Genomic DNA, 42,065 nt, shown 5'->3' with positions numbered 1-42,065 from the left:
TGGCAATGGTCACAGGAAGGTATCGGCTGCTGCGCCATTTTCCGACTTCGGGCCGGATGCCTTTGCCGGACGCTTACTACTCACCTGCTCATCGGCAATAGCATCACCGCCAGATGGAGAAACACTTTTTCAAGATAACTGCGTTGTTTGTCACGGGCCTCGAGGCACGGGAGGATCGGCACCTAAGCTGGCCGGAGATTCCAGTGAATGGAAATCAAAAGTATTTGAGCGAGCAGTGCTGAGCGGTATCGACGACCATGGGAAGCCTCTGAAGGCGCCAATGCCGCATTGGGCTAGCGCTAGCTTCAAATCTGACAGCGGTGTAAAGCCAAGCAAACTTGAAATTGATGCAATTCAGAAATACCTGCATCAGCAAAAGTAGTGTGTTTGCTTCGACCGAATGCTTTCGTTTCGGCGACATGCTTTTCACGCAGTGCTCACATAATGGAGCGCAGATTACCCCTGCTCCTTTGAAGAATTCCCATTTGGCCCGCCCGCATGCGGGCCATTTTTTTGGCTGCTACGCGTTCCTGATTCAAAGGAGAAGTGGCCATACCTGACGTCTATGTTTCGCGTCTTCGGCAGCTTCATAGACGCTGAGCAGAAAGAGTGGTTAGCATCCCACAAACCTAAACGCGCCAAAGGCATCTAGCAGTACGGATGGAGCTGGCGGCCAGATCTAGGCTGCGGGCTATCGTAAGAAGTCATTTAGCACTGTTAGCATTGGCGGCTACGTTAGGTCGGGAGGCTGTTATGGAGGGCTCCGGAGTCGCGTCGTGCAAGATCTACCCGGTTGCGCCGCACTGGAGCATCACGCTGCGTCAATGCCTGTTGCAACCGCCGAGCCACTGCTACACCAGGACAATACGTTTGAGCTTGGCGTTCAGTGCGGCGAACGCCGCTTCGGTACTGGCCTTGTGGTTGGTGATGAGCACGTCGATGCGTTCTGGCGGGCAGAAAGCGACGCGGCTCTCCACGCCGATCTTGCTGTAGTCGGCGAGGATGACCACGCCTTCGGCATTGTCGGCCATGGCGCGCGCCACTTCGGCTTCGCGGTGGTCGTAGTTGCTGGCACCGCGCTGGGCGTCGATGCCGACGGGCGATAACAGCGCGAGGTCGGCCCGATAGCGGCCAATTTCCGCCACCGTGGTGCCGCCAATCGTAGCGGGAGCACGGTCGCCGAGCGAACCGCCCAGTACGATCACCTCGTTGTACTGGCCGCCTGGCACAGCGGGATTACGCAATTGCAACGCCACGTTGAACGAGTTGGTGATCACGGTCAGCCCTCCCAGCTTGGCCAGCTCTTCGGCGAGGATGACGGTGGTGGTGCCAGCGTCGATAAACACAGTCTGTCCGTGCGACAGCAGACTGACCGCTGCGCGCGCGAGGTCACGCTTGAATTTGACGTTGATGTTCGCCCGCTCGGCGATGGGCGCTTCGTCTTCAACGCGGATGGCGCCGCCGTGTATCCGCTTCAACTCCCCCTGTTCCTCCAGAGCGACCAGGTCGCGTCGCACCGTCTCGCGTGAAACGTTCAGCTCCGTGACGATGCGGTCGGTGGTGACGCGCTGCAAAGTCGATAGTAGTGCGCGGATCCGCTGGTAACGCTCTTCTTGCCACATACCGGGTGTCCCTGCTGTTCGAGTCGCTGTCCGAGCACGCATTGTGGAGAGGCGTCAGTCGCTGTCAAGTTTGGCGCGGCCTCATGATCATTGGGCTGGCGCAGCCTGCGCGTCATGTTTGTGTGATATTGAGGCATTATTGTTTTTTTTGTGTATTTGGAGCTAGCCTCGTGGCCGGACGGTTTCTTCCCCTCGTCCGCATTTCGAAACACGCTTTCGCCATCGCCTCGGTTGTAACCTCTCATTTAGAAGTAGGAGCTATGCCATGCAGCGTCGCCAGTTTCTGAACACCCTCGCCACCGTTTCCGTTGTCAGTCCGCTGTTGTTGTCGTCCCGCATAACGCAAGCCGCCACGCCCCCGGCCACACCAAGTGCGCTGGACCCGGCGCGCTGGTCGCCGCTCAACCAAAAGCGTCTGCAGGCGGTGATCGATGAGCACGGCGTCAAGAGCGCGTCCTACCGCCCTGACCAGCGCCCGTACGCGGTGTTCGACTGGGACAACACCTGCATCATGAACGACTGTGAAGAAGCGCTGCTGGTCTACCAGATCAATCATCTGCAGTACAAGCTGACGCCCGATGAGTTCGCTGAGGTGGTGCGTCAGGACGTGCCGAACGGCGCGTTCATGAAGGACTACACCACGGTGGACGGCAAGCCGGTCAAGATGGAAGACATCGCCAGCGACGTAGAAGCGGATTACCGCTGGTTGCACGCCAACTACAAGGGGCTCGCCGGCGACAAGAGCCTGGAAGAGATTCAGGCCAGCGAGCAGTACAAGGATTTTCTCGCCAAGCTCTACTTTATGTACGACGCGATCTGCGACAGTTACCCGGTGGAGATCGGCTATAAGTGGATTCTGTATTTCTACAAGAACATGACCACGGCTGAGTTGCAGGCGATGGCCGAGGCTTCCAACAACTACGCCATCGGCGACGCACTGCGCAAGGTCAAGTACGAGAGCTCACGCACGTTGCCGGGCAAGGCCGGGGTGGTGGCGGATACGCACTTTCATGGCATCCGCATCCATGAGGAGATCCGCGGCCTGATGCACACGCTGCGCGCCAACGGCATCGACGTCTATGTCAGCACCGCCTCCATCGACGATGTGGTACGCGTGTTCGCGGGCAATCCTCATTACGGATACGACGTTCCGCCTGAGAACGTGATCGGCCTGCGCATGGCGATGGAAGGCGGCAAGTACACCACTCGCTATCAGCCGGACTGGCACTTCAACTACGGGCCGGGCAAGACCGTTGGCATCAAGAACGTGCTGGTTAAACAGAAGGGCTATGGCCCGGTGTTGGTGGCTGGCGACAGCGATGGCGATGCCTGGATGCTGCGCGACTTCAACGATACGGCGGTGGGGGTGATCGTCAACCGCATGAAGAAGGGTGAGATCGGCGCCGACAGCCAGCAGGCCGCTACCCAGTTGGGCACCCCGAACGCCCGCTTCATCCTGCAGGGGCGCAACGAGCACACTGGCCTGATGATTCCAGACGAGAAATCGCTCAAGTACGGTAAAGACGAGCTTAAGCTGCTGGCTTGATGGCACTGGCTCGCGGGTGGCCGGCGGCCATCCGCGACCCGCAGTGCAACTCGCCTTGTACCTGCGGGAATGATGAATCTGCGCCGGAAAGTCGTTACCGCTACCGGCCCGAGTGAGTCAGTCGTATCGAGTCAAAATTGTGAGTGGCCCTGGAATTACGAGGCGCGCTCCACAGACCGTTTTTGGCCGTTTTCTACCTGTCACGACCCGCGGTAAATTTAAGTATGAATAATTTTTTCGGGGCTCTCCAGGGCTGCAAGGAAGTCGTGTTCACCCTCAGCTCCCCACCATGGGATAGATATAACGCCGCCGAGGTCTCTTAGCTGCCGCAGTAGCTCCAACAATGAGTAGATCTGATCTTGTCCCCACTGAGCCCCCATCCGATAGTCCAATGTGAGGCTATTAGTGAAAACGTAAACACCAAGGTCAGGTATTTGACCCCGGGTGCCGTACAGCCCACCGAGAACGACGTGGAATGCCTCTGCTGCTCCTGAGCTTACAAGCAAAGCATCCTGAGGGCCGGAGAATGGCTTCCCACTTTGGGATGCTTTGATCCAAAGGTAGCCGCCGTCAACAGTGACATTTTTCGCGCCATGATCGAACAGATATTGAAATGCCTGCGGTACAAACGACGAATCTGAATACGTCACCACAACCTCAGGGAGCGATCCATCGTTAGTTGCAAAGTATTCGGAAAAATTCACGTGGCGTGCCTATCGTTTGCAAGGGACGGGGCATTTCCGATGAGCCGATGCCCCCTAGATGATTGTGAGGTGTTGGCCAAGGTTGAGCCAATCTGTCGTTATTAACCCAACTGAAAACTGATTGCGAGCGGATGGTCAATGCTTTGGGCGGGAAGGGATGGTTCTGAGGGGTAGCTTTCGATCCGAAACGGACACAGACGGGGCATTCCGATTAGCTGAATTGACGCTCATACAGAGTGACCTGCTGAGGAAACAGCTCACCATAGAGAGGATATGGAATACCGAAAATGTTCACTTCGATGCAAGGCGACGGGAACTCTTTGGAGTAATCCAGGATGGCCAGACCCTCACATGTAATTACCAGACCCGCTTCTGTCTGAACAGAAAGATCCAGAACGGTCTGATCGTGGTGGTTCGTTGAGCACTCGTTCTGGATAGCAGCGTACCCATCGGCAGGTTCGAATTGGCCTGAAGCAACGCCCATGGGGGGATCTCCGTAATCGAGCGCCGAGTAGCCCACCAAAACCAACCCGCTATAAATTGAGAATCGCGTCATACGACTGCCTGTTTTTGCCATGCATTAGACCCAACAGCGGTATATCACTCGGCTAGTACTTAAGCGAGGGCGGGCGGTTGAGCGACCGCAAATGGCCGTTTGCAGCCGGTCGCGAAGGGCAGAAATTCATCGCGTTCACTAAGATCTGAGGTGTTGGTAGTCAAACGGAGGCGCGCAATGAATCGGTCATCGCTATTTTTCGGATCGTTCAGCATCGCCTTTAGCGCGACAGCCGCTGTCCCACCGCCCATGGGCCCATTCGATGTGGTCGAATGGCCGGCCACTCTGAAGGAGGCTCCTTCGCAAGGCGCTACGCTTGGGGCGTTGGTCATTCAATTCGAGAAAACAACGCTAGCGCAGGTGATGAGCGAAGCTTCCGTTGGCACCCTCGCACATCAAGGCGATGCAGGTGCAAGTGTGTATTGGTTGTGCTTCAGCCAGCCAAGTGTCGGCGTGCGGATATGGATCATCTCGAATGCCGAGATGGGCGGGGACAGCCACTATGTGACCAGTGTTGTCGCCGAGAAACTCAAGACTGCACGGCCGAGCAGTGACTGTCCTGCGTTACCGGCACAGTTGCATCCTGTGTCATTTGCCAATCACCTATGGCCAGGTTCTACAGACATAGATATTCAAAGAGTGCTCGGGATACCTTCACATCAGAATGGCGCATGGCGGACTTTCGACTTCCAGGGCAGAAAGCAAGGCAAGTGCGAAGGCGGATACGACGTGTATAACTGGCTGTGGACCCGGTCGGACAACGGGCGCATCAATAGGATTGATGCGGGTCAAACAACCAGCTGCTAGCCGCACTGTTGATATCGCTTCTGGCAAATAGCTGCTTCTGATCAGAGGCAGCTTCACGTACTGAGGCAGTCAGACAACGGATATGGCCACCTTGAACGGCTGCCTATGGGCTAGAGGCAGGATGAACAAGCCAGACATATTGCGCCAGCAGTGCCGCAATCAAACCGATTCCTCCTTGAATGCGTACCCATCGAACAGCCGTTTTACTACCAAGGGATTCGCTTGTAATACTGAATATGGTTTTCATGTACCACATCCAGATACGACTTCGTTGTACATAAGCGAGCACGCGTTCCGGTGCAAACGCCATTGCAGTCGATATGAATACACACCACAAAATAGTCAATAACAGGAACAGCCTGAGCATTTATGCCTCCCATTGCGCTTCCCCAATGCTTTGTTGGCTAGTGACCACCATATACCTCGCCCCGCTGCTGAAGGGCGACGAAAGCCGCTGCTGTTATCTGCTGATCTGTCCAGTTTCTGGTTAACCATATAGTCAGAGCCGCGCCGGACAGGTGCCACCACAGCATTCGCTGTGTTGAGTCCTGTTTGATCAAGTGTTCAGAGGCTACCCACCAGGCGACCTGCATTTTCCTATCGTTGTTACCTTTCAAAATGAAAAGGTCGTACAGATATGAGTACGGGCTCAACTGCACTATTACCGGCTCGCCTGAGCCTTTGGCCAGGCTCCATACCCACTCACGTTGCGCAGTGGATATAGCTTGAGAGGGGGGCGAAGGATACTGCGAAATTCTGCTCAGACCGACCCAATAGGCAGCCCAAGGCAGGATCAGTGCCAGTCCGAGAGTCCCGATGAGCAAAAAGCCGACACGACGCATCATGAGGCTGAGTCCCTTTGCCAGAAAGTAACCATCGCTGCCTTTTTCCTATTTTGGGGGACTTATGGAATAGTGCTTTGTAAAGGCGAGTCATGTGAGCCTCGTATGAGGCGGCTCTCAACCAAGAATGGATGCGACGGACACACAATGAACACTGCTCAACTATCGATTCGACAGTACATCAAAGCCAAGGACGGCAACCGTCCACATTTGTTAGACCAGGCCTTTGCGCCGGACGCGATCCTGGACATGGTCGTGCACACCGGATCCATCTCGTTTCCACCCCACGTCGAAGGCCTTGGGCCTATCGGTGATGTGCTGGTCAGGCGGTTCGGCCAGACCTTCGAAAACGTCTATACCTTCTGCCTGGGACACCCACCTGAACCGCAGGCCAAAACCTTCCAGTGCAAATGGCTGGTCGGCATGTCCGACAAGCACTCCGGTGAAGCCCGGGTCGGTTGCGGTCTGTATGAATGGCAGTTCAGCCCCGAGTCGGGACTTGTCCAGAGGCTCACTATCACCATCGAGCACATGAAAACCCTGCCAGAGACTGATCTGCACTGCATCATGGAGTGGCTATCGCATCTGGATTACCCATGGTGCCGCCCGGAAATGTTAGTGAGCAATGCTCCAGACATAGACTCGCTTGAAGAGGTGATCCAGTACGTTACGGCCAATATTCCAACTTGCTCCTCGCCGGTGGACGGGTCGTCGCTATCTCAATAGTCGCTCAACCTGCGCCAACTCCCAGGTGCTCAGTAAACTGACCGGGTCAGTGCCGTAACGCCAGGCCTGGAGTGTTCCCTCGCGACCGTCCGGACTCCGGCAGTGTTGGCAGTGGTGCAAGCGGTTGCCGTCGAAGTCGAGGGTCAGACGCCAGCCTTCGATATCGACCTGTACCTGACCGGGTTCACACGGTTCGTGGAGGCGCCGCAACGGGAGGACTTCCAGGGCGGCGTCTCGCAGGCGTTGGCAGACTTCGCGGGCGGTGAGGGCGGGTGTCGGGGTTAGGCTCTGCAAGGTCATTCTCATTCTTGGGAGTAGCTTTTGGAGCATTGTAACGAGACACGCCGGCGTCATATCACCGGATACGGATTTTCGGCGTCACGGACATGCCGACTCGCAGCTTCGCCGCCGCGGGCTGATCGGGATCGATGCGAATGCGTACAGGCAAGCGCTGGACGATCTTCGTGAAGTTGCCGGTGGCGTTGTGCGGCGCGACGGCGGAGTAGGTGACTCCGCTGGCCGGTCCCAGGCTGTCCACCGTTCCTTGCAGCGTCTCGCCCGGCAAGGCATCCACCTCGATATCCACGGCTTGACCCTTTTGTACACGCGCCAGTTGCGTCTCCCTGTAGTTGGCCGTGACATAGACGGCATCGAGCGGAACAATCGCCAGCAAGGGTTTTCCGGCATTGACGAAAGCACCGATACGCACCGATTTCTGTCCGATCGTGCCGCCGATCGGCGCAGTGATGCGGGTATAGGAAAGTTTCAGCTCTGCGGTGGCTTGTGCGGCTTGCGCGTGGGCAAGAGCCGCCCTGGCTTTCTCCAGATCAGCTTTCAGGATATCCACTTGTTGCCGAGCGGCCTGTAAACCTGCCTGGCTCGTTTCCCCACGGGCCTGTTGAATGCTCAGTTGCGCTTCGGCCTGTTGCCGCGCTTGCACCGTTCCCGAGCCGTCGGTGGCCAGGTTGCGATAACGGGTCTGATTGACGCTGGCCAGCTTGAGCGCAGCATCGTCTGCGGCAACGGCCGCTTGGGCCTGGCGGATGGCGGTTTCCTGCTGAATCAGGTGCGCTTGCAAGCTGGCGATGCCGGCCCGGGCACTGGCGACCTCGGCCTTCGCTGCGTTCAGGGCCGCAACGAAATCACGGTCGTCAATGATCGCAAGCAGATCGCCTTTCTTGACCAGCTGGTTGTCTTCGACCATCACTGAGTCGACCGTTCCCGACACCTGCGGTGCGACCGTGGTGAAGTCGGCGTGGACATAGGCATCGTCCGTGGACTGGGTCGATGCGCTGGATTCGGGGCGATTGAGATAGAGAACACCGCCGATCGCCACTGCAAGCAGTAGCACCGCGCTGATGATCCTGGCTTTCTTTGGCAAGGCCATGATGGGTTATCCGTGTGAGGAAGATGAAGGAGAGGAAGAGGGCGAGGCCGCGCGCACGTCGGGTGCGGGGATGTAGGTCAGCCGCAGCACCAGAGGAATCAACACAAGCGCCAGAATGCCCAGCACGCGATAGGCGTCGGCGATCGACAGCACCTGCGACTGCTGGCCGATGAGGTCCATCAGTTGCGAAGGCTCAAGCGCCAGGGCGTTATCTGCCAGGGCCGCATGGTCCAGCAGCATTTCCCCATGGAAACGACCGCGCACGGTCATCAGCTGTCCGACTACTGCCGCACCGGCCAGTGAACCGAAGGCGCGCAGGGTGTTGATGGTGCCGGACACATAAGGTCCTTCGGGGGGCTGCACAACGCTGGTGACCAGAAACAGCATCGATACCACCGCCATTGGCTGGCCGAACGCTTGCAAAGTTTGCACCACGACGAACTGCTCGCGGTTCCAGTCGGAGGTCAATTGCGCGCCGTAGAAGCATGCCAGTGCGATCAACAACAACCCCAACGTGAACACGATGCGCGCATCGACCCGCTTCTGATACAGCAGCAGCGCCACGACAGGCCCCAGGACCAGTTGCGGTAAGGCGACGATCAAACCGATCGATGCCATTTGCAGGGGGCGGTAGTTCTGCAACGGGCCCAGATAGCTGGCCGGCAAGAGTGAGCTGGACATCAGCACCACCAACAGGCAGACGAACAGAATGCAGCCCAGTCCCAGGTTGCGGCGGCCGAGGATCTGCAATTTGATGAACGGCGAGGGGTGATACCACTCAGTCAGCAGGTAGACGGCCAGCAGGGCCAGCCCGGCCACCAGCGATAAGGTGATCAAGGGCGAATGAAACCAGTCCAGCCGCACGCCTTGATCCAGTGCAACGGTGATCAAGCCGAGCGCGGGCACACCGCAAGCCATGCCGGACCAATTGGCCTGCCCAAAGCGCGGGATCTGAATGGGCTCCCGAGGCAGTCCCCACCCGATCAACAATCCGGCGATGAGGGTCAGGGGAATGATCTGCCAGTACACCCAGCGCCAATCGAACAGCCCATCCGTCCAGTACCCGGCCAGCCAGATCGAGAGATTGGGCGCGAAGGTCGCGGTCATCGCATACAACGCCAGCCCATACAGCCGGATGGGCGCTGGCAGGAATTTCAGCGCCGCCATCATCAGCAGCGGAATCGTCGTGCCGCAGGCAATGCCTTGCACAAAGCGCAAGGTCAGCAGCAGGTTCAGATCGTGGATGAAGGGCAGGATCACCGCCAGCAGTGCACAACTGCCGAGCATCCACAGTTCGAAGCGCCGCAGCGAAAGGGTAATGGCAAACCACGCCGCAAAGGGCATGGCAATCAATTCCCCGGCGCTGTACGCCGTGGTCAGCCAGGAGGCGTCGTCGAGGCCAAAACCGAGTGCACCGCGTACATCGGCCAACGCCAATGCGCCGACGCGGGTGTTCAAACCCGCCATCATGGCTGCGATGAAAATCCCGACGAGACCTGCCATTGGGCGTATCGAGGGTTTGGCCCCGGGCGTTGCGGTAGCAGGGACGTGCGCTGGCGACAATGCGACTCCGTTCATTGGTCGGCCTTCGAAGGTGAAACGACCGGAGACGCGAGGGCAACCGATGGAGGTGCCGTTGAATGATCGATGCCAGCCTGCGGGTCCCAACCGCCACCCAGCGACTTGTAGAGGTTGACCACGGTGAGCGTGGCGTTGGTCGCGCTGTCATTGAGACTGGTTTGGCTGGCAAGCACATTGAGCTGCGCCGTCAGTACGCTCAGATAGTCCGTAGCGCCTTGCTGATAGCCGCGTTCGGCAGACTGCAGTGCTTGCTTGTTCTGTTCGTACGAATCCAGCAATTCAGCGTGCCGGCGTTGTTGTGCCGCCCAGGCATCCAGGGCGTTGTGCACTTCATGCCAGGCTCGCAATACCGTTTGCCGATAAGCCAGCGCGGCGGTTTTTTGCCGTGATTGGTTCAGGGCCAGGCGTTGCGTCAACCGTCCGCCCTGGAAGATCGGGAGGTAAACCGTCGGGCCGACGGAAAAGAAGCGCGAGTCCCAACTCGCGAGATCGCTGCTTTCAAAAGCTTCCACGCCGACTTTTCCTTTCAAACCGATACGCGGGTAGAAATCAGCCTTGGCCACACCGATGGCGGCTGTCGCGGCATGCAGCTGGGCTTCGGCGCGCAGGATGTCGGGTCGCCGGTGAGCCAATTCCGAAGGGACGCCGACCGGTACGCGGGTCGGCAGCGAAGGCAAGGGCATGGCTTGACGCAGTTGCGCATCGAGTGTGCGTGGCTGTTCTCCCATCAACAACGCGAGGGCATTCATCAGTGCGTTGCGGCGCTGGGTCAGTTCGGGAACCAAGGCTTTGATCGTCGCCAATTGCGCGCGAGCGGACGAGGTTTCGAAGCGCGTCGCGACGCCGTTACGCTCGCGGCTTTCGGCCAGGCCGAGGGTGCGTTCGGCAATCCTCAGATTTTGCTGTGCAATGTCCAGTTGTGCCTGCGTTCCGCGCAACTGCAAATAGGTGCGCGCCACTTCGGCGGACAAAGCCACCCGTGCCGCTTCGCGGTCATACACCGTGGCTTCCAGGGTCGCTGCAGCACCTTCGCGCGTGCGTTGGGCACGGCCCCACAGATCGAGCTCCCAACTGGCATCGAATCCAAGCTGCCAGAAATTATCGGGGGCAGTAGGCGCTCCCAGGGCGGCGAACTTGCCATGTTCGCTGAGCCCCTCACGCGTGTAGCTGGCATTGGCCGCCACGCTGGGCAGCAACTGCGAGGAGGCGATGCCCAGTTGCGCTCGGCTTTGCTCAATGCGTTCGGAGGCTATGAGCAGATCAAGGTTGTCAGCCTGCGCACGTGATTGCAGCTCGGCGAGCGCGGCGTCGTTGAACAACAACCACCACTGGGAGGGCACTGCGGCGTCGGAAGTCAGGGCGGCGCTTGGGTAGTCCTGTCTGGGCGCTAGCACCGTTTGGTGAAGACCGTTTTCAGGCTTCACGAAGTCGGGGCCGACCATGCAGCCGGCCAGCGAAACTGCGCCTAGGGTTGCGATTGCGCACTGCCGTAATTGTGAAAGCAGCCGTTGAGAAGTCATTGCAGCGTCCTGTCGAGGAAGGGAGCGCCCCAGGCCGATATCGTTGAACGGATGATGTCGGCCGAGCAGGGCGTCACCGAGCACGCAGCTGGCCGCGTGTGCGGGCGGTGCTGTCAGTGCACCGGAGTAAAAATGGGCTTGCTCTTGTCCTTCAACAGGACGACCAGAAACTTGGCGGGTTTGGTGAGGCTGGCGTTGCGCCCGACCGTGTGGACGTCGTCCGGGCCTTCGTAGAAGGTCTGGCCCGGTGTCAGCGTGACGGATTCGCCGCCGCGCACGCCCATCACAATCGAACCCTCCAGCACATAGATGAATCCGTGTGCATTGTGCCGATGCACGGGATCGCCTCCACCCGGTGGAAACTCCACCGTAATCATCACCGCTTCCTTACCGGGATAGTCCGCCAGTGCTTTGGTCATCAGCGGTGTTACCTGCGCCGGTGGCAATGCCTCCTGCGCGCCGGCGGTGCCGGTGGTCAACAGGAGTCCTATGGCGAAGGTTCTGAAAATGGACATGGCGTGTTCCTCGTTGTCGATTAGTAGATGGCGCAGCACCCTGGCGGGGCTGCGCCTGTGTGCCGATGCCTGATCAGGACAGGCCGGACTTGTCTACGCCGAATGCCTTGTCGTACGAGCCGGGCACGACCTGGAAGCCCACGTTGATGCGATTCCAGGCATTGATCGACATGATCAGGAAGGTCAGGTCCGATATCTCTTTCTCGGACAGTTGTATACGAACACGCTCATAGAGCTCATCAGGCACGCCATGGGCGGGAATCTGGGTAAGGATTTCGGTCCATGCCAAGGCCGCGCGTTCGCGTGGGCTGAACAGCGTTGACTCACGCCAGATGGCGACATGGTGGATCCTGAGGGGCCGCTCGCCATGGATCGTGGCTTCCTTCACGTGCATGTCCACGCAGAAGGCGCAGCCGTTGAGTTGCGATGCCCTGATATCCACGAGATCGCGCAGCGACTCCTCGATGGCGCATTGCTTGAAGGCAAGGCTGAACTCGACGAACTTCTTGAACAGCTCGGGGGATTGCTTCTGGTAATCGATGCGCTGGGTCATGGTGAATCCTCTGTGTGAGAAATACGTAGGTGGAGATTCGATAGCGTCCTGCCTGGCTGACTGGCGCGGTCTTTAAGCCGATGTGCGGCTGAGCCAGTTCAGGAAGCGTGTCGGACCGATGTGCGCGTCGTCGCCCGCGACCAGGGATCGATCATTCAACTCATCGCCGAAGTAGCGCGCATGCACGTCGGCGATGACCTGCCGCTTGTCGTGGTGCGCGGCAAGAAACTTGCGCGCCAGTTCATCGAGAGGGAAACGATCCGGTCCGCCCACTTCGACGATGCCATTGACCGGTGCCCCGACCGCAAGATCGGCCAGCACCGCCGAGACGTCATCCGATGCGATGGGCTGGATAAGGGCAGGCGAGAGGCGAATCGTGTCGCCGTCGGCACCCGAATTGACAATGCCTTCGATGAACTCGAAGAACTGCGTCGAACGCAGGATGGTGTAGGGGATCTTCGACGCCTTGATCAGCTCTTCCTGGGCGACTTTTGCCCGGAAGTAACCACTTTGCGGAAGACGATCGGGGCCTACGACAGAGAGCGCGACATGGTGCTCCACCCCAGCGGCCGCTTCGGCTGCAAGCAGGTTTCGACCGGACGTTTGAAAGAACTCCATGACGGCCCGGTCTTCAAATGAGGGGGAGTTCGCCACATCGACGACGACCTGGGCACCGGCAAGCGCTTCGGCCAGCCCCTCGCCGGTGAGGGTGTTCACGCCCGTACGTGGCGAGGCCGCCACCGTCTCGTGTCCATAGAGACGTAGCCTGCTGACAATGTTCGACCCGATCAGTCCGCTACCGCCAATAACGACAATTTTCATGTCCCGCTCCTCGGTTGGGTGTCGATCAAATTCGTTGCAGTGATCGATGTAGGGAGCATGCTCGCCAGCCGGGCGCGATACTTTGTCGAAGCCTTGGGTTTCCATTGAATTTGGCTTGGCTATTTGTCCAGGAACCCGTGTTATAAATCACGTCCCCTGGCCGCCAATCGTCGGCCGGTAACCACGGGCATGTGCCCGGCGCGTGAGTACGGGACAGGAGCCCTGAATGCTATTGGTGTTTGATGACTGCGTGCTCGACCTGGACCGGCGAGAACTCCTTCGGGCCTCCCAGGTCGTTGCCACTGCGCCCCAGGTTTTCGACCTGCTGGTTTACCTGGCGCAGAACCGCGAGCACGTCGTCAGCAGGGACGATCTGATCAATGCGATATGGGTCGGACGTATAGTCTCCGAGTCGACCCTGGCCAGTCATATCAATGCGGTGCGCAAGGCGGTCGGTGACAACGGTCAGCAGCAGCGTGTGATTCGAACGGTGGCCCGCAAGGGGTTCCGCTTCGTCGCCGACGTCAAGTCGCTGGATTGCGTTGGCCTTCCAGGCACCGAATCCGCCCCCTCGGTTCAAGCCTCTGCATCCGAGCCGGCGCTGCCGGCCAAACCGTCCATCGCGGTCTTGCCGTTCGTGAACTTGAGCGGGGATGAAGAGCAGGATTACCTGGCCGACGGCGTGGTAGGGGACATCATCGCGGCGCTGTCGCAGTATCGCTGGCTGTTTGTCGTCGCGCGCAACTCGAGCTTTACCTACAAGACCCGTACGGTGGACGTGAAACAAGTCGGTCGCGAATTGGGCGTTCGCTATGTGCTGGAGGGCAGTTGGCGCAAAGCCAACAATCGCGTGCGCATCACGGCCCAGCTGATCGATGCGACAACCGGGGCTCACCATTGGGCGGGTCGTTTCGAAGGTGTGCTGGGGGACATTTTCGAACTGCAGGACCAGATCACCGAAAGCGTGGTTGGCGCGATCGCGCCACAGCTTGAGCGGGCGGAGATCGAACGTGCGAGGCACACGCCCACCGAAAGTCTCGACGCCTACGATTACTATCTGCGCGCAATGGCCAAGCTTCATCATGGCACCCGGGAGGCCATCGACCAGGCGCTGCCGCTCTTCCATAGGGCCATAGAGTGCGACCCGGATTTTGCATCGGCCTATGCGATGGCGGCCTGGTGTCATAGTTGGCGCAAAGCCAATCGCTGGATGACTGATCACCCACGGGAGGTCGCGGAGGGTATCCGACTCGCTCGCCGGGCAGTGGAGTTGGACAAGGGCGATGCGGTCGCTCTCACCAGAAGCGGCCATACGCTTGGCTATCTTGCCGGCGACCTGCGGGGTGGCATTGCATTGCTGGACAAGGCACTCGTGCTCAATCCGAACCTCGCCGCCGCATGGTTCCTCGGCGCGTTCCTCAGACTCTGGCACGGCGAAACCGATGCAGCCATCGAGTACTTTACGCACGCCATGCGGTTCAGTCCCCTCGACCCGGAGCTGTACAGAATGCAAGCCGGAATGGCAGTCGCGAATCTCTTCGTGGGGCGCTTTGATACGGCGTCGTCATGGGCGGAGAAAGCACTTCGGGATTTGCCCGATTTTCTGTTGGCTGTCGCCATCCTTGCAGCGAGCCATGCGCTTGCCGGACGGATGGCCGAAGCGCAGCGTGCGATGGACCATTTGCGCAAGCTCGATCCTACGTTGTGCCTCAGCAATATCTCTGATTGGCTACCGATCCACAGGCCGGAGAATCTCGCCACGCTGGTGGACGGTCTACGCAAAGCGGGACTGCCGGAATAAGGGGCACCGCCTGTTCACTGCGCGGGGAGAGGCGTCTGGAGCAGCCAGAATCGACATATCCAAACGCCCAGCCCCAAGCAGCGTTGGCTAACGCCCCAGCGCCGCTTCGATCGCTGCGATGTCGATCTTGCTCATCCCCATCATGGCGTCGAACGCGCGCTTGGCCGCCGCTCGATCAGGAACAACTCTTTACGGGTCTGCTTGCGTTTTCCGGCGTACTCGGCATCGGCGAAAGTCATTTGCTTCATCGGAAAACTTGGCGGGTGGAGTCGGGGTATTTTCATTACGCACTCAACAACGGTGCCTGATCATAATTCTTGGCATAGGCATTCTCCACCCCCGGCAAAATCTCGACGATGGTGAAATACCGATCCCAGAACGGCGTCTCCCGCAGATCCTCCACCAGCAGTTCATACGCATGATGACTGTCGGTTTCCCACAACCACAGATCGGTGACCCGCGCCGAATAGAACTCGATGTCGAAAAACCGCATCGAGACCTGCGCCGCATGCTTTTGCAAAATCGGCTCCATCTGCGTGCGCATCAGCTCAAAGCGATGCTCGACTGAAAACCCCAGCCATTCCTGGGTGGTCTTGACCAACATGAAAACACTCAGTGATGTCGTAGCCATGATAATGATTCCTGGTAGTTGAAGAGTGGGGAAAGCCAATCCAGAATACGAGTCATAACTCATATTTAAAACTCGCATCCCGATCATGACCAAACACCGCGAAATACCGCCCTTAAACCCCCGCAAACTCCCGAGCCAGCGCCGTTCGGCCAACACCGTCGAGACCATTCTCGAAGCCGCTGCTCGCATTCTCGAAACCGACGGCCTCGCCGCCTGCTCCACCAACGCCGTGGCGCAGCGCGCCGGCGTAAGCATCGGCTCGCTGTACCAGTACTTCCCCAACCGCGACGCCCTGACCGTCGCCTTGATCGAACGCGAAACCACTCAGTTGCTCGATGACGTCCAGCACGTCCATCAACACGACGACGCCCTCGCACGCATCCGCGCACTGGTCCAGGCCTCCGTCGCCCACCAGCTACGGCGCCCGGAACTGGCCAGAATCATCGACTTCGAAGAGCGTCGCTTACCGCTGCAAGAGCGCCATGAGCGCGTGGCCAACGTCATTCTTACCGAACTGATAGCGGCGCTGACCCTTCCGTCAGCCCCGTGGGTCTGCGCCGATGTACTGCAGACCGCGCAAGACCTGCTGGCGATGGCCCACGGCATGATCGATGCGGCGGGGGAGCGGGGGGAGACGGATGCGGTGAGTTTGGAAGGACGGGTGATGCGAGCGTTGCTGGGGTTTTTGTGCGGGTAGTGGGCTGTCTGGGCCAGCTCTTGGCGGCCAGGAGACAAGACCGGATGGTGTAAGGGTGGTGATCGATTGTGCTCGGCGAACCTCTGACTGGAACGGTGGGCGAGAGGTAGCGCTATCGGAACTCTCTGGAAGCTCGGCGGGGGAAGTCCGGAAATTTTGCCAAAATCAGGAAGTCTTTTTCAGAATTTCCCTAGGGCCTGGCCACAAGGTTTTAGAACATGCGTAAGCGATGGGCTTGAAACGGTAAGCAGGCTGCAGCTTCCGTTTCCCAGAAGCTGACAGTTCAGTTGGAAGCGTTGTTCCGCTGCTGAAGCTCAAGTTGCTTGGCAGCACTGGCTTCGAGGTTTGCACGCTCTTCATCCAGATATCGATAAATGCTTTGGAAGCTGGCGATTTTCTGTTTGATTTCTGCCATCTTTTTTTCAATTAGCTTAGCGCCGTCAGCACAATCGATCAGCTTGTTCCGCTGCGCATCCAGAATCTCGCCTATTTCCCCCAGGGAAAACCCCATGCTTTGCGCGCGCTGGATAAAGTCCAGATCCTGCAGAGTTTGCGCTGTGTAAACGCGATAGTTGTTAGTTTGCCGCAGCGATGAGATCAGGCCGATTTGCTCGTAGTAACGCAGCGTATGGCGGCTGGCGCCGCTGCGGGTTTCGAGTTCACCGATTTTCATGAAAACACCTCTTGACTGTAGAGTTGGGTCGATAGTTTACGCTTGATTTCTCACCTTAAACAAGGAACAGGGAAATGAGCGTGGAGTGCTTTGTCACGGGGGGTACCGGCTTCATCGGTCAACATTTGGTGGCGTACCTGAGTGCAAAAGGTCACACCATTCGGGTGTTGATGCGTCGCCCGGAGCGACTAGCTGCACTGCGGGAGCAAGTCGATAATTTGGGAGGGTGCGCAACCCGGGTATTTGCCGTAGCTGGCGATCTGGAACGGGACAACCTCGGGCTGAGTCTTGCTGACCGAGAAGTGCTAAGGCGTGCCAGAGTCATATTCCACCTGGGCGCCCACTTCGCATGGGGGCTTTCAGTGGAGCATTCTCGTGCGGTGAATGTGGAAGGGGCAAAGCGCGTGGCGCTGTTGGCGGCTGAGCAAAAAAGCCGGTTAGTGATGATCGGCGGCTACATGCTGAAAAATCATGAACATCTGCAGCGCATCGGAATTGATCCTCGTTATCCGGAGCTGACGAATTGGCCTGCCGTCTACCGACATGTCGGTGGTTACGAGGGGAGCAAGCTGGAGGCGCATTTTGCGACCCTGGAGGTCATGTCCGCCAAGGGCGGGGAGATGACCGTTGTCCACCCCGCGACGGTTTGTGGCCACAGCCGCACGGGGTATATCCTTGAAGGTCAGCCGCTGGTGGAGCTGATACGCAACCTTGTGCAGGGAAAGCTGACTGCAGTGCCCGGTACCGCCGAGCACTGGCTGCCACTGGTCACCGTGGATTACCTGGTTGAGCTGGTGGCGGTTTGTGCTTTTGATCCTGCCATGGTGGGCCAGGAACTGCTGGCGCTGGATGACCAAACTCCCAACTTGCGAGAACTCCTGGTACAGGTGGCACAACCTTTGGGCTTAAAGTCTCCCAAGCATTACATTCCACTCCGTTTGCTGAAGTTGCTACTGAGTATTCCTCCCGTGGCGCGGTTTTTGAATACAAAACCCGAAGCCTTGGACTTTATCCAGACCACTCGTTTTGATACAGCAGCGGTCGAGCAATTTGCCAACAGACATGGAATAGCCAAACCGGATATACGTCAGTCTTTGCAGCACACTGCAACGTTCGTCAACTCATATTGCATAGCCAAGGGCCAGGCCCTCTGACTTCACCCTTGGGGGCGACAAAATCGTTAGCCCCTTATGTCACAATAAATAGTGGGGTTGGCGGAATCTTCGTATCCTCAACCTTTGCGCCGTCGATGTAGGGCGGCATTCTATCGAACGACAATTCAGCGACAGGGATCGTCATCAATGCAATCTACTTTCAGCAAAGGCATCATATTTGCCCTCTCCGCCGCGGCACTGAACGCAACGATCGGTGTACTCAGCAAAGTACTCATGAGTAATGGCTTCACCGCCAGCAGTGTCGCTGTCATCAAGACCGTACTGGGTTGCATGCTTCTCTCGATCTTGCTGCTTTTCCTCAAGCGTCCGGCGTCGACGACCAAATGGACTCAGGCGGCTATCTGCGCATTCCTTGGCATCTTTGTGCTGTTCCACTTCGAAACGTCCGCCTATCGGCACTACGCTGCGGCAGGTGTGGTGGTTGTGCTGATGGCCAGTGCCTCAATTTCCTCGATCATTCTGGGGCGCATTTTCCTCAAGGATGCCATCACCGCGAACGCGACCGTGGGTGCCGCACTGGCTATCGCTGGGATCGCGGTGATCTTCGGCGCCGACCTGCAGCAGGGCTTTACCCTGCAAGGTGCTGCGCTAGCCTCCATGGCCGGCTGCGGCTACGGGGCCTTTTCGGTTGCCATGAAGCGGATGGGTGTGTCGGGGGGGCTGCACTTCACCCGGCAATTGTTGTTCTTTGGCAGCCTGTACCTGTTGATGCCGGCCGCGGCCGATGGTTTCGCGATCGGCGAGCTGTCGCCGCTGGCGATCGCCGCACTGCTGGCGCTGGCCGCGCTGCCGACAATCCTGGGCTTCTTCTGCACCACCAAGGCCATCGAGTATCTCAAGCCATCCCAAGTGCAGGCGCTGGAGCTGACCGAGCCGTTGTTCGCCGCGCTGCTGGCGTTTGTGGTGCTCAATGAAGTACCGCGCGAAAGCCTGTACGCAGGGGCAGTACTGATCATCGTCGGCCTGTGTTTTTCCAATGAGCTGATCCGCTTGGGCAGCAAAGCATCCGTCCCTTCGACCGAGTGAGCTGTTTTCGGATCCTGATTGCTTTAGCAATCAGTGGCTTTTAAGTGTTTTGAGCGACTGACCGCTTCTGGCCTCATCCGCAACGGATCAGCGTCGTCCGGTCCGGGTGCTCACATCTACCCATACGGCCAACACCAGAATGCTGCCCTTGACGATCATCTGCCAATAACTGTCGACGTCGAGCATGGACATACCGTTGTCCAGGCTGGTGATGACCAGCGCGCCGAGGAGGGCGCCGTAGACAGTGCCGGAGCCGCCGCGCATGGAGGTGCCGCCGATGAAGCAGGCGGCGATGGCGTCGAGTTCGCCCATGCTGCCGGCCGAGGGCGAACCGGCAGCCAGGCGCGCGGTGTTGACCACCCCGGCGAGGGCGCACATCACGCCCATGATCCCGAAAATCCAGAGCTTCACGGCCTGTACATTGATACCGGACAGGCGCGTCGCTTCCATGTTGCTGCCCACGGAATAGACGCGTCGGCCGAAGACGGTCTGACTGGTCACGTAGCTGAACCCGCCCAGCAGGATCAGCAGAAGCAGGACCGGCACGGGAATGCCGTCATAGCTGTTGAGGGTCTGGACGAAGCCGGCCAGCACCGCGCCGATCAACAGCACGCGTGCTACGTCACGCACCAGTGAATGTGCCGCCAGGCCGTGAAGGGCGCGATTGCGCCGTTGTTTCCAGGTCAGGAACAACGTCAGTGCGAACAGCAGAACGCCCAGGCCTGTGCCGATCGTGTGTGGCAAATAACCCTGGCCAATGTAGACGAGCTCCGGCGACACCGGGGCAATGGTCGTGCCGCCGGTAATCCCCAGCAAAATGCCGCGGAAAGCCAGCATGCCCCCCAGCCCCACGATGAATGACGGAATGCGCAGGTAGGCGGCCATGTAGCCGTTGGCGAGGCCGATCAGCAGTCCGCACAGGACGACAAGGCTCAGGTTCGCCAGCAGCGGTATGTGGTAGATAACGTCGAGAATGGCCGCGACGCCACCGAGCAGGCCCAGCAATGAGCCGACCGACAAATCGATCTCGCCGCTGATGATGACCAGCACCATGCCGCAGGCGAGAATCCCGGTAATGGACATCTGGCGCAGCAGATTGGAGAGGTTGCGCGGTGTCAGGAATCCGCCCTCGGTCTGCCAGCTGAAGAACAGCCAGATAAACGCCACGGCAAACACCAGCGCGAGCATCTTGTAGCGGGTGAAGAGTTGTTTGACCTGATTCATTTACGCGGATTTCCGATCTTTATTGTTATGGCTGTCAGGCTGGCTGAGTGCGGCGGCGAGCACCTGTTCCTGAGTGAGTTCATGGTTGATGAAGTCGCCCTGCAACCGGCCTTCGCCGATCACCAGTACGCGGTCGGAAACGCCGAGCACTTCGGCCAGCTCCGAAGACACCATGATGATCGACACGCCTTCGGCCGCCAGCGCCCCCATCAGCTTGTAGATCTCGTACTTGGCGCCGACATCGACACCTCGGGTGGGCTCATCGAGAATCAGGACCCGGGGTTTGGTCAGCAGCATCTTCGCCAATACGGCTTTTTGTTGATTGCCGCCGGATAGACTGGTGATCGGCAGGAACGGGCTCGCGGTCTTGAGGTGCAGGCGCGAAATTTCCCGATCGATGCTGGCCAGTTCGGCTTCGGTATCGATGCGGGTCAGTTTCGAGTAACTGTCCAGCACGGCCAGGGTGATGTTCTGGCCGACTCCCAGGTCTGGAATGATGCCCTGGCGCTTGCGGTCCTCGGGCACCAGGCACAGGCCGGCACGGATTGACTTGAGCGGCGTGCGGGTGTCGATGAGTTGGCCATCCAGCCAGACTTCGCCTTCGTGACGACCGGGGTAGGCGCCGAACAGCGCGGTCACCAGTTCGGTGCGGCCTGCACCGACCAGCCCGGCGATGCCGAGGATTTCCCCGCGTTTGAGGGTGAACGAAATATCGTCGACCCGTTTGCGTCTGGGGTTGTCGACGTCGTAGCAGGTGATGTGGCGGGCTTCGAAAATCACCTCGCCAATGTCGTGTGGTTCGGTGGGGTAGAGGTTGCTCATTTCCCGTCCGACCATCTGGGTGATGATCTGTGGAATATCCATGTCCGCCATGGCGGTCGTGGCGATGTGTTTGCCGTCCCGGATTACCGAAATGGTGTCGCACACGGCGGCCACTTCATCGAGCTTGTGGGAGATGTAGACACAGGCAACACCCTTGGCCTTGAGGTCGCGGATGATGTCCAGCAACACCTCGATTTCCGAACGGGTCAGGGCCGATGAAGGCTCGTCGAGGATCAGCAGGCGTGCCTGCTTGTTCAGTGCCTTGGCGATTTCCACCAGTTGCTGATAGCCGCCGCCGTATTGCGAAACCGGCAGCGATACGTTCATGTCCGGCACTTTCAGTTCACGCATCAGGGCTTCGGCGCGGTGGATCATCGCCGGGTAATTCATCCGCCCACCAGGCAGCGTCAGTTCATGGCCCATGAAAATGTTCTCGGCCACCGACAGGTCGGGAACCAGCGTCAGTTCCTGGTGAATGATGACGATACCGGCGGCTTCCGTTTCGCTGATCGATTGCGCCTTGAGCGGTTGACCGTCCCAGAGGATCTCACCGTCCCAGGTGCCATGGGGGTACACCGCGGAAAGGATCTTCATCAGCGTGGACTTGCCGGCGCCATTCTCGCCGCACAGCCCGACGCACTCACCCGGCTTGACCTTGATGTCGATGCCATTGAGCGCTTTGACACCGCCGAAGGTTTTGACGATACCGTTCATTTGCAGCAGATAGTCGGACATGGCAGAGACTCATAAGCGGCAGGTACGGGGCTGGTCCCGCAGGAGCGAGCTCCTGCAGGGGGCATTACGGGGTGATGATCACTTTCCGGCAATCTGCGCCTTGGTGTAGAACCCGTCCTGTTCCAGCAGGTCGATGTTGTCCTTGGTCAACGGAGTCGGAGTGAGCAGGATGGTGTCGACTTTTTTGCTGCCGTTGTCGTACTGCGAGCTGTAGGCGGGTTTCTCGTTACGCGCCAGTTGCACCGAGAGCTTGGCGGCTTCGGAGGCGATGAGTTTCAGCGGCTTGTACACGGTCATGGTTTGAGTGCCGGCGATCACTCGCTTGACCGCTGCAAGGTCCGCATCCTGCCCCGAAATCGGCACCTTGCCGGCCAGTTGCTGAGCGGCCAGGGCCTGGATGGCGCCGCCTGCCGTGGCGTCGTTGGAGGCGACGATGCCGTCGATTTTGTTGGCGTTGCGGGTCAAGGCGTTTTCAACAATGCTCAGCGCTTCGGTAGGGTTCCATTCCTTCACCCATTGTTGGCCGACGATCTTGATATCACCCTTGTCGATGGCCGGTTGCAGCACTTTCATCTGCCCTTCGCGCAGGACTTTTGCATTGTTGTCGGTAGGCGCACCACCGAGCAGGAAGTAATTGCCCTTGGGCGCTGCGTGCAGCACGCCGCTGGCCTGCATCTCGCCGACCTTTTCGTTATCGAAGGAAATGTAGGCGTCGATATCCGCGTTGAGTATCAGACGGTCATAGGACACGACCTTGATTCCGGCTTTCTTCGCTTCGGCCACTGCGTTGGTCAGGACGGTAGCGTTGAACGGCACGATGACGATCACATCGACGCCACGAGAAATGAGATTTTCGATTTGCGAAATCTGCTTTTGCTCGTTGGCATCGGCCGACTGTACGAAGACCTTGGCGTCCATTTTTTCCGCCGCCGCAACGAAGTAATCGCGGTCACGTGACCAGCGTTCCAGCCGCAGATCATCAATGGAGAAACCAATTTTCGGGTGGGCGGCATCGGCCATCACCGGCAGCGACAGCAGAGCCAGGGCGCTGGCCAATAGCGCGCGTTTTACTTTCTTCATGGTGGTGCGTCCTTTTATTTTTGTTTGAAAGACACGGCCTGACGATGAGTATCGGGCTGGTAGAACTGTAGAGAATCTGCAGACGCAGCGGACACAGATTTGTCGTGCGAATGTCACAGCGTTGTTGCGCCCGCAGACCCGTTGGCGATCAGCGATAGATAAACCGGTTGACGAGGTTTTCGAGCATCTCCTGCCTGCCGCTGACGGCCTGCGGATTCAGCTCGTTGGCGAATGCGTGTTCGGCCAATGACTGGAGGTTGAACTCACCCGCCAGCACCGCCTGCCCGAACGGCTGCTGCCAGCCGGCGTAGCGTTGATCCTTGAGCAGCTGGAGCTGGTCGTTCTGCACCATGGCGGCTGCCCGCTCCAAGGACAGGGCTAAGACGTCCATTGCGCCGACGTGACCATGGAACAGATCGATCTCATCGAGGCTCTGGCGGCGAACCTTGGAGTCGAAGTTGAACCCGCCATTCTTGAACCCGCCGGCCTTGAGAATTTCATAGGTGACCAGGGTCATTTCTTCGACGCTGTTGGGGAATTGATCGGTGTCCCAGCCGTTTTGCGGATCACCGCGGTTGGCGTCGATGCTGCCGAAAATCCCCAGCGAGACGGCCGTCGCAATCTCGTGATGAAAGCTATGACCGGCCAGGGTCGCGTGGTTGGCCTCGATGTTGACCTTGATTTCCTTTTCCAGGCCGAACTGCTGGAGAAAGCCGAACACGGTGGCGCTGTCGTAATCGTATTGGTGCTTGGTCGGCTCCTGCGGCTTGGGTTCGATCAGCAAGTCGCCTTTGAAACCGATCTTGTGCTTGTGCTCGACCACCATGCGCATGAAGCGGCCCAGTTGTTCGCGTTCACGTTTCAAGTCGGTGTTGAGCAGGGTTTCGTAGCCTTCGCGACCGCCCCACAATACGTAGTTGGACCCTTTCAGCCGTTGGGTCGCGTTCATGGCGCTGAATACCTGGGCGGCAGCGCAGGCGAACACTTCGGGGTCAGGGTTGCTGGCGGCGCCTGCGGCAAAGCGCGGGTTGCTGAAGCAGTTGGCGGTTCCCCACAGCAGCTTGATCCCGCTTTCTTCCTGGTGTCGCTCCAGGTGATCAATCATTTGCGCGAAGTGGTTGCGGTACTCCTTCAGCGAATTGCCTTCCGGGGCGACATCCGTGTCATGGAAGCAGTAATAGTCGATACCCAATTTGGAGAAGAACTCGAACGCGGCTGCCGCCTTGCCAATGGCCAGCTCCATCGGGTCGCCGGCGTGTTGCCACGGGCGCTTGAAAGTACCTGCACCGAACACATCGGAACCCGGCCAGACGAAGGTGTGCCAATAACAGGCGGCCATGCGCAGGTGTTCTCGCATGGGTTTGCCGAGGATGATTTTGTCGGCGTCGTAGTGACGGAAGGCGAGGGGAGAATCACTGGCAGGGCCTTCGTAGCGGATCCGGTCGACATCGGGGAAGTACGGCATTGGCAATGTCCTTGTTGTTCTTGGGCGTGTCTCGATACTAACAACGGCCCCGTGCCTGCTGATTATGAAAATCACCAACAGCGGGTGCGATTTTGCGTATTGAGATTCGCCGTCTGCACGCCTAGTCTGTGCAAACCGCCTCCGTGACAAGGGGCTCGGAACAAGCCTGAAAACAATGAAAACCGTACCGCCTGTTCACCGCATCGCACTGTTGTTCAACGGGAGCAAGATCTATGACCGCGGCATCATCAGCGGCATCGGCAACTACCTGAGCAGCACCCGCGCGTCCTGGGACCTGTTCCTGGAAGAGGACTTTCTCTGCCGCTTGAAAGGAATCGAGCGCTGGCAAGGTGACGGAATCATTGCCGACTTCGACGATCCGCTGATTGGCGAGGCGCTGGCCGATATCAAGTTGCCCGTGGTGGCGGTGGGTGGTTCTTATCAGGATGAACGGGCCTATCCCAAAGGGATCCCGTACGTCGCTACCGACAATAACGCACTGATCACACTGGCTTACACGCACTTGATCGAGGCAGGGCTGCAGCGTTTTGCCTGCTTCAGCCTGCCCGAAGCGCAGGCAAATCGTTGGGCTCAGGAGCGGGAAAAATCCTTTCGACGACTGATGCAACGTGACGGCTTGCACGCCGAGGTCTATCGCGGCATGGGCACCAGCGCACCGCTCTGGGACAGCGCCGTCGAACAACTGATCGCCTGGCTCCAGAGCCTGCCCAAGCCCATTGGCATCATCGCCGTCAGTGACGCCCGCGCCCGGCAGTTGCTGCAAGCCTGCCTGACCGCCGGAATCGCCGTACCGGAGCAGGTGGCGTTGATCGGCATCGACAACGACCCCCTGACACGCAGCCTGACCCGGGTCCCCCTGAGCTCGGTCATCCAGGGCACCGAAACCATGGGCCGCACCGCCGCGCAACTGCTGCACCAGATGCTGCATGGCAAGCCGTCCACGGGCACGCACATCCTGATCCCGCCTGATGCGATCAACGTGCAGGTGTCGAGTTTGCACCAACCTTTGGGCAACCCCTACGTCATGCAAGCGCTGCTGTTTATCCGCCAATATGCCTGCCAGGGCATCAAGACGGCGCAAGTGGCGGCTTATGTTGGCGTGTCGCGCTCATCGCTGGAGTCGCACTTTCGCACTGTGCGAGGCTGCAGCGTGCACGACGAGATTCTGCGCTTCAAACTGACGGCCGCCACCAGCGGGTTGGAAAATACCAACACAGCGATTGCGGACGTTGCCCGTAATTGCGGTTTCAAATCCGCTCAATATCTACACACGGTGTTCCGTCGCGAGTTTGGATGTACGCCCCGTGAATACCAGCAGGGCGTCAGATAGCGATGCGGGGTGTAATTGGTCGATTGTTGTGTGGTGCGAAGGGCTGGATTCAACTGGTCGATACAACACTCCTTCTACCTGTTGTATCCACAATCCAAAGCGGACCTAACCGGTTTTTGAAGTCATCCAGGTCAAAAAATTATTGAGCTGAGTCGTAAACTCTTTTGGCTTAGCGTACGGGTTCCTGGCCTGGGACAAGAAAAAAGAGATCTGCGTTCTCATGCACGGGAAATGCTGAACAAACAGCTCGACATGCTCTTCCAGTGTTTGCGGCCACATCAGGTCCTGTTCAGAGCGAAGTACTTGAGTTGACCGGATGAGTTTGCGCGAGGCTTCGCGTTGCAAGCGTAGCGATTGCGTCGGTGTGGTCGCCTGATCGATAAGATCGGCATATCGGGTCAGTACGGATTCAAAGTCACCATTCACGGCAATGGCGATATCACGCGACGGCTTGAACCGGTCGAAGCGTTTGGTCAGATCATTCCCCCATAAGCAACGACAGTGATGCTTGAGCCAAAAACCCCAGCTCAATCGACTGTCAGCCGCCAATATTTCAGAACGACTACCGATGTCGAAATCGATCTTGATGACTTCGGTATGCCGACTTTCCAGCGTGCGCCTTTTCGACTCCAACATTTCGAGACTCTGCGACGTAGGAGGGCTGTGCAGAACAAGGGTTAGGTCCAGGTCAGAAACCCCCGGGACCGCATCGCCCCTAGCGACGCTGCCATAAAGATAAACCCCGTCCAGCAGAGGTTCCGATCGAGCGAGCGTCATGCAAACGTCCACCAGTAAATCCTGAAACTGTGGCTGCACCTCGACGTTGGGCACGGTGAGGATATAACCGTCTGCATCAATGCCACGAGGATGGAATCGTTCCATGAAGCCGTCCGTGAGTTGTGTTCAGAGAGGTACTTTAACAGCCAATAGTGACTGCTTTTGACCCCGAGTATGTCAAAACCCTTGTTAGCCGCTTTCCACTCCGGAATGTTTTGCTCTACTCAACCATCACCCGGGATCTGCCGTCTTTCCAGCAGCTTTATGATGAGCGCCTCTCCACGCTGCCTAACGTCCAGCGCCTGACATCCACCCTGGTGATGAAACGGGTCATTCAGGACCGTTCCCTTCCTCTGTGATTTGAACCTGTTTTTTGGGTGGTGCCGGATCAGATCATTCCACCACCCGATTGTCCTCCGAGCAGGTGAGGAAATGGACGCTTCTCATCCTTTTTGACGCGGCTCGTCAATTTCCGTTTTCAGTAACGCCTCCCCATTACCTTGATGGCGTGTCGCAAACGCTCCCTGACGTGTCGTCCCGGGCCAACTGCGCAAAACACAGGTGCGCTTGGTAATAAGCGTTATTAGAGATTGATCTAGGCAATTGCATTCTAAAAGCGACGCGATTCTTTTCTGTAAGCGACCAAGTCATTTTTCGAATAGATAAATAACTGAATGAATTTAAAGGAGAAATACAAAATTCACGGTGAATTTTTTATGTGTTTTCTATGTATACACAAGAAATACAATCTATTGACCACCCCGAAAACCCATGCGAGTCTGACCCCATCAGCCACCCGCATCTGACGGCGAAATCAACTCTGGAGGTCGTTCGTGAAAAACGGCAAAACCTGTCTCTACGAAGACTTGAAACGTCAAATCCTGACGATGGAACTGGACCCTGACGAGGCGCTGGATGAAGTGATTCTCAGCGAGCGTTATGGCTTGTCCCGCACCCCCGTTCGAGAAGTTTTCCGTCGTTTGGCCGGTGAAGGTTATATCGACATTCGAGAGAACCGCGGCGCGCGGGTTATCCCGATGAATCACTCGACACTGCGCAATTTCTTCCTGGTTGCACCGATGATGTACGCAGCCATCGGTCGTCTCGCGGTGCAGAACTTCAAGCCACGTCAGCTGATCGATCTGAAAGACACGCAGTACCGCTTCCGCCACGCCACCACTTCAAGGGATGCGCTGGCGATGGTCGTCGAGAACAATCGATTTCACGCAATTATGGGTGAGATGGCTGGCAACCAATATCTGCAACCCAGTCTGGAAAGACTGCTGATTGATCACGCCCGAATCGGTAATACATTTTTCCGACCTCAGAATGAGGATATGGAACAACGTCTTGATCTGTCCGCCTGCCACCATGATTTGTTTATCGAGGCTATCGAGCGTCGCGATGAAGGTGCAGTCGTTGATCTTGTGTTTGAACACTGGGAACTGTCCCGAGAAAACATGGAAATTTTTATCGCGCCTCAAGGCATCCAGGCGGACGCACTCATTGACCTTCCACGTCACTCATCTTCGGAGAAATCATCTTGAAATTTGAAGGCATCTATACCCCCGCGGTGACTCCTTATAATCCTGATGGGGAGATCGACTGGAATGTGTACTCCGAAGTATTGGAGTCGCTGATCGAAGCGAAAGTACACGGCATTATTATCGGCGGGTCGACCGGCGAATATTATGCGCAGACTGCAGAAGAACGTACTGAGCTTGCCGCTTATGCGAAAGATGTGATCGGCACTCGGGTGCAACTGATCGTCAGCACGGGGGCCATTCGCACTGAAGATGCGGTGCAGTATGCAAAGGATGCCAAAGCGATCAAAGCGGACGCCATTCTCGTCACCAGTCCGCCGTACGCGCTCCCTACCTCCGAGGAAAACGCGATACATGCATTGACCATTGATCGCGCTGCCGACCTGCCGATCATGCTTTACAACTACCCGGGTCGCATGTGCGTTTCGATGGATGAGTATTACTTCACCCGTGTGAGCCAATCGAAAAACGTAATTGCAATCAAGGAAAGCTCCGGCGACATGGGGCAGGTGCATCTGCTCGCGCGTAAGTTCCCCAACATCGCACTGTCATGCGGCTGGGATGACCAAGCACTGGAGTTTTTTGCCTGGGGTGCCAGAAGTTGGGTGTGTGCCGGTTCCAACTTCCTGCCCAAAGAACACGTGGCGCTTTATGAAGCCTGCGTGATCGAGAAAGACTTCGATAAAGGCCGTCGGATCATGTCGGCGATGATGCCCCTGATGAATGCTTTGGACGGCGGTAAGTTCGTGCAGTCGATCAAATATGGTTGCGAGCTTAATGGACTGAAAGTAGGGGACGTGCGCTTACCGCTTCAGCCTCTTGATTCGGAAGAAAAACAACGCCTTCAATCGGTCATCGCCGAACTGAAACGCAATGTAGCAAATATCACTTCGGGAGCCAGCCATGGGTGATCTTCTGAGCAAGGCCGAATATGCGGCCCTCGCGAAAAGCATTTCGTTGCCTTCCAACGCATTTATCAATGGCGCGTTCAAACCGTCCCTCTCTGGCAAAACGTTCGTTACAACCAATCCGGCAACGGGTGAGTTTTTGACAGACGTCGCTGCCTGTTCGTCCGAGGATGTCGACGTAGCGGTCAGTAATGCCAAAGAGGCATTTGAGGATGGACGCTGGAGATCGATTTCTCCCAGGGAGCGCAAAGCCGTTCTCCTGAAGTTCGCGGATCTGCTTGAAAGCCATCAGCACGAACTGGCAGTTTTGGAGAGCCTCGATAGCGGCAAGCCTGTCAGTGAATGTCAGTTGGTCGATGTACCGGACACCATTCACACCCTGCGCTGGCACGCGGAGTTGATCGACAAGATTTATGACAACACCGCCCCGGTGGGCAGTGACGCACTGACCATGGTTGTGCGCGAGCCGATTGGCGTGGTGGGCTGCGTATTGCCCTGGAACTTCCCCCTGTTGATGCTGGCCTGGAAAATCGGCCCGGCGCTTGCGGCTGGATGCTCGGTCATCGTCAAACCCGCCGAACAGACCACGCTGACCACGTTGCGAGTCGCGGAGCTGGCGTTTGAAGCCGGCGTACCTGCCGGTGTGCTCAACATCGTGACCGGCACTGGCAAGGAGGTCGGAGAGCCGATCGGTTTGCATAACGATGTCGACATGGTGAGCTTCACGGGCTCCACCGCGACCGGTCGCCGTTTCCTGCATTACGCCGCTGATTCGAACCTGAAGCGCATCGTGCTCGAATGTGGCGGTAAAAACCCAGCCGTGGTGATGGACGATGCCGAAGACCTGGACCGTGTTGCCGAACATGTCGTTAACGGTGCGTTCTGGAACATGGGCGAAAACTGCTCTGCAACCTCACGCCTGATCGTTCACGAGTCCGTGAAAAACGAGCTGCTGCAACGCATGGGCGCCTACATCCGCGAATGGAAAATGGGTGATCCCCTCGATCCGCAAAACCGTGTGGGGGCGCTGGTCAGCCCTGAGCATTTCGCGAAAGTTAAGTCGTACCTTGAGCAAGCCACCGCTGGAAAGCTGGCGGTTGTGTACGGCGGTGAGACTAAAGACGGCGCCTTCGTACAGCCAACCGTGATTGACGGTGTCGACAGAGAAAGCCGGTTGTTCCAGGAAGAGATCTTTGGCCCGATTCTGTCGGTCACCACCTTCAGTTCGATCTCCGAAGCGATCGCCCTGGCCAATGACACGGTGTACGGCCTGGCCGCCTCTGTTTATACCGGTAGCCTGCGCCGGGCCATCAAGTTGTCGCGAGAAATTCGCGCCGGCATCGTCACTGTGAACTGCTTTGGTGAGGGTGATGCTTCGACGCCTTTCGGCGGCTACAAAGAGTCGGGATTCGGTGGTCGGGACAAATCCATTTTTGCTCACGATCAGTACACCGAAATCAAAACCATCTGGATCGATGTGTCTGATCGGTCGGTTGATGAGACCGAAAAATGAGCACCCATACCATCAAGCGTCTGCCGGTAGACACCGGGGTTTCAGGTTGGGAGGCGATATCCACACGCACTGCGCCTGTCCGCATGCTTGATGGGCGCGTGACGGCGGACTGGCTGATTATCGGTGCAGGCTTTGCCGGTCTCTCCGCCGCTCGCAGGTTGTCCCAGTTGCATCCGGGCGACAGCATCGCGATTGTCGACGCCCATGAAGTGGCGAAGGGGCCGGCCGGCAGGAACTCGGGCTTCATGATTGACGTGCCGCACAGTCTTTCATCCGGGGAGTATTCGGTTGCCGGTGAGTCTGCAACGGCGCAGGAAATCGCTCAGAACCGCTTTGCCATTGCTTTCGCAGCAGAAGCCGCGCGCGAGTACGGCATGTCTACGGAGACTTTCGACCCCTCCGGCAAGATTAACGCGGCGGCAACAGAGCGGGGGATGAAGCTCAATGACAACTATGCAAAATCACTGAAAGGTATTGGCGAACAATACGAACTGCTCGACGCTGCGCAGATGCAAGAGATAACCGGCTCTCACTATTACCATGGCGGGCTGTATACGCCCGGCGCGGTAATGATTCAACCGGCTCAATATATAAGGGACCTTGCATTTGGACTTGATAAGAACGTCAGTCTGTATGAGCGGTCGCCGATTATCGAGTTGTCGAAGTCAGGGAATAGTTGGACGGCCAAGTCCCATCGTGGTGTTGTTAATGCGCCTAAAGTGATTCTTGCAGTCAATGGCCATGTCGAAGACTTTGGCCATTTTCAAGGAAGACTGTTGCATGTGTTTACCTATGCTTCGATGACCGCTGCTTACAGTCATGATGAGTTTGACAGGCCGGTGACCGGCAAACCGCGTTGGGCTTTATTACCGGCGGATCCCATGGGGGCGACTGTTCGCAAGATCACTTCAAACGGACTTTCGCGCATTGTTATTCGAACCAAGTTTACCTATGACCCCAGTATTCAAGTAACGCCGATGCGTGTTGCTGAAGTGGCCGAAGAACAACGGCATTCGCTGGACGCACGCTTCCCGGAGTTGAAATCGACTCCGCTGGAATTCAGCTGGGCAGGGCGGCTCTGCTTGAGCCGCAACAGCGCGCCAGCCTTTGGCGAAATAGAAGAAAACCTCTACTCGGCGTGCTGCGAAAACGGGCTGGGGACGGTTAAAAGTACGTTGGCAGGCGTGATGGCTGCCGAATTGGCCAGCGGGGCACATTCACCGCTGTTGGAAAGTTTCAGTCAAATGCCAGGGCCTAGCCGGCTTCCACCCAGGCTATTAACCAAACTGGGTGTCAACTCGGTTATTCGTTGGCAGGCGCTGAGGGCAGGGCGAGAGGGCTGAATTGCTTCAAACATCCGGCTTTTATTTCATAAAGGCCTAATCTCAAGTTGTAAACCGTAGATCGGAGTTCGCCATGAAAAAGATTTGGAAGGCTATCTGCGCTGTCGCTGTGGCTGGCTTAATGAGTTTGCCAGTTCACGCCGAAGAAAAAACGATCACCATGGGTACCTTGTCATGGGAAGACTTGACGCCTATTACCGGTATTACCAAAAAGGTACTTGAGGATTCCGGTTATAGCGTAAAAGTTGTTGAGTTTTCCGAGTGGGGTATTGCTTACGCGGCGCTGACCAAGGGCGATATTCAAGTGCTCGCCTCTCAAACAGATTATGCAGCGAACGACTATTGGAGCAAAAACAAGAACCGCCTGGAAAAGCTGTCCCCAGTTTCTTATGGACTCTACCAAGGTATCGCCGTTCCTAAATATGTGGATATCGACTCTGTCGATCAGTTGAACGACAACTCGGAAAAGTTTGGCGGAAAAATCATCGGTATCGAACCGGGTTCGGGCTTGATGAGCGATGCGACCAAAGCCGTCAGCGCTTACGGCATCAAGTTGAAACTGCTCGAAGGCAGTACCGCAGCGATGACCGCCGCATTGAAATCGGCCGTTGATCGTAAAGAGTGGGTGGCGGTCACCGTTTGGGAACCGTCGTGGATGGCGCAGAAATTCGACCTGAAGTTCCTCAAAGACCCAAAAGGCGTTTTCCCGCCGCCACAAGGTTACTACTGGATCGGTCACAAGGGCTTCACAGAGAGCTACCCGCACGCACGTGAAGTGATGGCCAGCGTGTATGTGCCGATCAACGACATCACCGCAATCAATGGTGAAGTGAAGGACGGCAAAACCATGGAACAGGCCGTTAAAGGCTGGACCGATAGCCACGCCGAGCTGCTGAAGCGCTGGGAAGACATAAAGAAATAAGCAACGACTTTTTCCAAGCCACTGCCGCCCTTTGATTCATTAGAAAAACCAGAAAAACTGGTTCGACGGGTACGAAAATGACAACCCCCAAAATAGACACGAACGAAGTGCTGGTAGATTGCCAGTCCGTCTGGAAAATCTTTGGTAAAGGCGCACCTGCTGCGATGAACGCTGTCGTTCAGCAGGGGCTGACCAAGACCCAGATCCTGCAAGATTACAGCTGCGTGGTCGGGGTCTCCGACGTCAGTCTCCAGGTTCGCCGAGGAGAAATCTTTTGCATCATGGGATTGTCCGGCAGTGGCAAATCCACCCTGATCAGGCTTCTGAACAAACTGATCACGCCCAGTGCCGGTAAGGTTCTGGTCAAAGGCAAAGACCTTTCATCCTTGACTCCCGCAGAGCTGCGGGAGGTGAGGGCGCGTCACATCGGCATGGTCTTTCAGAGCGTTGCCTTGCTGCCTAACCGCACGGTTCTGGAGAACACCGCGTTTGGCCTGGAAGTACAAGGCGTGGGCAAGGCCGAGCGTTACAAAGTAGCCGAGCAGGCGTTGGCCAAGGTGGGTTTGAGCGACTGGATTTCGCGCTATCCCAGCGAGTTGTCCGGTGGCATGCAACAACGGGTAGGGCTGGCGCGAGCGATCACGGCGGATCCTGAAGTGATCCTGATGGACGAGCCGTTCAGTGCGCTTGACCCCTTGATTCGTCGGCAGTTGCAGGACGAGTTCCGGCAACTGACCAAGGAGCTCGGCAAGTCCGCAGTCTTTATTACCCACGACCTAGACGAGGCGATCCGTATCGGTGACCGCATCGCGATCATGAAAGATGGCGCGATCATTCAGGTGGGCACTGCCGAGGAGATCGTGCTGAACCCGGCGGATGACTACGTGGCGGAATTTGTCGCAGGCATTTCCAGATTGCATCTGGTCAAAGCTCAATCGGTGATGACACCCGTCGAGCCTTACAAGGTTGCGAACCCTGGCTGCGACATCGCCAAGCTGACCAAAACCTCGCCCGACGCGGATATCAACGAGCTGATCGGCTTGACGATGAAGTCCGACCGCGATGCGCTCGCTGTGGTGGATAACGGTGCGGTGGTCGGCGTCATTACGCTGCGTGATCTGCTGCGTGGCGTTCAAGGTATTCCGAATGAGTTCGCTGGCTCATCAGCCGCCACTGTTCTGGAGGAATCATGAGCACGCCTGACTTTTCCAACCAATTCGATTCGGCCGTCAACTCGAGCCTGGAATGGCTGATGGATAACGGCGAGTTTGTGTTCGACACTGCTAATACGTTGCTGAAGGGCATTTACCAAAGCGTTCTGTGGTGCATTGCCTATCCGCCGTATTACGTCATCGCGATTGTCCTGGCCTTGATCGGCTGGCGAGCGGTTGGCGTTCGATTCGCGATTCTCACCGGTCTGGCGTTGATGTTCTGCGACATCATTGGCTTGTGGCCAGAGACGGTCAGTACGCTCGCCCTGGTACTGACCGCCACGGTGTTGGCACTGGTGGTGGCGATTCCGTTGGGCGTGCTGGCTGGTTTGGCGCCATCCTTTGATCGCGTCGTCGATCCTTGTCTGGATCTGGTGCAAACCTTGCCGCCCTACATCTATCTGCTGCCGGCCATTGCACTGCTCGGCTACGGCCCGGCCACGGCACTGTTGGCGACCTTCATCGTTGCGGTGCCGCCGGCGATGCGGCTGACTTCCCTGGGGATTCGCATGACCCCACGGGAGTTCATCGAGCTGGGGGATGCCAGCGGCGTCACCCGGTGGCAGATGTTTTTCAAAATCCGCTTGCCGTTCGCCATGCCCAGCATCATGGCCGGGGTTAATCAAAGCCTGATGATGGCCTTCGGCATGGTGGTGATCGCTGGCATCGTCGGCTCTGGTGGTTTGGGCGAATCCATTTACGGGGCGGTACGCACACTGGATATCGCCAAGTCGATCAACGCGGCAATAGCCATCGTCATCCTGACCATGATTCTGGATCGGTTGGCCCAGAGTGCTGCACGGTCCCGGATGGGAGAATCCCAATGACAACGCAAATCCAATTTTCTCCAGGCGAGTTTCTGGCACCCGCTGTTGACTGGCTGAACGCCAATTTACACGGCTTGTTCATGGGCGTTAGCCACGTCATCGAGGCGATACTCGGCGCAGTGGAAACGGCTCTGCTTGCTCCCCATCCTTATTTATTCATTGGAATTGTCGTTGTAGCGGCGTTCTTTTTTGCTAACAAGCGAGTCGCTGTTTTCGCTGCTTTGATGTTGGCTTTTTGCTTGTTCTCTGGACTGTGGGTCGCTTCCATCCAGACTATTGCGCTGGTATCCGTGGCGGTCTTGATATCGGTCGCCATCGCCTTTCCGCTGGGTGTCCTGGCGGCCCGTGTGAAGCGGGTCGACGAGGCGTTTTTACCGATCCTCAACATCATGCAAACCGTGCCACCGTGGGTTTACCTGATTCCCGCTGTGATTCTCTTCAGCCTGGGACGCGTGCCGGCAATCATCGCGACGATTGTGTATGGCATCCCACCGATGCTCAGACTGACGACCCTTGCTTTCAAGCAGCTACCAAAAGATCTGCTCGAGTTGGGCCAGGCTTCCGGTGCTTCGCCAAGGGACATTCTGTTCAAGATCGAACTGCCGACTGCCGCACCCACGCTGTTGGTTGGTCTGAACCAATGCATCCTCATGTCCCTGGCGATGGTGGTGCTGGCAGGTCTGGTAGGGGCGGGAGGTCTTGGGGCTGAAGTGACCCGAGGCCTCTCCAGGATGGAGATGGGGTTAGGGCTGCGTGCCGGTCTGGCGATTGTTGCTATTGCACTGCTGCTGGATCGCCTGTCACGCGGCGCGTTGCAACGTCACTCCCCAAGCCAACATCTTTGAGTGGGTTTCAGCATGAGACATAGTTTTTTTTGCATTGACTCCCATGCCTGCGGTAACCCGGTGCGGGTGGTGGCAGGTGGCGGGCCTCTGTTGCCGTCGGTGTCGATGGCCGAACGACGTGAGATCTTTGTGCGCGAGCATGACTGGGTTCGAACCGCGTTGATGTTCGAGCCCAGGGGGCACGACATCATGTCCGGTGTGATCATTTATCCATCCTCGCGTGATGATTGTGATTTTGGTGCGTTGTTCATAGAGGTCAGCGGCTGCCTGCCGATGTGTGGGGCGGGCACCATAGGCTTGTCGACCGTGGTGATCGAAGAGGGCCTGGTCACGCCGCGCGAACCTGGCAAGCTGGCCATCGAGACGCCTGCGGGGCGTGTCGATGTCGACTACAGCATGAGCGGCGAATTCGTTGACTCGATTCGCCTGTTCAACGTAGCCAGTTATCTGCACAGCGCTGATGTGCTGGTCGATGTGCCCGGCGTCGGCGAGCTGATTGTGGACATTGCCTATGGCGGCAATTTCTATGCGGTGGTCGAGCCGCAGGAGAATTGGGCGGGCTTGCAAGGGCTGAGCACGGCAGACATCGTCAGCCTGAGCCAGAAGCTTCGCACGGCCCTGGCAGAGGTTTGTCATCCCGAACATCCCGAGAACAGCAGAATCAGCGGCGTTCACCACATCATCTGGTGCGACGATGGGCACGGTACAGCGGCGGATGGCCGCAGTGCGGTGTTCTACGGCGACAAAGCCATTGATCGGTCTCCCGGCGGCACCGGCACTTCGGCGCGGATGGCTCAACTGGTCGGGAAGGGACGGTTAAAGGTAGGCGACACGTTCCGCAATGAAAGCCTGATCGGGACGATCTTCGAAGGGAAAGTCGAATCATCGATAAAGGTCGGTACGTTTGACGGCATCAGGCCCAGTGTCTGCGGCTGGGCGCAGATCACCGGCCACAACACCATTTTTGTCGATGACAAAGACCCGCTTCGTCACGGCTTTCAACTGGCTTGATCGGTCGCATAATGGTGCTAGGGCTTTTTGCGCTTCTACAGTTAGCATTAGGCTTTATCTACGCAGTAACCGAGTGGGTCGAACATTGATCGAACGACGCCAATTCAGCGGAGGCATGAAGGGAAAAAATCTCCGCTATCTGAATGAAAACCCTGATGAGCCTGCTCGAATGACCCGGGCAGGCTTTGTGCTGCTCGAGCATTTTTCGCTGCCCGCGTTCACCCAGGCACTGGACACCATTGTCACCGCGAATCTTCTACGACCCAGGTTGTTCTCTTCGCGAACGTTCGGTTTGAACGACGGCGAGGTCATCAGCGATTTGGGGCTGGTCATCCGGCCGGATGCACGTCTGGATGCTTCAGCCATTCACGACCTGGATCTGCTGGTGATTTGTGGCGGCTACAGGACAGAGCTCAAGGCTGATGACGAGTTCATCAGCCTGTTGCGTATGGCGGCGAACCAGGGTGTCTGCCTGGCCGGGTTGTGGAATGGCGCATGGTTTCTGGGCAGCGCAGGTTTGCTCGATGGGTATCGTTGCGCCATTCACCCCGAACATCGCCCCGCACTCGCGGAAATCTCCAAGGCGACGCAAGTCACCAGTGAACCCTACGTCATTGATCGCGACCGCCTCACCGCGTCCAGCCCCTCGGGGGCATTTCATATGGCGCTAGACTGGATCAAGGGCCTGCACGATAAAGCCCTCGTCGAAGGGATCGAGGACATTCTGGCGTTCGAGGAGTCTCGTTATCGGCGCATCAAACCGGCTGAAAATATTTGTGTGAGCGCGCCCTTGCGCGAGGTGGTCAAGCTGATGGACGCCAACCTCGAAGAGCCTCTGGAACTGGAGCAACTGGCGGCCTATGCCGGACGTTCCCGGCGGCAATTGGAACGCTTGTTCAAGGAGCAACTCGGTACAACGCCGCAGCGGTATTACATGGAACTGCGGATCACCGAAGCACGGCGACTGCTCCAGCACACCGAACTGTCCCAGGTCGACGTGTTGGTGGCCTGTGGTTTTGTGTCGCCCAGTCATTTCAGCAAGTGTTATAGCTCGTACTTCGGGTACAGACCTTCCAAGGAAAAGCGGCTCGTTAAATAAAGAAGAGGCCTGTGCAAGGCCTCCTCTTGTTACCAGAGCGATTACGCTGCGCTAACGGCGTCGGCGGACACGGTTTTTTTCTGCACGGCCTGATACAGCAGGCTGGACACCATGAACCCAAGAATGGCCAGCACACTCATCAAACTGAAAACGTAGTTGTAACCTTGCTGGCCAGGGAAATGGTCGAGGAGCGCGCCGTAGATAACGTAAGCGAACATGCCCGGCGCATAACCGATCAGGCAACCAATACCGAAGGCTGAGCCGGTGATGTGCTGAGGAATGCCGACTTCACCCATGGGCGCCCAGAACACGCCGCGCATGGAGAACACGATGAGGGCAAAGGACAGGGTGGCCGCCATGCCCGCGTAGATGAAGCTCGGGCTTTTCGGGATGAGCATGATCACGCCCATGAGCGGCAGCAAGGCCAGGAATGCCCATTTCAGATAACGGCTGGTGCTCTTGAATTGCTTGTCGGCAATGAAGCCACCGGCGGGCCCACCCAGGATCTTCAGGAAGTACTGGTTGATGATGCCGTAGGCGCCCACCAGCGCGACAGGCAGCCCGTACATTTCCTTGAGGTAGGGAATGAAATAGGTCAGGCCGCAGTAGACGATGTAGACCATGAACACGTTGAGGCTGACCAGCCAGATACCCGGCACCTTGATGGCCTCGAGCAGGTTCGACAAACCGTTCTTCGGCTTGGCCATCGCCTGTGCGTTGCCGCCCTTGAGCAGGAACCAGGTCAGGGAGCCGGCCAGTATGTCGATGACCGAGTAGAAGAGGATTGCCGATTTCAGACCGGCCTCACCGGAGCCCATGGCGACGAACACGCCCAGGGCAGAAAAGGCGACCAGGGTATCAATGACGCCACGCCCGCCTTCCAGAAGCCCGAACAACCGACCCTGTTCCTGATCGTCACCGAGGTTGCGGATGGCCTTGAGCAGTGAGGGCCAGAAGATGCAATCGGCGCAGACGGCCAACAGGCTGAAGACGATCAGCAGATTGCTGAAGGGCGGAAAAGTCGCCAGATAGAGCCCCAGGCTGCCGGTACCTATCAGGCCGATCGGGATCAGTTTGCGCGTGTCATATCGATCGGCGAGCAGCCCGCCCACGACAAACAGCGTGGTGGCGATGATGGCGTTGGCGCTCAGCAGCACGCCGATTTCAGTATGGGTCAACCCCATGAATTCTTGCATCGGCACATAGAAGGCATCCTTGAGGTTCGCCAGCTTGTAGATGGTGCCGCCACCGAGGATAAGAATCAGGAATCGGAGCCATTTGGCCTTGTCACGAGTTGTCATTATTGTTCTCCAGGCGTAATCGAGTAGTCACGTCAGATTCAGGCGTTTGCGCGGTGAGCCAGGGTCAATTCGGCCAGGGTTCGGAACTCGGCCAGCAGGCTTCGTACATAAGCGACCTGGTTGTTTGCCCAACGGTGTTCATCAGCCAGCATTCGCTCCAGCGAATAGCCGTCCGGCAACGGCGTTTCACTCATTTCGCGGTACGCAATGAAAGGGTCGGCGGCTTCAACGGTCTGACGAAAAGCCGGGGCGACGTAGTGGTTTTCCTGCTCAAGAATGAACGCGATCACTTGCGGGGTTGATTCGCCGAGCATCAACAGCTCGAACAACATGCGTGCGCTGGGCAGGTCGTCTTCGTCGCTGCCCTGCAGCACGCCGTAATGGCCGAAACCGTTTTGCTCGGGGACGATGCGCACGCCTTTGAGATGGGTCTGGCGAATGTGTGGCGCCAGCGTCCGCAGCGCCTGCAGGGGCTGCTCGCAAGCGTTGATCATGTTGCCGAAGTCGAACAAGGCATGCAGCCGTGGATGGTTGAGCCGGTTCAGCAGTTGCGCGATCTCGGCGCTCTTGAGCTCTTCGTGCTGCTCGAAGTCGAAGAACAGGTCATGCTCGTCGGCCTGCTGCGCAAGGTAATGCAGGTCTGACTCGATCACGTCCATGACCCGGGACAGCGTCCCTTCGTAGCGTGAATAAACGCGGATGTTGCGGATGCCCAGCGCTTTGGCAATGCGGATCACTTGATCGACATCTTTTTTCAGCGTGCTGCTGATTTCCAGGTGCACATCCAGCTCCAGCGCCTTGGCCTTGTCAGCAAACGCCTGCAATTGTGTGGCTGTCATTTGGCTCAGGCTGTTTTCCTCGCCGTCGAGCAAGTGCAGGCTCAGCCCCTGCAACTCGTGGCGATAGGCGAAGTCCAGCAGGTCGGCAGGCGTGACACGGCCATGGGTGAGGTTGGTCAGCAAGGGGTAGGCATGAGCAAACAGGCGCAGCTGGCCGAGGCGCTCGAGCAGCTGTCGGGCCAGAGGTTCAGTCAGCGGGGGAGGCGCCCCGGCCCCGATGGCCTTGTGGCTCAGCAAGGCATTGAATCGTTCTTGGATCTTATTGTTCATTCGAGTCATTCCTGGTTCAGACACCGGGTCTCCCGGCGCAGCCTTTATCGCGCCAGACAGGAACTCTCGATAGATCCATTATCAGTTAAATCATAAGACCACTTGCCTTGCTTCAAGTGGCCTGCTGCAGATACCCCATTTCGCGCAAGGCCTGGGCCAATGCTTCGACGCGCTCCCGGGCCTGGTTCTCTGGGGTGCCGGCAAAACCGATCAACAGCGCGGGTGGCAGGACATGCTCGAGGCAGTAATCGCTCAGGGCGTAGGTATGAATATTGTGCCGGGCCAATGCCTTGGCGATGGCGTCGTCGTCGAGATCCGGTGGCAGCCAGGCGATCAAATGCATGCCGGCTTCCACCGGGGTGATCTTGAAGAAACCGCCCAGCTGTTGCTGCAGTTGCTCGACCAATGCTTGCTGGCGCGCCTGATACAGCGTGCGCATGCGGCGGATATGCCCAAGAAAGTGGCCTTCGCGCATGAAGTCCGCCGTCACCGCCTGGAGCAGCGTGGGCGGGCTACGATCCATGACCGCCCGCAGGGTGCAGAAGGGTTCGATCAGGGCGTGCGGCAGTATCACGTAACCCAGTCGTAGCGAGGGGAAGAGGACTTTGCTGAACGTCCCGACATAAATCACTCGAGCCCACTGGTCCATGGCATAGAGCGCGGGGAGCAGGCGCCCGCTGTAGCGAAACTCGCTGTCGCAGTCGTCCTCGATGATCCAGCTTTGCTGGTGCGCAGCCCAGTCGATGAGCTCCTGGCGCCGCGCATAACTCATGGTGACACCCAAGGGATGCTGGCGAGACGGCGTGGTAAACACCAGGCGGGCGTCCGGACACTGAACCAGACCTTGCTGGATATCGATCCCTTGTTCGTCGATGCGCAACGGGACCACCTGAGCACCCTGGGCCTGGAGCGCGATGCGCGCCGCGATATGCCCCGGATCCTCCATCCACACGTGGTCCTGCGGGTTGAGCAACAGCATGCCCAACAGATTAAAGGCTTGCTGGGCACCGGAAACGATGACGACCTGCTCGGCACTGCAATCGATGCCACGGGCATCAAACACGTATTCGGCGATCGCCGTGCGCAAGGCCTGCAATCCCTGCAGTTCGCCATAGCCGAGCATGGCCTTGGTCGGCTTGTGCAGGTGGCGATTCATCAGACGCTTCCAGACCGGTTGCGGGAACGCGTCGTAAGTACTGTGGCTGGGCAGGAACGAGGTGGGACTCCCGGGCGCCCAGTCGGCATAGGAAACTCCCTGGAAATGATTACTGCGCAGCGACAACACGGACTGGCTCAGGTCAGACAGCCGGGGCGGCTGGCGCTGTGCTTCATCGTCGGCGATACCACGACTTTCCCATTCGGTGCCGACATAGGTGCCGGCCCCGGTGCGCGAGGCCAGGAAACCTTCGGCGATCAGCTGATCGAAGGCATTGAGGATGGTGATCCGCGACAGCGACAACTCTTTGCTCAACGTCCGGGTTGACGGCAAGCGAACGCCTCCTTGAATTCTTCCACTGAGAATCTGTTTGCGAATCTGCAAATAGAGTTGGCGATACAGAGGTATTGAGTTGGCACGGTCCAGCTCAATACCCGACAGCAGCAAACCTGCGGGGGATTTCATTACATGCTCGTCTGGATGGAGTGTGGCTGATCTGGGAACACCGTCAGGCACCGAGAGATGCAAGGGTATCCAGAGGCACTCGATAAGTCATCCACCGCTCGCTTGTATGCTGGTACTTGAAGGGAGGAGGAGGGACAAGGCTCGATTCTGACTGTTGGCGCAGTACAGATCCG

General features: G+C 57.7%; 41 protein-coding genes and 2 pseudogenes. 20 read left to right on the top strand and 23 right to left on the bottom strand.

The features are described 5' to 3' along the window. The coding region (locus tag AC07V0_RS29415) for a c-type cytochrome (protein ID WP_495020180.1) at window positions 1–382 on the top strand (382 nt) is incomplete at its 5' end. Window positions 383–851: 469 nt separating this feature from the next. Here the strand turns inward: AC07V0_RS29415 and AC07V0_RS29410 are convergent. Then, window positions 852–1,622: a DeoR/GlpR family DNA-binding transcription regulator gene (locus tag AC07V0_RS29410; protein WP_086944915.1), complete on the bottom strand. Its 771-nt coding sequence runs from the start codon at window positions 1,620–1,622 to the stop codon at window positions 852–854. Window positions 1,623–1,887: 265 nt separating this feature from the next. Here AC07V0_RS29410 and AC07V0_RS29405 point away from each other — a divergent pair, with 265 nt between their 5' ends. Further along, entirely contained in the window at window positions 1,888–3,168 is a 1,281-nt protein-coding gene (locus AC07V0_RS29405; RefSeq protein ID WP_018925648.1) for a haloacid dehalogenase-like hydrolase, read from the top strand. 218 nt (window positions 3,169–3,386) lie between these two features. Here AC07V0_RS29405 and AC07V0_RS29400 read toward each other — a convergent pair whose 3' ends face one another. Both AC07V0_RS29400 and AC07V0_RS29395 read right to left on the bottom strand, forming a co-directional pair. Then, a complete protein-coding gene (locus tag AC07V0_RS29400; protein WP_028940975.1) occupies window positions 3,387–3,872 on the bottom strand; it encodes a hypothetical protein in 486 nt (161 codons plus the stop codon). A gap of 211 nt (window positions 3,873–4,083) precedes the next feature. Then, window positions 4,084–4,356 (bottom strand): hypothetical protein, encoded by a 273-nt coding sequence (locus tag AC07V0_RS29395; RefSeq protein ID WP_064618589.1) that lies wholly within the window; start codon window positions 4,354–4,356, stop codon window positions 4,084–4,086. A 249-nt stretch (window positions 4,357–4,605) separates the two neighbouring features. Here AC07V0_RS29395 and AC07V0_RS29390 point away from each other — a divergent pair, with 249 nt between their 5' ends. Continuing rightward, window positions 4,606–5,235 (top strand): hypothetical protein, encoded by a 630-nt coding sequence (locus AC07V0_RS29390; RefSeq protein WP_086944914.1) that lies wholly within the window; start codon window positions 4,606–4,608, stop codon window positions 5,233–5,235. A 103-nt stretch (window positions 5,236–5,338) separates the two neighbouring features. On the opposite strand, the gene AC07V0_RS29385 is transcribed toward AC07V0_RS29390, so the two are convergent. Beyond that, window positions 5,339–5,602 (bottom strand): hypothetical protein, encoded by a 264-nt coding sequence (locus AC07V0_RS29385; RefSeq protein WP_140393623.1) that lies wholly within the window; start codon window positions 5,600–5,602, stop codon window positions 5,339–5,341. Window positions 5,603–5,639: 37 nt separating this feature from the next. Beyond that, the gene (locus AC07V0_RS29380) at window positions 5,640–6,080 is read right to left on the bottom strand and encodes a hypothetical protein (protein ID WP_086944913.1); all 441 of its coding nucleotides are present in this window, start codon (window positions 6,078–6,080) and stop codon (window positions 5,640–5,642) included. Between the two features lie 144 nt (window positions 6,081–6,224). Here AC07V0_RS29380 and AC07V0_RS29375 point away from each other — a divergent pair, with 144 nt between their 5' ends. Then, on the top strand, window positions 6,225–6,803 hold the full coding sequence (locus AC07V0_RS29375; protein ID WP_086944912.1) for a hypothetical protein: 579 nt from the start codon (window positions 6,225–6,227) through the stop codon (window positions 6,801–6,803). Here the strand turns inward: AC07V0_RS29375 and AC07V0_RS29370 are convergent. The 7 genes from AC07V0_RS29370 to AC07V0_RS29340 form a co-directional block, all read right to left on the bottom strand. Beyond that, window positions 6,792–7,103, bottom strand: coding sequence for a DUF7693 family protein (locus tag AC07V0_RS29370; RefSeq protein WP_086944911.1), 312 nt, complete (start codon window positions 7,101–7,103; stop codon window positions 6,792–6,794). The two genes, AC07V0_RS29375 and AC07V0_RS29370, sit on opposite strands and share 12 nt — an antisense overlap. 55 nt (window positions 7,104–7,158) lie before the next feature. Next, window positions 7,159–8,190, bottom strand: coding sequence for an HlyD family secretion protein (locus AC07V0_RS29365; RefSeq protein WP_018930039.1), 1,032 nt, complete (start codon window positions 8,188–8,190; stop codon window positions 7,159–7,161). Between the two features lie 6 nt (window positions 8,191–8,196). Beyond that, a complete protein-coding gene (locus tag AC07V0_RS29360) occupies window positions 8,197–9,693 on the bottom strand; it encodes an MFS transporter (protein WP_086944910.1) in 1,497 nt (498 codons plus the stop codon). 71 nt (window positions 9,694–9,764) lie between these two features. Next, complete coding sequence (locus AC07V0_RS29355) at window positions 9,765–11,291, bottom strand: efflux transporter outer membrane subunit (protein WP_495020179.1); 1,527 nt, start codon at window positions 11,289–11,291, stop codon at window positions 9,765–9,767. A gap of 113 nt (window positions 11,292–11,404) precedes the next feature. Further along, a complete protein-coding gene (locus AC07V0_RS29350; RefSeq protein ID WP_019580213.1) occupies window positions 11,405–11,806 on the bottom strand; it encodes a cupin domain-containing protein in 402 nt (133 codons plus the stop codon). Between the two features lie 73 nt (window positions 11,807–11,879). Then, the gene (locus tag AC07V0_RS29345; RefSeq protein ID WP_019648590.1) at window positions 11,880–12,359 is read right to left on the bottom strand and encodes a carboxymuconolactone decarboxylase family protein; all 480 of its coding nucleotides are present in this window, start codon (window positions 12,357–12,359) and stop codon (window positions 11,880–11,882) included. A 72-nt stretch (window positions 12,360–12,431) separates the two neighbouring features. Next, window positions 12,432–13,181 carry an SDR family oxidoreductase gene (locus tag AC07V0_RS29340; RefSeq protein WP_026286720.1) on the bottom strand — a complete coding sequence of 250 codons (750 nt, stop codon included), beginning with the start codon at window positions 13,179–13,181 and terminating at the stop codon, window positions 12,432–12,434. A gap of 226 nt (window positions 13,182–13,407) precedes the next feature. On the opposite strand from AC07V0_RS29340, the gene AC07V0_RS29335 reads away from it, so the two are divergent. Then, window positions 13,408–14,982: a winged helix-turn-helix domain-containing tetratricopeptide repeat protein gene (locus AC07V0_RS29335; protein WP_086944908.1), complete on the top strand. Its 1,575-nt coding sequence runs from the start codon at window positions 13,408–13,410 to the stop codon at window positions 14,980–14,982. An 87-nt stretch (window positions 14,983–15,069) separates the two neighbouring features. Here AC07V0_RS29335 and AC07V0_RS29330 read toward each other — a convergent pair. Then, a pseudogene (locus tag AC07V0_RS29330) lies at window positions 15,070–15,162 on the bottom strand (VOC family protein); the annotation flags it as partial. A 103-nt stretch (window positions 15,163–15,265) separates the two neighbouring features. After that, window positions 15,266–15,613, bottom strand: coding sequence for a darcynin family protein (locus AC07V0_RS29325; RefSeq protein WP_026286721.1), 348 nt, complete (start codon window positions 15,611–15,613; stop codon window positions 15,266–15,268). Window positions 15,614–15,698: 85 nt separating this feature from the next. Here AC07V0_RS29325 and AC07V0_RS29320 point away from each other — a divergent pair, with 85 nt between their 5' ends. Next, window positions 15,699–16,310, top strand: coding sequence for a TetR/AcrR family transcriptional regulator (locus AC07V0_RS29320; protein WP_086944907.1), 612 nt, complete (start codon window positions 15,699–15,701; stop codon window positions 16,308–16,310). A gap of 283 nt (window positions 16,311–16,593) precedes the next feature. Here the strand turns inward: AC07V0_RS29320 and AC07V0_RS29315 are convergent, their stop codons facing one another. Beyond that, window positions 16,594–16,983, bottom strand: coding sequence for a MerR family transcriptional regulator (locus tag AC07V0_RS29315; RefSeq protein WP_018930049.1), 390 nt, complete (start codon window positions 16,981–16,983; stop codon window positions 16,594–16,596). Window positions 16,984–17,057: 74 nt separating this feature from the next. Between AC07V0_RS29315 and AC07V0_RS29310 the strand changes: the two genes are divergently transcribed. Together AC07V0_RS29310 and AC07V0_RS29305 are read left to right on the top strand one after the other, a co-directional pair. Continuing rightward, window positions 17,058–18,137: an SDR family oxidoreductase gene (locus AC07V0_RS29310; protein ID WP_086944906.1), complete on the top strand. Its 1,080-nt coding sequence runs from the start codon at window positions 17,058–17,060 to the stop codon at window positions 18,135–18,137. Window positions 18,138–18,284: 147 nt separating this feature from the next. Then, entirely contained in the window at window positions 18,285–19,184 is a 900-nt protein-coding gene (locus tag AC07V0_RS29305) for a DMT family transporter (RefSeq protein WP_018930051.1), read from the top strand. A gap of 87 nt (window positions 19,185–19,271) precedes the next feature. On the opposite strand, the gene AC07V0_RS29300 is transcribed toward AC07V0_RS29305, so the two are convergent. The 4 genes from AC07V0_RS29300 to xylA form a co-directional block, all read right to left on the bottom strand. Continuing rightward, the gene (locus AC07V0_RS29300; protein ID WP_018930052.1) at window positions 19,272–20,408 is read right to left on the bottom strand and encodes a sugar ABC transporter permease; all 1,137 of its coding nucleotides are present in this window, start codon (window positions 20,406–20,408) and stop codon (window positions 19,272–19,274) included. Continuing rightward, complete coding sequence (gene xylG / locus AC07V0_RS29295) at window positions 20,409–21,965, bottom strand: D-xylose ABC transporter ATP-binding protein (protein WP_086944905.1); 1,557 nt, start codon at window positions 21,963–21,965, stop codon at window positions 20,409–20,411. It abuts the gene before it with no gap. Between the two features lie 78 nt (window positions 21,966–22,043). Next, a complete protein-coding gene (gene xylF, locus AC07V0_RS29290; RefSeq protein ID WP_018930054.1) occupies window positions 22,044–23,045 on the bottom strand; it encodes a D-xylose ABC transporter substrate-binding protein in 1,002 nt (333 codons plus the stop codon). A gap of 148 nt (window positions 23,046–23,193) precedes the next feature. After that, window positions 23,194–24,510 carry a xylose isomerase gene (gene xylA, locus AC07V0_RS29285; protein WP_018930055.1) on the bottom strand — a complete coding sequence of 439 codons (1,317 nt, stop codon included), beginning with the start codon at window positions 24,508–24,510 and terminating at the stop codon, window positions 23,194–23,196. 175 nt (window positions 24,511–24,685) lie between these two features. On the opposite strand from xylA, the gene AC07V0_RS29280 reads away from it, so the two are divergent. Further along, entirely contained in the window at window positions 24,686–25,861 is a 1,176-nt protein-coding gene (locus AC07V0_RS29280; protein WP_495020178.1) for a XylR family transcriptional regulator, read from the top strand. Between the two features lie 105 nt (window positions 25,862–25,966). Here AC07V0_RS29280 and AC07V0_RS29275 read toward each other — a convergent pair whose 3' ends face one another. Next, a complete protein-coding gene (locus tag AC07V0_RS29275) occupies window positions 25,967–26,743 on the bottom strand; it encodes a nucleotidyltransferase domain-containing protein (RefSeq protein ID WP_495020177.1) in 777 nt (258 codons plus the stop codon). A 125-nt stretch (window positions 26,744–26,868) separates the two neighbouring features. Between AC07V0_RS29275 and AC07V0_RS29270 the strand changes: the two are divergent. The 11 genes and pseudogenes from AC07V0_RS29270 to AC07V0_RS29220 form a co-directional block, all read left to right on the top strand. Beyond that, window positions 26,869–26,997 (top strand): annotated as a pseudogene (locus AC07V0_RS29270) (Lrp/AsnC ligand binding domain-containing protein); the annotation flags it as partial. A 474-nt stretch (window positions 26,998–27,471) separates the two neighbouring features. Further along, window positions 27,472–28,185: a GntR family transcriptional regulator gene (locus AC07V0_RS29265; protein ID WP_495020176.1), complete on the top strand. Its 714-nt coding sequence runs from the start codon at window positions 27,472–27,474 to the stop codon at window positions 28,183–28,185. Further along, window positions 28,182–29,093 carry a dihydrodipicolinate synthase family protein gene (locus tag AC07V0_RS29260; RefSeq protein ID WP_495020175.1) on the top strand — a complete coding sequence of 304 codons (912 nt, stop codon included), beginning with the start codon at window positions 28,182–28,184 and terminating at the stop codon, window positions 29,091–29,093. Before AC07V0_RS29265 ends, AC07V0_RS29260 begins: the two co-directional genes overlap by 4 nt. Beyond that, window positions 29,086–30,603, top strand: a complete 1,518-nt coding sequence (locus AC07V0_RS29255) for an aldehyde dehydrogenase (RefSeq protein WP_495020174.1) — start codon at window positions 29,086–29,088, stop codon at window positions 30,601–30,603. Before AC07V0_RS29260 ends, AC07V0_RS29255 begins: the two co-directional genes overlap by 8 nt. Next, window positions 30,600–31,946: an NAD(P)/FAD-dependent oxidoreductase gene (locus tag AC07V0_RS29250; RefSeq protein ID WP_495020173.1), complete on the top strand. Its 1,347-nt coding sequence runs from the start codon at window positions 30,600–30,602 to the stop codon at window positions 31,944–31,946. The genes AC07V0_RS29255 and AC07V0_RS29250 overlap by 4 nt, the downstream gene beginning before the upstream one ends. A 73-nt stretch (window positions 31,947–32,019) precedes the next feature. Next, on the top strand, window positions 32,020–32,868 hold the full coding sequence (locus tag AC07V0_RS29245; RefSeq protein WP_028941377.1) for a glycine betaine ABC transporter substrate-binding protein: 849 nt from the start codon (window positions 32,020–32,022) through the stop codon (window positions 32,866–32,868). 77 nt (window positions 32,869–32,945) lie between these two features. Continuing rightward, window positions 32,946–34,061, top strand: a complete 1,116-nt coding sequence (locus AC07V0_RS29240; protein ID WP_064618551.1) for a quaternary amine ABC transporter ATP-binding protein — start codon at window positions 32,946–32,948, stop codon at window positions 34,059–34,061. Beyond that, a complete protein-coding gene (locus AC07V0_RS29235; protein WP_028941379.1) occupies window positions 34,058–34,906 on the top strand; it encodes an ABC transporter permease in 849 nt (282 codons plus the stop codon). Before AC07V0_RS29240 ends, AC07V0_RS29235 begins: the two co-directional genes overlap by 4 nt. Continuing rightward, window positions 34,903–35,751, top strand: a complete 849-nt coding sequence (locus tag AC07V0_RS29230) for an ABC transporter permease (protein ID WP_495020172.1) — start codon at window positions 34,903–34,905, stop codon at window positions 35,749–35,751. The genes AC07V0_RS29235 and AC07V0_RS29230 overlap by 4 nt, the downstream gene beginning before the upstream one ends. Window positions 35,752–35,763: 12 nt before the next feature. Further along, a complete protein-coding gene (locus AC07V0_RS29225; RefSeq protein WP_064618546.1) occupies window positions 35,764–36,762 on the top strand; it encodes a 4-hydroxyproline epimerase in 999 nt (332 codons plus the stop codon). Between the two features lie 115 nt (window positions 36,763–36,877). After that, window positions 36,878–37,861, top strand: a complete 984-nt coding sequence (locus tag AC07V0_RS29220) for a GlxA family transcriptional regulator (RefSeq protein ID WP_026331794.1) — start codon at window positions 36,878–36,880, stop codon at window positions 37,859–37,861. Window positions 37,862–37,902: 41 nt separating this feature from the next. Here AC07V0_RS29220 and AC07V0_RS29215 read toward each other — a convergent pair whose 3' ends face one another. From AC07V0_RS29215 to pdxR, 3 genes are all read right to left on the bottom strand, one after another. Beyond that, window positions 37,903–39,162: an MFS transporter gene (locus AC07V0_RS29215; RefSeq protein WP_495020171.1), complete on the bottom strand. Its 1,260-nt coding sequence runs from the start codon at window positions 39,160–39,162 to the stop codon at window positions 37,903–37,905. 38 nt (window positions 39,163–39,200) lie between these two features. Continuing rightward, entirely contained in the window at window positions 39,201–40,271 is a 1,071-nt protein-coding gene (locus AC07V0_RS29210) for a sugar phosphate isomerase/epimerase family protein (RefSeq protein WP_495020170.1), read from the bottom strand. Window positions 40,272–40,383: 112 nt separating this feature from the next. Then, a complete protein-coding gene (gene pdxR / locus AC07V0_RS29205; RefSeq protein WP_495020169.1) occupies window positions 40,384–41,892 on the bottom strand; it encodes a MocR-like pyridoxine biosynthesis transcription factor PdxR in 1,509 nt (502 codons plus the stop codon). Between the last annotated feature and the right edge of the window lie 173 nt (window positions 41,893–42,065).

It is taken from the genome of Pseudomonas sp. GW821-FHT01E10 (genome assembly GCF_059422365.1).
Note: the sequence above shows the minus strand (reverse complement) of the source record. Positions and strands in the feature narration are given on the sequence as shown.

Excerpts from the sequence above, each read along its gene's own strand:
- AC07V0_RS29320 (WP_086944907.1), top strand. The coding sequence starts at position 15,699 with ATGACCAAACACCGCGAAATACCGCCCTTAAACCCCCGCAAACTCCCG.
- AC07V0_RS29355 (WP_495020179.1), bottom strand. The coding sequence starts at position 11,291 with ATGACTTCTCAACGGCTGCTTTCACAATTACGGCAGTGCGCAATCGCA.
- xylF (WP_018930054.1), bottom strand. The coding sequence starts at position 23,045 with ATGAAGAAAGTAAAACGCGCGCTATTGGCCAGCGCCCTGGCTCTGCTG.
- AC07V0_RS29340 (WP_026286720.1), bottom strand. The coding sequence starts at position 13,181 with ATGAAAATTGTCGTTATTGGCGGTAGCGGACTGATCGGGTCGAACATT.
- AC07V0_RS29335 (WP_086944908.1), top strand. The coding sequence starts at position 13,408 with ATGCTATTGGTGTTTGATGACTGCGTGCTCGACCTGGACCGGCGAGAA.
- xylG (WP_086944905.1), bottom strand. The coding sequence starts at position 21,965 with ATGTCCGACTATCTGCTGCAAATGAACGGTATCGTCAAAACCTTCGGC.
- AC07V0_RS29230 (WP_495020172.1), top strand. The coding sequence starts at position 34,903 with ATGACAACGCAAATCCAATTTTCTCCAGGCGAGTTTCTGGCACCCGCT.
- AC07V0_RS29255 (WP_495020174.1), top strand. The coding sequence starts at position 29,086 with ATGGGTGATCTTCTGAGCAAGGCCGAATATGCGGCCCTCGCGAAAAGC.
- AC07V0_RS29370 (WP_086944911.1), bottom strand. The coding sequence starts at position 7,103 with ATGACCTTGCAGAGCCTAACCCCGACACCCGCCCTCACCGCCCGCGAA.
- AC07V0_RS29350 (WP_019580213.1), bottom strand. The coding sequence starts at position 11,806 with ATGTCCATTTTCAGAACCTTCGCCATAGGACTCCTGTTGACCACCGGC.
- AC07V0_RS29280 (WP_495020178.1), top strand. The coding sequence starts at position 24,686 with ATGAAAACCGTACCGCCTGTTCACCGCATCGCACTGTTGTTCAACGGG.
- pdxR (WP_495020169.1), bottom strand. The coding sequence starts at position 41,892 with ATGAAATCCCCCGCAGGTTTGCTGCTGTCGGGTATTGAGCTGGACCGT.
- AC07V0_RS29395 (WP_064618589.1), bottom strand. The coding sequence starts at position 4,356 with ATGGGCGTTGCTTCAGGCCAATTCGAACCTGCCGATGGGTACGCTGCT.
- AC07V0_RS29305 (WP_018930051.1), top strand. The coding sequence starts at position 18,285 with ATGCAATCTACTTTCAGCAAAGGCATCATATTTGCCCTCTCCGCCGCG.
- AC07V0_RS29375 (WP_086944912.1), top strand. The coding sequence starts at position 6,225 with ATGAACACTGCTCAACTATCGATTCGACAGTACATCAAAGCCAAGGAC.
- AC07V0_RS29325 (WP_026286721.1), bottom strand. The coding sequence starts at position 15,613 with ATGGCTACGACATCACTGAGTGTTTTCATGTTGGTCAAGACCACCCAG.
- AC07V0_RS29210 (WP_495020170.1), bottom strand. The coding sequence starts at position 40,271 with ATGAACAATAAGATCCAAGAACGATTCAATGCCTTGCTGAGCCACAAG.
- AC07V0_RS29315 (WP_018930049.1), bottom strand. The coding sequence starts at position 16,983 with ATGAAAATCGGTGAACTCGAAACCCGCAGCGGCGCCAGCCGCCATACG.
- AC07V0_RS29345 (WP_019648590.1), bottom strand. The coding sequence starts at position 12,359 with ATGACCCAGCGCATCGATTACCAGAAGCAATCCCCCGAGCTGTTCAAG.
- AC07V0_RS29220 (WP_026331794.1), top strand. The coding sequence starts at position 36,878 with ATGAAGGGAAAAAATCTCCGCTATCTGAATGAAAACCCTGATGAGCCT.
- AC07V0_RS29215 (WP_495020171.1), bottom strand. The coding sequence starts at position 39,162 with ATGACAACTCGTGACAAGGCCAAATGGCTCCGATTCCTGATTCTTATC.
- AC07V0_RS29380 (WP_086944913.1), bottom strand. The coding sequence starts at position 6,080 with ATGATGCGTCGTGTCGGCTTTTTGCTCATCGGGACTCTCGGACTGGCA.
- AC07V0_RS29235 (WP_028941379.1), top strand. The coding sequence starts at position 34,058 with ATGAGCACGCCTGACTTTTCCAACCAATTCGATTCGGCCGTCAACTCG.
- AC07V0_RS29365 (WP_018930039.1), bottom strand. The coding sequence starts at position 8,190 with ATGGCCTTGCCAAAGAAAGCCAGGATCATCAGCGCGGTGCTACTGCTT.
- AC07V0_RS29310 (WP_086944906.1), top strand. The coding sequence starts at position 17,058 with ATGAGCGTGGAGTGCTTTGTCACGGGGGGTACCGGCTTCATCGGTCAA.
- xylA (WP_018930055.1), bottom strand. The coding sequence starts at position 24,510 with ATGCCGTACTTCCCCGATGTCGACCGGATCCGCTACGAAGGCCCTGCC.
- AC07V0_RS29245 (WP_028941377.1), top strand. The coding sequence starts at position 32,020 with ATGAAAAAGATTTGGAAGGCTATCTGCGCTGTCGCTGTGGCTGGCTTA.
- AC07V0_RS29300 (WP_018930052.1), bottom strand. The coding sequence starts at position 20,408 with ATGAATCAGGTCAAACAACTCTTCACCCGCTACAAGATGCTCGCGCTG.
- AC07V0_RS29225 (WP_064618546.1), top strand. The coding sequence starts at position 35,764 with ATGAGACATAGTTTTTTTTGCATTGACTCCCATGCCTGCGGTAACCCG.
- AC07V0_RS29385 (WP_140393623.1), bottom strand. The coding sequence starts at position 5,602 with ATGCTCAGGCTGTTCCTGTTATTGACTATTTTGTGGTGTGTATTCATA.
- AC07V0_RS29240 (WP_064618551.1), top strand. The coding sequence starts at position 32,946 with ATGACAACCCCCAAAATAGACACGAACGAAGTGCTGGTAGATTGCCAG.
- AC07V0_RS29360 (WP_086944910.1), bottom strand. The coding sequence starts at position 9,693 with ATGGCAGGTCTCGTCGGGATTTTCATCGCAGCCATGATGGCGGGTTTG.
- AC07V0_RS29405 (WP_018925648.1), top strand. The coding sequence starts at position 1,888 with ATGCAGCGTCGCCAGTTTCTGAACACCCTCGCCACCGTTTCCGTTGTC.
- AC07V0_RS29250 (WP_495020173.1), top strand. The coding sequence starts at position 30,600 with ATGAGCACCCATACCATCAAGCGTCTGCCGGTAGACACCGGGGTTTCA.
- AC07V0_RS29410 (WP_086944915.1), bottom strand. The coding sequence starts at position 1,622 with ATGTGGCAAGAAGAGCGTTACCAGCGGATCCGCGCACTACTATCGACT.
- AC07V0_RS29275 (WP_495020177.1), bottom strand. The coding sequence starts at position 26,743 with ATGGAACGATTCCATCCTCGTGGCATTGATGCAGACGGTTATATCCTC.
- AC07V0_RS29390 (WP_086944914.1), top strand. The coding sequence starts at position 4,606 with ATGAATCGGTCATCGCTATTTTTCGGATCGTTCAGCATCGCCTTTAGC.